At 39.8% G+C, this 57671-nt stretch carries 60 protein-coding genes (1 of these 60 only partly in view); 20 read left to right on the forward strand and 40 right to left on the reverse strand.

The window, feature by feature from the left end; translation table 11 throughout:
* From CVS81_RS02540 to obgE, 17 genes are all read right to left on the reverse strand, one after another.
* Window positions 1-407, reverse strand: partial view of a TonB C-terminal domain-containing protein gene (locus CVS81_RS02540; protein ID WP_012001335.1) — the 5' end (the start) only. The gene continues 541 nt to the left of window position 1, outside the view; the window shows 407 of its 948 coding nt (coding positions 1-407); it begins with the start codon at window positions 405-407; its stop codon lies off the left edge, out of view.
* 1 nt (window position 408) lies between these two features.
* A complete protein-coding gene (locus CVS81_RS02545) occupies window positions 409-807 on the reverse strand; it encodes a biopolymer transporter ExbD (protein ID WP_107964995.1) in 399 nt (132 codons plus the stop codon).
* Window positions 808-1392 carry a MotA/TolQ/ExbB proton channel family protein gene (locus tag CVS81_RS02550; protein ID WP_051282749.1) on the reverse strand — a complete coding sequence of 195 codons (585 nt, stop codon included), beginning with the start codon at window positions 1390-1392 and terminating at the stop codon, window positions 808-810.
* Window positions 1393-1782: an ATP synthase F1 subunit epsilon gene (gene atpC / locus CVS81_RS02555; protein ID WP_002939398.1), complete on the reverse strand. Its 390-nt coding sequence runs from the start codon at window positions 1780-1782 to the stop codon at window positions 1393-1395.
* Window positions 1783-1800: 18 nt separating this feature from the next.
* Complete coding sequence (gene atpD, locus CVS81_RS02560; protein WP_002939420.1) at window positions 1801-3198, reverse strand: F0F1 ATP synthase subunit beta; 1398 nt, start codon at window positions 3196-3198, stop codon at window positions 1801-1803.
* An 11-nt stretch (window positions 3199-3209) separates the two neighbouring features.
* Window positions 3210-4097, reverse strand: a complete 888-nt coding sequence (gene atpG / locus CVS81_RS02565) for an ATP synthase F1 subunit gamma (RefSeq protein ID WP_002939426.1) — start codon at window positions 4095-4097, stop codon at window positions 3210-3212.
* A 9-nt stretch (window positions 4098-4106) separates the two neighbouring features.
* Window positions 4107-5624, reverse strand: coding sequence for a F0F1 ATP synthase subunit alpha (gene atpA / locus CVS81_RS02570; RefSeq protein WP_009294343.1), 1518 nt, complete (start codon window positions 5622-5624; stop codon window positions 4107-4109).
* A gap of 14 nt (window positions 5625-5638) precedes the next feature.
* Window positions 5639-6169, reverse strand: a complete 531-nt coding sequence (locus CVS81_RS02575; RefSeq protein ID WP_103578919.1) for a F0F1 ATP synthase subunit delta — start codon at window positions 6167-6169, stop codon at window positions 5639-5641.
* Window positions 6169-6681: a F0F1 ATP synthase subunit B gene (locus CVS81_RS02580; protein WP_107964996.1), complete on the reverse strand. Its 513-nt coding sequence runs from the start codon at window positions 6679-6681 to the stop codon at window positions 6169-6171. The genes CVS81_RS02575 and CVS81_RS02580 overlap by 1 nt, the downstream gene beginning before the upstream one ends.
* Window positions 6682-6690: 9 nt before the next feature.
* Window positions 6691-7113, reverse strand: coding sequence for a FoF1 ATP synthase subunit B' (locus CVS81_RS02585; RefSeq protein ID WP_103609739.1), 423 nt, complete (start codon window positions 7111-7113; stop codon window positions 6691-6693).
* A gap of 95 nt (window positions 7114-7208) precedes the next feature.
* A complete protein-coding gene (locus tag CVS81_RS02590) occupies window positions 7209-8069 on the reverse strand; it encodes a ParB/RepB/Spo0J family partition protein (RefSeq protein WP_009294347.1) in 861 nt (286 codons plus the stop codon).
* A gap of 15 nt (window positions 8070-8084) precedes the next feature.
* Window positions 8085-8867, reverse strand: coding sequence for a ParA family protein (locus CVS81_RS02595; RefSeq protein ID WP_002939402.1), 783 nt, complete (start codon window positions 8865-8867; stop codon window positions 8085-8087).
* Window positions 8864-9499 (reverse strand): biotin--[acetyl-CoA-carboxylase] ligase, encoded by a 636-nt coding sequence (locus CVS81_RS02600; protein ID WP_107964997.1) that lies wholly within the window; start codon window positions 9497-9499, stop codon window positions 8864-8866. The genes CVS81_RS02595 and CVS81_RS02600 overlap by 4 nt, the downstream gene beginning before the upstream one ends.
* Before the next feature lies 1 nt (window position 9500).
* The gene (gene thiD / locus CVS81_RS02605; RefSeq protein WP_107964998.1) at window positions 9501-10289 is read right to left on the reverse strand and encodes a bifunctional hydroxymethylpyrimidine kinase/phosphomethylpyrimidine kinase; all 789 of its coding nucleotides are present in this window, start codon (window positions 10287-10289) and stop codon (window positions 9501-9503) included.
* 16 nt (window positions 10290-10305) lie between these two features.
* On the reverse strand, window positions 10306-11211 hold the full coding sequence (fmt, locus tag CVS81_RS02610; protein ID WP_107964999.1) for a methionyl-tRNA formyltransferase: 906 nt from the start codon (window positions 11209-11211) through the stop codon (window positions 10306-10308).
* Window positions 11212-11227: 16 nt separating this feature from the next.
* Window positions 11228-11563 (reverse strand): GDP-mannose dehydrogenase, encoded by a 336-nt coding sequence (locus tag CVS81_RS02615; RefSeq protein ID WP_107965000.1) that lies wholly within the window; start codon window positions 11561-11563, stop codon window positions 11228-11230.
* A gap of 46 nt (window positions 11564-11609) precedes the next feature.
* On the reverse strand, window positions 11610-12668 hold the full coding sequence (gene obgE / locus CVS81_RS02620) for a GTPase ObgE (RefSeq protein ID WP_103596185.1): 1059 nt from the start codon (window positions 12666-12668) through the stop codon (window positions 11610-11612).
* 175 nt (window positions 12669-12843) lie between these two features.
* On the opposite strand from obgE, the gene polA reads away from it, so the two are divergent.
* The gene (gene polA, locus CVS81_RS02625; RefSeq protein WP_107965001.1) at window positions 12844-15480 is read left to right on the forward strand and encodes a DNA polymerase I; all 2637 of its coding nucleotides are present in this window, start codon (window positions 12844-12846) and stop codon (window positions 15478-15480) included.
* Window positions 15481-15630: 150 nt separating this feature from the next.
* Here polA and ttdB read toward each other — a convergent pair whose 3' ends face one another.
* The 7 genes from ttdB to larA are packed head-to-tail and all read right to left on the reverse strand — an operon-like array spanning window position 15631 to window position 22451.
* Window positions 15631-16251: a L(+)-tartrate dehydratase subunit beta gene (gene ttdB, locus CVS81_RS02630; RefSeq protein WP_103647071.1), complete on the reverse strand. Its 621-nt coding sequence runs from the start codon at window positions 16249-16251 to the stop codon at window positions 15631-15633.
* Entirely contained in the window at window positions 16248-17147 is a 900-nt protein-coding gene (gene ttdA / locus CVS81_RS02635; RefSeq protein ID WP_103647070.1) for a L(+)-tartrate dehydratase subunit alpha, read from the reverse strand. The genes ttdB and ttdA overlap by 4 nt, the downstream gene beginning before the upstream one ends.
* Before the next feature lie 11 nt (window positions 17148-17158).
* Window positions 17159-18490, reverse strand: a complete 1332-nt coding sequence (locus tag CVS81_RS02640; RefSeq protein WP_234399507.1) for a DUF2809 domain-containing protein — start codon at window positions 18488-18490, stop codon at window positions 17159-17161.
* A 29-nt stretch (window positions 18491-18519) separates the two neighbouring features.
* The gene (larB, locus tag CVS81_RS02645; RefSeq protein WP_107965002.1) at window positions 18520-19266 is read right to left on the reverse strand and encodes a nickel pincer cofactor biosynthesis protein LarB; all 747 of its coding nucleotides are present in this window, start codon (window positions 19264-19266) and stop codon (window positions 18520-18522) included.
* Window positions 19263-20036 (reverse strand): ATP-dependent sacrificial sulfur transferase LarE, encoded by a 774-nt coding sequence (larE, locus tag CVS81_RS02650; protein ID WP_107965003.1) that lies wholly within the window; start codon window positions 20034-20036, stop codon window positions 19263-19265. The genes larB and larE overlap by 4 nt, the downstream gene beginning before the upstream one ends.
* Window positions 20008-21198 (reverse strand): nickel pincer cofactor biosynthesis protein LarC, encoded by a 1191-nt coding sequence (gene larC, locus CVS81_RS02655; protein WP_107965004.1) that lies wholly within the window; start codon window positions 21196-21198, stop codon window positions 20008-20010. The genes larE and larC overlap by 29 nt, the downstream gene beginning before the upstream one ends.
* 2 nt (window positions 21199-21200) lie before the next feature.
* On the reverse strand, window positions 21201-22451 hold the full coding sequence (larA, locus tag CVS81_RS02660) for a nickel-dependent lactate racemase (RefSeq protein WP_107965005.1): 1251 nt from the start codon (window positions 22449-22451) through the stop codon (window positions 21201-21203).
* A gap of 204 nt (window positions 22452-22655) precedes the next feature.
* Between larA and CVS81_RS02665 the strand changes: the two genes are divergently transcribed.
* Complete coding sequence (locus CVS81_RS02665) at window positions 22656-24335, forward strand: anaerobic C4-dicarboxylate transporter (RefSeq protein WP_103596182.1); 1680 nt, start codon at window positions 22656-22658, stop codon at window positions 24333-24335.
* 91 nt (window positions 24336-24426) lie between these two features.
* Here the strand turns inward: CVS81_RS02665 and flhB are convergent, their stop codons facing one another.
* Window positions 24427-25500 (reverse strand): flagellar biosynthesis protein FlhB, encoded by a 1074-nt coding sequence (gene flhB, locus CVS81_RS02670; protein WP_002942594.1) that lies wholly within the window; start codon window positions 25498-25500, stop codon window positions 24427-24429.
* A gap of 145 nt (window positions 25501-25645) precedes the next feature.
* On the opposite strand from flhB, the gene CVS81_RS02675 reads away from it, so the two are divergent.
* The 3 genes from CVS81_RS02675 (at window position 25646) to rpmA (ending at window position 27299) form a co-directional block, all read left to right on the forward strand.
* Entirely contained in the window at window positions 25646-26608 is a 963-nt protein-coding gene (locus tag CVS81_RS02675; RefSeq protein ID WP_107965006.1) for a hypothetical protein, read from the forward strand.
* A 107-nt stretch (window positions 26609-26715) separates the two neighbouring features.
* On the forward strand, window positions 26716-27030 hold the full coding sequence (gene rplU / locus CVS81_RS02680) for a 50S ribosomal protein L21 (RefSeq protein ID WP_002942523.1): 315 nt from the start codon (window positions 26716-26718) through the stop codon (window positions 27028-27030).
* An 11-nt stretch (window positions 27031-27041) separates the two neighbouring features.
* Window positions 27042-27299, forward strand: a complete 258-nt coding sequence (gene rpmA / locus CVS81_RS02685; RefSeq protein WP_002942569.1) for a 50S ribosomal protein L27 — start codon at window positions 27042-27044, stop codon at window positions 27297-27299.
* A 46-nt stretch (window positions 27300-27345) separates the two neighbouring features.
* Here rpmA and CVS81_RS02690 read toward each other — a convergent pair whose 3' ends face one another.
* From CVS81_RS02690 to uvrA, 5 genes are read right to left on the reverse strand one after another with little or no spacing between them, the layout of a single operon-like run.
* Window positions 27346-28452: a glycosyltransferase gene (locus tag CVS81_RS02690; protein WP_107965007.1), complete on the reverse strand. Its 1107-nt coding sequence runs from the start codon at window positions 28450-28452 to the stop codon at window positions 27346-27348.
* 3 nt (window positions 28453-28455) lie between these two features.
* Complete coding sequence (locus CVS81_RS02695; protein WP_107965008.1) at window positions 28456-29724, reverse strand: O-antigen ligase family protein; 1269 nt, start codon at window positions 29722-29724, stop codon at window positions 28456-28458.
* Complete coding sequence (locus tag CVS81_RS02700; protein ID WP_107965009.1) at window positions 29708-30832, reverse strand: glycosyltransferase family 4 protein; 1125 nt, start codon at window positions 30830-30832, stop codon at window positions 29708-29710. Before CVS81_RS02700 ends, CVS81_RS02695 begins: the two co-directional genes overlap by 17 nt.
* The gene (locus tag CVS81_RS02705) at window positions 30829-31911 is read right to left on the reverse strand and encodes a glycosyltransferase family 4 protein (RefSeq protein WP_107965010.1); all 1083 of its coding nucleotides are present in this window, start codon (window positions 31909-31911) and stop codon (window positions 30829-30831) included. The genes CVS81_RS02700 and CVS81_RS02705 overlap by 4 nt, the downstream gene beginning before the upstream one ends.
* 45 nt (window positions 31912-31956) lie before the next feature.
* Window positions 31957-34785, reverse strand: a complete 2829-nt coding sequence (gene uvrA / locus CVS81_RS02710; RefSeq protein WP_107965011.1) for an excinuclease ABC subunit UvrA — start codon at window positions 34783-34785, stop codon at window positions 31957-31959.
* A gap of 173 nt (window positions 34786-34958) precedes the next feature.
* On the opposite strand from uvrA, the gene CVS81_RS02715 reads away from it, so the two are divergent.
* The 14 genes from CVS81_RS02715 to CVS81_RS02780 all read left to right on the forward strand — a co-directional run bounded on the left by CVS81_RS02715 (window position 34959) and on the right by CVS81_RS02780 (window position 47041).
* Window positions 34959-35243, forward strand: coding sequence for an NADH-quinone oxidoreductase subunit I (locus CVS81_RS02715; RefSeq protein ID WP_002942606.1), 285 nt, complete (start codon window positions 34959-34961; stop codon window positions 35241-35243).
* A gap of 102 nt (window positions 35244-35345) precedes the next feature.
* Window positions 35346-35759 (forward strand): nucleoside-diphosphate kinase, encoded by a 414-nt coding sequence (gene ndk, locus CVS81_RS02720; RefSeq protein ID WP_002942517.1) that lies wholly within the window; start codon window positions 35346-35348, stop codon window positions 35757-35759.
* Window positions 35760-35773: 14 nt separating this feature from the next.
* Entirely contained in the window at window positions 35774-36133 is a 360-nt protein-coding gene (locus CVS81_RS02725) for a hypothetical protein (protein WP_002942543.1), read from the forward strand.
* Window positions 36134-36144: 11 nt separating this feature from the next.
* Window positions 36145-36291 carry a 50S ribosomal protein L32 gene (gene rpmF / locus CVS81_RS02730; RefSeq protein ID WP_002942540.1) on the forward strand — a complete coding sequence of 49 codons (147 nt, stop codon included), beginning with the start codon at window positions 36145-36147 and terminating at the stop codon, window positions 36289-36291.
* A gap of 3 nt (window positions 36292-36294) precedes the next feature.
* On the forward strand, window positions 36295-37284 hold the full coding sequence (plsX, locus tag CVS81_RS02735) for a phosphate acyltransferase PlsX (protein WP_021084931.1): 990 nt from the start codon (window positions 36295-36297) through the stop codon (window positions 37282-37284).
* Between the two features lie 3 nt (window positions 37285-37287).
* A complete protein-coding gene (locus tag CVS81_RS02740; protein ID WP_107944442.1) occupies window positions 37288-38292 on the forward strand; it encodes a beta-ketoacyl-ACP synthase III in 1005 nt (334 codons plus the stop codon).
* Between the two features lie 197 nt (window positions 38293-38489).
* Entirely contained in the window at window positions 38490-39089 is a 600-nt protein-coding gene (locus CVS81_RS02745; RefSeq protein ID WP_002942572.1) for a peroxiredoxin, read from the forward strand.
* 122 nt (window positions 39090-39211) lie between these two features.
* Entirely contained in the window at window positions 39212-40294 is a 1083-nt protein-coding gene (locus tag CVS81_RS02750; protein WP_009294380.1) for a PilZ domain-containing protein, read from the forward strand.
* A gap of 8 nt (window positions 40295-40302) precedes the next feature.
* A complete protein-coding gene (locus CVS81_RS02755; protein ID WP_107965012.1) occupies window positions 40303-42591 on the forward strand; it encodes an ATP-binding protein in 2289 nt (762 codons plus the stop codon).
* Window positions 42592-42650: 59 nt separating this feature from the next.
* Window positions 42651-43262, forward strand: a complete 612-nt coding sequence (gene plsY / locus CVS81_RS02760; RefSeq protein WP_021089007.1) for a glycerol-3-phosphate 1-O-acyltransferase PlsY — start codon at window positions 42651-42653, stop codon at window positions 43260-43262.
* Window positions 43259-43585 (forward strand): dihydroneopterin aldolase, encoded by a 327-nt coding sequence (locus tag CVS81_RS02765; RefSeq protein ID WP_103575439.1) that lies wholly within the window; start codon window positions 43259-43261, stop codon window positions 43583-43585. The genes plsY and CVS81_RS02765 overlap by 4 nt, the downstream gene beginning before the upstream one ends.
* A gap of 76 nt (window positions 43586-43661) precedes the next feature.
* Window positions 43662-44333 carry a homeostatic response regulator transcription factor HsrA gene (gene hsrA, locus CVS81_RS02770; RefSeq protein WP_002942555.1) on the forward strand — a complete coding sequence of 224 codons (672 nt, stop codon included), beginning with the start codon at window positions 43662-43664 and terminating at the stop codon, window positions 44331-44333.
* Window positions 44334-44371: 38 nt separating this feature from the next.
* A complete protein-coding gene (locus CVS81_RS02775; protein ID WP_199907142.1) occupies window positions 44372-45589 on the forward strand; it encodes a sensor histidine kinase in 1218 nt (405 codons plus the stop codon).
* Between the two features lie 3 nt (window positions 45590-45592).
* Window positions 45593-47041 (forward strand): Ppx/GppA phosphatase family protein, encoded by a 1449-nt coding sequence (locus CVS81_RS02780; protein ID WP_107965013.1) that lies wholly within the window; start codon window positions 45593-45595, stop codon window positions 47039-47041.
* Window positions 47042-47803: 762 nt separating this feature from the next.
* Here CVS81_RS02780 and CVS81_RS02785 read toward each other — a convergent pair.
* The 10 genes from CVS81_RS02785 to CVS81_RS02830 form a co-directional block, all read right to left on the reverse strand.
* Window positions 47804-48682 (reverse strand): excinuclease ABC subunit A, encoded by an 879-nt coding sequence (locus CVS81_RS02785; protein ID WP_107965014.1) that lies wholly within the window; start codon window positions 48680-48682, stop codon window positions 47804-47806.
* The gene (fliN, locus tag CVS81_RS02790) at window positions 48679-48996 is read right to left on the reverse strand and encodes a flagellar motor switch protein FliN (RefSeq protein WP_002942551.1); all 318 of its coding nucleotides are present in this window, start codon (window positions 48994-48996) and stop codon (window positions 48679-48681) included. Before fliN ends, CVS81_RS02785 begins: the two co-directional genes overlap by 4 nt.
* On the reverse strand, window positions 48993-49412 hold the full coding sequence (locus CVS81_RS02795; protein WP_002942548.1) for a chemotaxis protein CheX: 420 nt from the start codon (window positions 49410-49412) through the stop codon (window positions 48993-48995). Before CVS81_RS02795 ends, fliN begins: the two co-directional genes overlap by 4 nt.
* Window positions 49413-49489: 77 nt before the next feature.
* Complete coding sequence (trpA, locus tag CVS81_RS02800) at window positions 49490-50239, reverse strand: tryptophan synthase subunit alpha (protein ID WP_021086085.1); 750 nt, start codon at window positions 50237-50239, stop codon at window positions 49490-49492.
* The gene (gene trpB, locus CVS81_RS02805) at window positions 50232-51413 is read right to left on the reverse strand and encodes a tryptophan synthase subunit beta (RefSeq protein WP_107965015.1); all 1182 of its coding nucleotides are present in this window, start codon (window positions 51411-51413) and stop codon (window positions 50232-50234) included. The genes trpA and trpB overlap by 8 nt, the downstream gene beginning before the upstream one ends.
* A complete protein-coding gene (locus tag CVS81_RS02810; RefSeq protein WP_107965016.1) occupies window positions 51406-52017 on the reverse strand; it encodes a phosphoribosylanthranilate isomerase in 612 nt (203 codons plus the stop codon). The genes trpB and CVS81_RS02810 overlap by 8 nt, the downstream gene beginning before the upstream one ends.
* Window positions 52004-53620, reverse strand: a complete 1617-nt coding sequence (trpD, locus tag CVS81_RS02815) for an anthranilate phosphoribosyltransferase (RefSeq protein ID WP_107965017.1) — start codon at window positions 53618-53620, stop codon at window positions 52004-52006. The genes CVS81_RS02810 and trpD overlap by 14 nt, the downstream gene beginning before the upstream one ends.
* 83 nt (window positions 53621-53703) lie before the next feature.
* Entirely contained in the window at window positions 53704-54276 is a 573-nt protein-coding gene (gene recR, locus CVS81_RS02820; protein ID WP_009294391.1) for a recombination mediator RecR, read from the reverse strand.
* Complete coding sequence (locus tag CVS81_RS02825; RefSeq protein WP_107965018.1) at window positions 54273-55529, reverse strand: ArsS family sensor histidine kinase; 1257 nt, start codon at window positions 55527-55529, stop codon at window positions 54273-54275. The genes recR and CVS81_RS02825 overlap by 4 nt, the downstream gene beginning before the upstream one ends.
* The gene (locus tag CVS81_RS02830; RefSeq protein ID WP_009294394.1) at window positions 55526-56197 is read right to left on the reverse strand and encodes a response regulator transcription factor; all 672 of its coding nucleotides are present in this window, start codon (window positions 56195-56197) and stop codon (window positions 55526-55528) included. The genes CVS81_RS02825 and CVS81_RS02830 overlap by 4 nt, the downstream gene beginning before the upstream one ends.
* A gap of 123 nt (window positions 56198-56320) precedes the next feature.
* Here CVS81_RS02830 and dnaJ point away from each other — a divergent pair, with 123 nt between their 5' ends.
* Window positions 56321-57463, forward strand: coding sequence for a molecular chaperone DnaJ (dnaJ, locus tag CVS81_RS02835; protein WP_103596171.1), 1143 nt, complete (start codon window positions 56321-56323; stop codon window positions 57461-57463).
* The last annotated feature ends 208 nt before the right edge of the window (window positions 57464-57671 follow it).

Raw genomic sequence — 57671 nt, forward strand, 5'->3', positions numbered from 1 at the left:
TCTTTAGGCTCTTCACTAGGTTTTGGGATTTCAGGCTTTGGTTCTGGTTTTTTAGGCTCAGGTTTTGGCTCTTCTTTTGGAGGAGTTGGCAAGCTTGGGGTTGGCAATGGCTCATCTGGCACAACAGGTTTATTTGTAGTCTCTTGTTTGTCTTCTTCTGACTCTTTTTTAGGTTCTGGTTTTGTCTCTTTTACGACCTCTTTTGCTTGTTTTGGCGCTTTTATGGTTTGGTCAACTTCTCTATCAACCATAACTACGTCCATAATAGCATCTTTGTCATCAGTATATTTTTTAGGAGGTTCGCTAAAAAAAGTAAGCTTTATAAACAAAGCAAGCACAATGATAATGTAAATACAAAACGCTACAAAAAATGAACTAAGCGTTGGAAATTTAACTTTATTAGGCATCTTAACCGTTTGTCTCTAAAGCTACTTTATTAAAACCAGCACCTTTTAAAGTCTTTAATACAAACATAACATCATCGTATTTTAAATTTTTATCAGCCTTTATGTATATAGGCGAGGTTTTGTCATATTTTGCACTCATTAGTGCAATGTTATCTGGAAGTTCAGCAAGGCTCATTGTGCTTTGAGCTATTCTAACTTGTCCTTGTGCATTTATAGACACTATAAGATCTTTTTGTTTAGACGTAGATGTTTTTGCCTTTGAGCCATCTGGCAATGTTATATCTTCTTGATATGTTATAGTTGGCATTGTAACCATTAAAATAGCCAACAAAACAAGCATGATATCAACAAGAGGCGTTATGTTTAACTCTGGTGTTTCGTCGTCAAATTTAAGAGCCATCTATAACGTCTCGTCATCTTTTTTAAGTGCTATCATAACGTCAGCTTGACGCTCGATAACGCTCATTAGTTCGTAAGCTTTTCTTTTTATAAGCAAGTTAAATGTATATGCTGGGATCGCAACAAAAATTCCGCATCCAGTAGCGACAAGCGCTTCTGAAATAGCTGGGGCTATAACTCCAAGAGATGAGCCTGTACCATTTCCTAGCTGTGAAAATGTCTCCAAGATAGATACGACTGTTCCAAAAAGACCGATAAATGGAGAAGTAGAAGCTATTACACTAAGCCATGTAAGCCCACTTGTAGCATTTTTTTCGGCAATGCTTATGCAAACATTTAGCTTTTCTTTCGAAATTCTACCACTTGCACATTTCTTTAAAGATGAGTCATTTGGTATATTTTTAGCGCCCATAAGCAATGCTTCAAGCGCATTTTGCTCGCGTTTTTGCCAAGCTCCTATGCCAGCCATTCTTGAAAAAAGAATTGTAAAACTAACTATAAAATATATTGACAACCAAGTTAAAACTATAATTGTAATAAAACTACTTCTTTGAATGTAATTTAAAAATATATCTATTCCGCCCACTTATCTTGCTCTCACTACATTTTCCATTTTTGATATAGTTGCTGCAAAAGCATTTGTATCACTGCTCATACTCTCTATCAAATTTCTAGCAGCTTCTAATGAATTTGCAAGTTCGCTTTCACTATTGCCAGAGACATAGACCGCACCGTCAGCTAGTATAACTACTTTGCCCTCATCGATCTTTGCATAGCCCCAGTTAATAGCAACTACATCATGCTTTTTATGCTTATCTTCTATATCTATAATACCTGCTTTTAAAAGAGATATTAATGAGGCGTGGTTTGGCAAAACACCAAACTCACCCTCGCTACCTGGAAGCACTACACTACTCACGTCATCATTAAATATCTGACCTTGAGGAGTTACGATCTCTAAATGTAATTTATCCATTACGCTTCCTTTTTAAATTTAAGCCTTAAGTTTTTCAGCTTTAGCTAAAGCCTCATCTATATTTCCAACCATATAAAATGCTGCTTCTGGTAGATGATCATATTTACCTTCTAAAATTCCCTTAAAGCCAGCGATATTTTCGTCAAGACTTACGTATTTGCCAGGGCTACCTGTAAATACTTCAGCAACGAAGAATGGCTGAGACAAGAATCTTTCTATCTTTCTTGCTCTATCAACTGTTAGCTTATCTTCTTCGCTAAGCTCGTCCATACCAAGGATAGCGATGATATCTTGAAGGTCTTTATATTTTTGAAGCACAGCTTGAACGCCGCGAGCTACTTTATAGTGATCTGCTCCTAAAATTTGAGGATCGAGCATTCTTGATGTTGAATCAAGTGGATCAACAGCTGGATAGATACCTTTTTCTGCGATCGATCTGTTAAGAACTGTTGTAGCGTCAAGGTGAGCAAAAACAGTTGCAGGAGCTGGGTCTGTAAGGTCGTCAGCTGGAACATAAACAGCTTGAACAGAGGTAATCGAACCTTTTTTAGTTGATGTAATCCTCTCTTGGAATTTACCCATCTCGCTTGCAAGAGTTGGCTGATAACCAACAGCTGACGGGATACGTCCAAGTAGAGCTGACATCTCTGCACCTGATTGAGAAAAACGGAAGATGTTATCGATAAACATCAAAACGTCAAGTCCCATCTCATCACGGAAGTACTCAGCCATTGTAAGACCAGTTAGCGCGATACGGTTTCTTGCTCCTGGTGGCTCGTTCATTTGGCCATAGCACAAGGCAACTTTATCCAAAACGTTACTTTCTTTCATTTCGTGATAAAGGTCGTTTCCTTCACGAGTTCTCTCACCAACGCCTGCAAATACAGAATAACCGCTATGTTTAAACGCAACGTTGTGGATAAGCTCCATAATAATAACTGTTTTACCAACACCAGCACCACCAAATAGACCAACTTTACCACCCTTTGCATAAGGAGCTAGAAGATCAACTACCTTGATACCAGTTTCAAAAATTTCACTCTTTGTACTTTGCTCTTCAAATGGAGGAGGGTCGCGGTGGATAGACCAGTGCTTATCAAAATTTATACCCTCGCCCTCGTCGATCAAATCGCCAACTACGTTAAAAATTCTACCCAAAACTTTTTCGCCAACCGGCACACTTATAGGTGCACCAAGCGCTTTAGCCTCTAAGCCACGAGTCAGACCCTCGCTCATATCCATAGCGATCGTTCTAACTCTATTATCACCTAGGTGAGCAGCAACTTCTAATATTAGTTTATGTTTCTTGCCCTCAACCTCAAAGAAAACTTCTATAGCTTCATTGATCTTCGGCAAGTAGTCATTAAAGTCAACATCGACCACAGGGCCCATAACTTGACTAATAACACCCTTCATTCATACTCCTTTTATTTCATTGATTCAACACCACTGATGATCTCGATAAGCTCAGTGGTAATAGACTCTTGTCTTGCTTTGTTGTAAGCAAGATTTAACTGTTTGACGCGTTGTTTAGCATTGTTTGTTGCATTATCCATAGCTTGCATTCTAGCGCTGTGCTCAGCCGCCAAAGAGTCAACTAAAGCATAATACATACTATACTCAAAATATTTATTGAGCAATTCATCCATAATCTTAGTATAGTTGTCCTCTGGCTCAAATTCCATCAAAGAATTTGTCTCAACCGCAACTATCTTAGACGGCTCAATAGGCACAATATCATTTACTCTAATCTCTTGAGAAATCATATTTTTATAGCCATTGTGTATTAGCACAACCTTATCTGTTATGCCGTTTGTAAAGTCATCAATAGCGTCTTTTATGATCTTTTGAGCTTTTTCATATGTAGGAGAAGAGCTAGCTCCGACGTAAGTCTCAAGTAGTTCAACGCCTTGGAAATTGAAAAATTCTATGCCTTTTTTACCAACAGCTCTTAGTCTAACTTTGATCTTTTTAGCTTTTAGCTCATCGATCATGCGCCTAACTGTCTTTATAGTCTGGACATTAAAGCCACCGCAAAGCCCTTTATCAGCGGTAACAAATATAATATCAACCTTTTCTACACTCTTTGTTGTGTTAAAAAATTTACTCTCAGTCATAACTGAAGCGTATTGATTGATCTTATAAGCTATCTCTGATAAAACCTCATTGATCTTAAGTGCGTAAACTCTAGAGTAGCGTGCAGCCTCTTCAGCTTTGCGAAGCTTTGCTGTAGAGACAAGCTTCATCGCACGCGTCGTCTTTTGAGTGTTTTGGACGCTCTTGATCTTTCGTTTTATATCTTTTAAATTTGACATATCTTAGCCCTAGTTAGCGGCAAAAGTCGCTTTAAAATCTTTCAACGCTTTATGTAAAATTTCTTCTACTTCTTTATCAAGAACTTTTTTAGTTCTGATTTGCTCAAAAATTTCAGGGTATTTTGCCTCGATATATGGATATAACTCAGCTTCAAATTTTGTTACATTTGCAGTTGCAACATCATCTAAATAGCCCTTAGCACCAGCAAATATGATAACTACTTGATTCTCAACTGGAAGCGGAGAATATGGAGGTTGTTTTAGTACTTCAACCATCTTTTGGCCGCGCTCTAGTTGTTTTCTTGAGCTCTCATCAAGGTCACTTGCAAACTGAGCAAATGCTTGTAGTTCGCGGTACTGAGCAAGGTCTAGTCTTAACGTACCAGAAACTTGCTTGATAGCTTTTATCTGAGCTGCACCACCGACACGAGATACAGAAAGACCAACGTTGATCGCTGGGCGGATACCTGAGTTAAATAGGTCACTCTCAAGGAAAATTTGACCATCTGTAATAGAAATAACGTTTGTTGGAATATAAGCTGAAACGTCGCCCGCTTGAGTCTCGATAATAGGTAGAGCTGTCAAAGATCCAGCGCCTAGTGCGTCATTTAGCTTACTTGCTCTTTCTAGAAGTCTTGAGTGAAGGTAGAAAACGTCACCTGGGTAAGCTTCACGACCTGGTGGTCTTCTTAAGATCAAAGACATCTCACGGTAAGCAACCGCATGTTTTGACAAGTCATCATAAATGATTAACGCGTGGCGAGAGTTATCTCTAAAGTATTCACCCATTGTTACGCCAGCGTATGGGGCAAGGTATTGAAGCGCAGCTGCGTCACTAGCACCAGCATTTACAACTATTGTGTAGTCCATAGCGCCGTATTCTTCAAGCTTTTTAACGACTTGGGCAACGGTTGATTGTTTTTGACCGATAGCTACATAGATACAAATGACATCTTGACCTTTTTGGTTGATGATAGTATCGATAGCAACTGTTGTTTTACCAGTTTGGCGGTCGCCGATGATTAGCTCTCTTTGACCTCTACCGATTGGCACAAGTGCATCGATAGCTTTGATACCTGTTTGAAGTGGCTCATGAACGCTTTTTCTTGCCATGATACCTTTTGCTTTTTCTTCGACGAAGCGAGATTCAGTAGCTTCGATTGGTCCTTTTGCGTCGATTGGCTCACCGAGTGAATTTACAACACGGCCAATCAATGCGTCGCCAACTGGCACACGTAGAAGTTTTTTTAGTCTTTTTACAGAGCTTCCTTCTGTAATACCACTAGTTTTTCCAAGGATAACTATACCAACACTGCTCTCTTCAAGGTTAAGAGCCATACCCTTTTCGCCGCTTTCAAACTCAACCATCTCACCAGCCATAACGTTTTTCAAACCATAAACGTTAGCAACGCCATCAGCGACTGAGATGACTTTACCGGTCTCTTCTACATCAACACTTAAATCAAAATTTTCAATACGCTCTTTGATTATCGTGCTAATTTCGTCAGCTTTAATTTTTGCACTCACGCTTTCACTCCTTTTTAAATTGCTTTTAATATATATTCACTCATTTGACTTTTTAGTCTGTCGATAGAGAAATTTACCTCGACACCTAAATCGTCTAACTCAACTTTTACACCGTTGTAATCGCTCTTTGAGCCATCAAGCTTGATCTTAGAGTTAAATTTCTTAGAGAAATTCTCTTCCAAAGCTTTTAGCTGCTCAGCGCTTAGATCAAAATTTCCAACAACCTCGCCGCGATATGTATTTTCAAGTAAAGATTGCTCTATCTTCATCTCATCTAGTATCGCAGGTATAAGCTCTAGTCTTTTGTTTGCACCAAGAAGCTTTATAAAATTTGCAAATTTAACATCTTGATTTTTAACCAAAGATAGTACAAATTCAACCTTTTGTGAAGCCTTTAATGTCGGCAAACTTATAATGCTTTTAAATTTATCGCTAGCAAAAGCAGCAGCTAGTTCTGATAAATTTTCAACAAATGCATTAAGTTCATTGGACTTTACGTCGCTTAAGATCGCTTTTACGTATTTTTTAGCTACTACTTCATTCATTAGCTAACCTTTTTAAGTATGATATTTACAAGCTCTTTTTGATCGACTTTTAGGCTATCACTTGAGAAAATGTCGCTCAAAATTTCATTTACAACGCCTTTTGTCATCTTGCGCTCTTCAAATTCTTTTTGCTCTTTGTAGCCTTTTTCGATATTTGTGATATCGTTTTGAGCCTCTTTTTTAACTTTAGCAGCTAAATTTACAGCCTCTTTTTTCGCAGTTTCGATTAGAGCATTTGCATTTTGTTTAGCCTCTTCTACACGCTTTAAAACGTCATCTTTTTTAGCTTTTGACTCACGAAGCTTCTCTTGAATGCTCTCAAGCTTATTTGCGATCCTATCGATCCTGCTTTGATAAAGAGCTTTTAGTGGCTTAGCAGCAAAATATACCAAAATAGCAAAGAAAAGTAAGAAGTTTAGCGTTCTCTCGACTATGTCGTAGTTTGTTCCACCATGCTCGCTAGCGTATGCTAGAAATGGAAGTGCTAGAAAAAATAAAATTTTTATCTTCATAAATTTCCTTTAAATTTTAGAGAGCTTAGCATTTAAAGCTGCTCTAAGCTCAGGTAGTTTAGCTGATAGATCTGCCTTTAGGCTATCTTTTTGAGAGCTTAAAGCGTTTAAAAACTCATTATAATCAGCCTCTAAACTACTTTTTATTGCATTTATCTCTTTTAAAGACTCTTCTTTTGCCAAATTTAAGGCCTCTTGTCTTATTTTGTTAGCCTCAGATCTTGCATTTTGTATGATCTCTTCGATCTCTTTTTCATGAACGCTTAAGTCGCTTGCATTTTTGCTAGTGCTCTCTTCGTCATTTTTTATAGAGGCATTTCTGTCATCTATAAATTTAAGCATTGGCTTGTATAGCAAAGGATTTAAAATGGCGATCAAGACAAAGAGAACGATAGCCGTTAAAAGCATCAATGGCACATCTATTTCTAACATCCACTCTCCTTATTTTGTTATTAAGTTTTATTTAATATTCAAATCAAAGTCTGATTTTACAATAAAATACTAAAAATAAAAATAAATTTGTAATTCTATTTTAGCTTAGCGATAAATTCTTCTACCTGTGAAATATCGCTAAATTCTAATATTAAATTTTTAGATTTTACTTTTGTTTTTATCTTTAAATTTTTAAAAATTTCTTGTAAATTTGATAATTTTTTGCTCATTTCTTCTGAAATTTGAGGCTTTGGCTCTTTTACTTCTTCTTTATTCTTTATCTTTTTTACTAGGATTTCTGTATCTCTAACACTTAGTTTTTGCCCGATAATCGTATCGACGACCATTCTTTCTTCTTCGCTACTAAGGCCTACGATGACTTTAGCATGGCCTTGCGTGAGCTTGTCTTCTTGTAAAAGTCTTTGTGTGTAGTCACTAAGCAGTAAGAGCCTCATTGTATTTGTTATCTGGGTTCTGCTCTTATGGATGATGTTTGCTAGGCCATCTTGTGTGATCTTATACTCATTTATGAGCTCTTTATATGACTTTGCAAGTTCGATTGGATTTAAATTTTCACGTTGTATGTTTTCGATAAGCGCAAGCTCTCTTAAATTTTGAGACTTGATATCAGCGATGATCGCCTTTATCTTGCTTGCTCCAAGCATCTTTGTAGCGCGGTATCTACGCTCACCAGCTATTAGCATGTAACCGTCATCTTTTTTGATGACGATTATTGGTTGTATAAGCCCGTGTCTTTTGATGCTAGCACTTAGCTCTTTTAAAGCCTCTTCGTCAAAATGTGTCCTTGGCTGGTAAGGGTTTGGTAAAATTTCATCTATATTTATCTCTTCGACTATCTCAGAGTCGTTTAAATTTGCGATCTCTTTGCTGTAGGCCTGCTCTACATCTTCAAGTATCGCGCTAAGTCCGCGCCCTAATCCACCTTTTTTCGCCATTTTTTTCCTTATTTTTTAGTTTAAAATACAATATGCCAAATTTTGATATGCGATCGAGCCTGGTGATTTTATATCATAAAGTATCACTGGCTTGCCAAAACTTGGGCTTTCAGCAAGTTTTACATTTCTTGGGACGACTACAAATTCCTCTTTGCCATCCTTGCTTTTAAAGAGCTTATTTTCAAAATGCTGCTTTAAATTTGCAATAGTCTCTTTTGAGAGATTATTTTGCGAGCTAAACATAGTCGGTAAAAAGCCCTTTATATTTAGCTTTGGATTTATCGTTTTTTTGATGATCTTGACTGTGTTTAGGATCTGCGCCAGACCCTCAAGTGCGTAAAATTCGCACTGTATCGGGATGATCACACTATCGCTTGCACTAAGAGCATTTATAGTGATGCTGCCAAGTGCTGGAGGACTATCGATGATGATAAAATCATAGTCATCTACAACTTCTGAAATTTTGTTTTTAAGGATTAGTTTATAGTCTTTGCTTTGATCGTTAAATTCTTGCTCGATACCGACAAGTCCGATATTTGACGGAGCTAGAAAAAGCGTTGGGATCTCAGTTTTTAGCACTATTTGTGAGAGCTTTTTCCTATCTGTTAAGACGTGATAGATGTTAAACTCGTAGTCGCTTCTGCTAAAACCAAGCCCGGTCGTCGCGTTTGCCTGTGGATCGATGTCTATTAATAATACTTTTTTCTCAGCAACCGCCAGTGATGCGGCTAAATTTACGGCCGTTGTAGTCTTGCCAACGCCGCCTTTTTGGTTAGCTATTGTTATTATCTCGCTCATCTTAACGAATATACCTTTTCCCCATTTAATAATATCGCTCCATCCTCGCAAATTTCAGCATCCTGAAGCGAAACAGCTCTATTTGCAATATGCGTAATAAAACTTTTTGACTTGCAAAAGTCTATCCTAAATTTGCTAAAAATTGGCTTCCATAAAATCTTTTTATCAAGCATGCTAACAAAACCCCAAACTAGCTCATCTACGCTAGCTTTTATGTCTAAAATGCCCGCGTTTTCGGGTGCGCTAGCTAAATTTATCCCCATGCCGCAAATGTAAATTTCATCCACTTTATTTGTCAAAGTACCGCCTATTTTGCGCTCATCTACGTAAAAATCATTTGGCCATTTTAGCCAGCACTTTGAGCCAAGTTCGCTCAAGACCTCACGCATCAGCATAGAAAAATATATCGAGATCGAGGGCGGAGGTATGTCGTTTGGCAGCTCATCTTCACTTATGCAAAATGACATAAACAAATTTCCGCCAAGCCCCTCCCAGCTGTTGCCACGGCTGCCGACTCCTTTAGTTTGATTGTGCGCTACGATCATGTGTGGTGGCTTTATTTCGCCGTTTTTTAGGGCTTCTATCAAAAATTCCTGCGTCGAAGGCAGACTTTGGATAAACTCAACCTTCAAATCACACCTTAAATTTATAGAAGTGATTTACTGGATTTTGTCCGCCGCCAATGATCACAGCGTTTTTGATAGCGTTAAAGATATAATCATGCGCGTTTTTCACGCTCTCTTTTAGACTAAGCCCATTTGCTAAATTTGAAGCGATCGCACTTGATAGCGAGCAGCCTGAGCCGTGAGTAGCAGTCGTTTTTATGCGCTCATCGCTAAAAATTTCATACTCTTTGCCATCATAAAATATATCAAGCGACTTGCCGTCAAGTTCGCCACACTTTAGATAGACGCTTTTTGTGCCAAATTTCAAAAGATCCTTGCAAGCCTCTTTTAGCTCGCTCTCACCCTTTATCTCACGCTTTAAAATTTCGCGCGCTTCAAAGATATTTGGCGTGATCACGCTCGCAAGTGGGAAAAGCTCCTCCACGATCGCATCTTTTGCAGCACCCTCTAGCCAGATGTCGCCATTTTTACAGCTCATAACAGGATCAAGCACGACTGGCGGTAAATTTTTGATCTCTCTTAGCGTTTTTGCGACGCTTTTGATGATCTCAACGCTTGGGACAACGCCTATTTTTACCACATCAACTCTTATATCATCAAATATCGCCTTGATCTGATCCTCGATGAGTTTTGGCTCAACTAACTGCATGCCAAATATGCCCTTTGTATTTTGAGCAGTGACCGCTGTGATCGCTCCCATCGCATATACGCCGTGTGCTATAAAGACCTTTATATCAGCTAGAACTCCAGCTCCGCCACTTGGATCAACCCCTGCTATACTTAGCGCATTTTTCATAACCGCTCCTTTAAATTTATTTTAATTCATCACCAACACTAAGGCGCTTACCATTTATATATGCTTTTGCGTTTGTTGGCTTTTTGCTTGGCTCTTGAAGCTCATAAATTTTGATCGCCCCACCCTTGCAAGCTACCACGACGTGGTCCTTTTCTACGCTTAAAATTTCTCCGCTTTTTCCACTTTTTTCACTTAGCTCAAGCGATAAAATTTTTAGTCCATTTGCCAGATAAATCCCTGGCCAAGGTGTGAGCGCACGAAATTTATTATAAATTTGCCCCGCCTCTTCATCAAAGCTAAAAAGCCCGTCGCTCTTACTTATCTTTTTGCAGTGCGAGGCCTGCGCGTCGTCTTGCTTTTGTGGCTTTAAATTTTCAAAATTCTTAAGTACTTTTACGATTAGCTCACCGCCAAGCTCGCCAAGCTCACTAAAAAGCTCGCTTGACATCTTGTTTTCGCAAGGCGTGTAGATGAAGTCCAGCATATCGCCAGTATCAAGACCAGCATCCATCAGCATAGCTGTAACGCCAGTTTGCTTCTCACCTGCTAGGATCGCGCTTTGGATTGGGCTTGCACCTCTATATTTTGGCAAGATCGAGGCGTGTAAATTTATACAAGTTGCCACGTCAAGCACGCTCTTAGGCAAAATTTTGCCATAAGCTGCCACCACGATAAATTTAGGCTCAAATGCCTTTAGCTCAGCAACCACCGCCTCATCTTTTAGCGTATTTGGTGTAAGGACTGGCACGCCTACTAGCTCATTTTGTGCGTAAATTTTGACCTCGCTTGGGGTTAAAATTTGCTTTCTGCCAACTGGCTTATCAGGCTGGGTAAAGACCGCTTTTATGTTAAAGCCAGCCTCTTTTAGGTGCCTAAGTATCCTAACGGCATAATCAGGCGTCCCCATAAAAACTACATTCATCACTTTCCTTTAAATTTCAACGACTTTTATTTTGATCTATGTTTTTGCTGCTTGGCGGCCAAGAGGCGCATGGATCTTTCTGCCAACTAATCTTTTGCAATACTAAATTTCTTAGCTCATTAACGCTAACTTTGCCACTACGATCAAGATCCAGCCTTTTAAATTCATCACTAGTGCATAGATCTGGCGCTATTTTTAGCGCTGGTGGTGCCTTACATGCTCTCCACTCATCTAAATTTAGCATGCCGTCACGATCTATGTCATTAAAATCTAAAAACATATATGCCGGATCCGCTGGCTCGCAACTATATGCACCAAGATAAAATAGCATAATGTAAAAAACTTTCTTCATTTTATACTCTTAAAAATCTCTGTTCAAAGCACTAAAAATTCGCAACTCAAAGCTCTTTTTTAAGTAGCTCAAGCAGTGCAAATTTAAGCTCGTCGATGTTCTCGTTTGTCGCTGAAGAGATCGGCAAAACAAAATATGGTTTTTTCGCGTCAAAGCTGTATAGGTCTTGCTTATAGACAAATTTACCAACTTGTTTTGGCTCTAAATTTATACTTTTCATAAATTCTTTTATATTTTCATCTAAATTTTCAGCCGCATCGACTCTGGTGATAGCGATCGCATAGTCCCTACTAGCAAGCACACTTGAAAATTTAGCGACCTCCTCTTTTAGCACGCTAAACTGCTCGCTCATGCTTCTGTAGTTTGCACTATCTATCATAAAAAGCAAAATTTTATTTCTCTCGATGTGCTTTAGAAACTGCACGCCAAGGCCGCGTCCATCACTTGCTCCCTCGATGATACCAGGGATGTCAGCCATGACAAAGCCGCTAAACTCATCGACCTCGACAAGTCCGAGCTTTGGCGTAAGCGTGGTAAATTCGTAGTTTGCTATCTGTGGTTTGGCGTTTGAGACGGCTGAGATGAGGGTTGATTTGCCAACATTTGGAAAGCCAACAAGACCCACGTCAGCTATCAGCTTTAGCTCAAGCCTGACCTCTACGCTCTCTTCTGGCATGCCCTTTTGAGCGTATTCTGGAGCTTGGTTGATAGAGTTTTTAAAGTGAAAATTTCCAAGTCCGCCCTTGCCACCTTTTAAAAAAAGCGTCCTTTGCCCCTCCTCTACCATGTCGCAAAGTAGCTCGTTTGTCTGCGCGTCATAGACTGCCGTTCCTGGTGGCACGATGAGCTCTAGGCTCTCGCCCTTTTTGCCAGTCATTCTTTTGCCCATGCCAGCCTCGCCGTCGCTCGCTCTCATCGCCTTTTTGCCCTTGTAGTTTGCCAGTGTGTGGGTGTTGTTGTCGCAGACAAAATATACATCTCCGCCATCACCGCCATCACCGCCGTCTGGGCCGCCTAAAATGACGTGCTTTTCGCGGCGAAAGCTCACTGCACCAGCTCCGCCATGGCCTGAACTTAGGGTTAATTTCACGCTATCTATAAACATTTTTTACCTTAAATTTATCTATTATTTAGTTTGAATTTTAGGCGAGATTATATCTTTTAAATGATTAAAATTTGTTTTGCGTTTAAAATCTCACTTTGTTTTTAGCATCTGATAAATTTATAAAATCAGCCAAATTTTTGCCTAAATTTCATAAAATGGCGCAAAAGGATAGAGAATGAAAACACTTACGATTATTGATACTTTTGGCTTCTTTTTTCGGCTTTACTACGCTATGAGTGGGCTTAAAAACAGGGAGGGCAAACCAAGTGGCATGATAAGCGGCTTTGCAAATTTCATAGCGAGCCTAAAAGATGAGTACCAAAGCGACTACCTCATCTTCGCACTTGATAGCAAGGGCAAGACCCTGCGCCATGAAATTTTGGGCGAATACAAGGCAAACAGGAGCGAGCCACCAGCTCAGCTAAAAGAGCAACTGCCAGTTTGCATAGATATGATAGAAAAAATGGGACTTTACAGCCTTAGCCGTGAGGGCTACGAGGCCGATGACATCATCGCAAGTGCGGTTAAAATTTGCAAAGATAAAGATATATTTGTGCGAATAGTCACGCATGATAAGGACCTTTATCAGCTCATAGAGGACGGCAAAGTGAGCATCTACAGCCCACAAAGCAAGATCGACCACGATAGCGCTAGCTGCTTTGAAAAGTATGGCGTCTATCCAGCTCAGGTGAGGGACTTTCTAGCCATTGCTGGAGACAGCTCAGATAACATCCCGGGCGTCAAAGGTATCGGCGCAGTGGGAGCTAAAAAGCTTTTAGCTGAGTATGGCAGCTTAGAGGGAATTTATGAAAATTTAGCCCTTATTAGAAACGAGCGCACCAAAAATATGCTAGCAGCCGCAAGAGACGAGGCGTTTTTGAGCAAAAAACTAGCCACGCTATTTGATGACGCGATCACTTCGCTTGATCTTGAACAGTCTAAATTTCCAGAGCAAAATCCTTTGATAAACATCTCAGAAATTTTAAAAGAGTACGATCTAAACAGGCTTCTTAAGAGCTTGCAAAAAGAAGAAAATGCCGAATTTAAGCTTGGCTTTAGAGCAAATTTACTACTTGATGAGGCAAGCATCGAAAAGCTACTCTCTAGCGTCACGCCAGAGACTATCGTCGCCTTTGACACTGAGACCACGGGCGTTGATAGCAAGAGCGCAAAGATCGTTGGTTTTAGCTTTTGCTTTAACGACGAGGACGCCTACTACGTGCCAGTGGCTCACAACTACCTAGGCGCGCCAAAGCAAATAGACCTAAAATTTGCCACTTGGGCGGTAGGGCAAATTTATAAAGGCTGCGTGATCGGACAAAATTTAAAATACGACTTTGAGATCGTAAAAAACAACCTAGGGCTCAATCCCCCAGCAAATTTTAAAGACACGATGATACTTGCGTGGCTTAGCGATCCAAACTCAAGTGTCGGCATGGACGCGCTGGCAAAGAGGCTTTATGACTACGACACGATCAAATTTGAAGATGTGGTCAAAAAGGGACAAACTTTTGGCGATGTGCCACTAGAAAATGCCGCTAAATACGCCGCTGAGGACGCTTGGATAACGCTTAAATTTTATAAAACTTTTTTAAACACACTTGATAAAAATTTACTCGCCCTTGCCGATACGCACGAGTTTCCTTTCATCCTCACGCTCTTTGACATGGAGCAAAACGGCATCAAGATAAATGAAGCTAAGATGCAAAAGCTCATCCTTGAAAACGACACCAAACTAAAGGCGCTAACAAGTGAAATTTACGAGCTAAGCGGCGAAAATTTCAACATAAACTCCGTAAAACAGCTTGGCGTTATACTTTTTGAGCATCTAAAACTTCCAACCAAAAAGAAGACAAAAACAGGATATAGCACCGATGAGAGCGTGCTAGCTGAGCTCATAGACGCTCATCCGGTGATTGAAAAAATTTTAGCTTACAGAGAGCTTTACAAACTGCAAAGCACCTACTGCGAGCCGCTTTTAGCGCTTGCGAAAAAGGACGAGGGCTCACGAATTTACACGAGCTTTTTGCAAACTGGCACAAGCACAGGCAGGCTTTCAAGTAAAAATCCAAATTTACAAAATATCCCAGCACGCGGCAGCCTCGCAAAGGACGTCAGAGAGTGCTTTGAGGCGCGCGAAGGGTATAGTTTTGTGGGGCTTGACTACAGCCAGATCGAGCTTAGACTGCTAGCTCACTTTAGCCGTGATCCTGCGCTGCTTGAGGCGTTTAAAAATGACGAGGATATCCATGCAAGGACGGCTATTAGCATATTTGGTAGCAGCGACGGGCAAAATAGAGCCGTGGCAAAGAGCATAAATTTTGGGCTCATTTATGGCATGGGCTCAAGCAAGCTGGCAAATCAAGTAAATATCACAAGAGCCGAGGCAAAAGAGTATATAGAGCGCTATTTCAAGGCGTTTGCGACGATCAAAGAGTTTTTAGAGAGCATAAAAATTTCAGCCAAAAACGATGGCTTTGTGCAGACACTACTTGGCAGAAAGCGCTACTTTGACTTTAAAAGTGCCACACCTATGCAAATAGCGATGTTTGAGCGTGAGGCGGTAAATACGGTTTTTCAAGGCTCCGCAGCAGACCTTGTCAAGATGGCGATGGTAAAAGTTAGAGCAAATTTAGATGAAAATGCAAGAATGCTGCTTCAGATCCACGACGAGCTAATTTTCGAGGTCAAAGACGAATTTGCGCAGGAATTTGGCAGAGCGACGCAAAAGACGATGGAGGAAATTTACACGTTAAATGTGCCACTTAAAACATCGCTAAATATCGCCAAAAACTGGGGCGAGTTAAAGTAAAGTAATTTTTGGCTAGAAAGAGCGACAGTAGGTTTTAATACCAAGCACACAGCAAAAACTAGAGAAATTTTAGAAGCTGCGATAAACAATACGCTTTAATTTTAGTGTAAATTTTAAAGCGCATTTATAAGCTATCAAGCCAAAATTTACCTACTTTATAAACCCAACCTGCGGTAAAATTTCAGCCAATGCCTCGTCTTTTTTCTCGTTAAATTTAACCTTATTTTGTTCAAAAAGGTTGTTCCCATGCGCATCTATCGAGACGATTAACGGACCAAACTCCTTGACGCGGCACCTCCAAAGAGTCTCAGGCATACCAAGCTCCGTCCAGTCCGCACTCTCTATCTCTTCAACCTGCGTTGCGGCCACCACCGCACAGCCTGCTGGAAACACGCAGTGAATAGCACCAAACTCCCTGCAACCGCTCATCGTGCCCTCACCCATGCCGCCTTTACCGACGATTAGACGAACGCCAGTTTTTGCGATAAATTCTCGTTCAAATTTCTCCATTCTCATGCTAGTTGTAGGTCCAACAGAGACCATTTCAAAGCCTTCTTTACCGCCATCTTCTGTTTTTCTGATGATTGGTCCTGCATGCAAGATCGCGCCACCTTTGATATCTAGTGGCAGCTCTCTACCCTCCTCCACTACGCGTCTATGCGGCACGTCGCGGCAGGTGACGATGTGTCCCGTGAGGTATATGACGTCGCCGATTTTGATATTTGAAAGATCATCAGCGCTTATTGGCGTGGTTAAAATTTTCTTACTCATAGCGCGAACTCCTTGTGCGATTTTACGTCGAAATTTAGATCTGCGTCCCAGACGATGTGCCCTTTGCGGTGCGACCAACAGCCCACATTTACGGCGACAGCGATTACACTTGGGTGACGGGCGCAGTTTTCTATATGCACGCCCATCACAGAGCTTGCACCACTCATACCTTGTGGTCCAAGGCCGATTTTATTTATGCCATCTTCAAGCAACTTTTCAGTTAATGCAGCGCGTTCGTTTTGATTTTTAGAACCCAAATGCCTCATCAGCGCCTTTTTAGAAAGCAAGGACGCTACGTCGATCGAAGTGCCTACGCCAACACCCACTAATAGCGGCGGACAGGCGTTTATGCCGTAGCTTGTCATTATATCCATGACAAATTTAACAACACCCTCATAGCCCATGCCAGGCATCAGCACGGTTGCTTTACCAGGCAGGCTACAGCCGCCACCAGCCATATAGGTGTGTATCTCGCACTCACTGCTTTGCGGCACGATCTCCCAAAACACACTCGGCGTGCCCTTGCCGACGTTTTTGCCGGTATTATACTCGTCAAATGTCTCGACGCTGTTGTGACGAAGCGGAGCCTCGCGAGTAGCTTGCAGTACCGCCTCTCGTAGCAGCTCTTCAAGCTCGCCGATAAGCGGAAAATTTGCGCCACATCTTACGAAAAACTGGATCACTCCAGTATCCTGACAGGACGGGCGGTTTAGCTCCTTTGCAAGGCGCTGATTTTCAAACATCGTTTTATAGATCTCCTTTGCCAGCGGCTGCGTCTCGCGCTCGCTAAGCTCAAGTAGCTTCGCAGTCACGTCATCAGGCAGCACTTTGCCCGTGTAGCCGACAAATTTTGCCATAACCTCAGTCATCTTTTTTATGGATTTTTCTTTATCCATCGCTTCTCCTTTTAAATTTCGTCCTCGAAAAACGGCTCTGGATTTTTAAGCAACCAAAGCACAAATAGATATCTAAACTTACCTACATCTTCAGCATGCCAGCTCTTTCTTAGATCATAAAACATCTTATCAAGCGCGTCGTCATTTAGCTCTTCGAGCCTATTGCCTAGCTTAAAATATTTTTTAATTTCGGCGGCGGCTTTATCTGTATATTCACCATCCCATAAAATCCAACCTCCATATTCCCCGTTGTAGTCCCAGTACCGGTATAAATTAGTAGCCGCATGTATCATTTTATACTGCACGCTATCTTTTTGTCTTAAGAATTTCATCCAAAAATTATAGGTAAATTCGCTGTATTCTTGCGGATCGTATCTTTCCATATCCGTTGGATACTCGGGTACATATAGGTATTCCAACCTTTTGCCAAAGTGACGCCAAATATAAATTTGCGATTTTTCAGGTAGGAGATTGTATATATAATTATACATTATTCCAAAATCGATATTAACGACTTCACCCGCCTGTTTTATATATTCCCTAGAGGCATAGTCCTGTTTGCCTACGATTACTAACTTTTGATGCGGTTTTAAAATTTTATATACATACCGCATAAAATTTCTAAGCGGCGTCTCGCCCTTTTTATTTTTAGCGTTTATGTCGCCGCCTTGTATAATAATCCATTCGATTAAATTTGCGTCCGCATACGCATAGGGCGAGTTTGGATCTTTTTTCTTGATATCTTTGTTTACATGTAGCATATGCAGTATAGTGTTGCCGTCTTTGTCGGTCGAATTTATATCGTAAATTTCAAATACCGCCTTAACCTTCTCATCGTCGCCGCTTTGCAAAATTTCATTAAATTTTTTGGGTAATCTTTTACGCCTAAAAATTCGTATCTCGTTATAGATCGCATGCTCACTACCGATGAAATTTTCAGATGCGTAAGTTAAAACGCAGCCTATCGCATAGCAGATAATGTCCGTCCAATCAAATGTTCCACTAAAAATTATCCATAGTGCGTAATTTTGAACACCTAAAATTTCAAGTACCTTAAAATATTGTGTGATTTCGATAACTAGCGAGAGAGTAAAGACCGCGAGCACTAAAATTTTAGGCGGTAGCCTGAACGCGGCTCGCCCAAATGCATAAAGCATCGCTGCGGCTAGCACATCGCCTAGATAGTAGCGTATAAAGCCGTCTTTGGCGTAAATTGCGATACAAATTTCAAATGCTAAAATAGCAATACCCGTCATCGCCCAGTTCATTCTAGCATCCCAACAATACTCACTTCTAGATGCGTCCGTAGGCGAAAGTATTGCTTTTTTCGTATCCTCTCTCAATTTTACCCCTTACAAATTCTATTTAAAATTTAGAGATGATTTATCAGGCTTGCGTTATATGCAGCGCCGTATCCGTTATCGATATTTACGACGCTAACGCCATTTGCGCAGCTATTTAGCATGGCTAGCAGTGCTGATAATCCGCCAAAATTTGCCCCGTATCCCACGCTAGTAGGCACTGCGATCACTGGAGAGCTTACAAGTCCAGCTAGCACGCTAGCAAGTGCGCCCTCCATGCCAGCAACGGCGATCACGACCTTTGCGCCGCGTATCTCGTCAAGCTTTGCGACCAGCCTATGTAGCCCTGCTACGCCGACATCGGTAAATTTTCTCACGTCATTACCTAGAAATTTTGCCGTCTCATAGGCCTCCTCCACGACTGCACCATCAGCAGTGCCGGCAGATACTATCGCGATGTAGCTTTTTGTGGGTAGTTGCTCTTGAAATTTGATGCTGATCACCCTACCACGAGCGTTAAAATTTGCCTGCGGAAAGATCTCACGCATGCGCTTAAAAACACTCTCATTTGTTCTTGTGATTAAGATATTTTCATTTTTTTCGCCGATCGCACTAGCGATTTGCAAAATTTCATCATCTGTTTTATTTGCCCCGTATATCACCTCGCCAGTACCATTTCGCAAAGCGCGCTGAGTGTCGATCTTGGCGCATCCGATGTCGTTAAATGGGTAGTTTTTTAGATACTTTAGCGCATCCTGCTCGCTCATCTTGCCGTTTTTTATACCAGCGATAAATTCTAAAATTTCAGTCTCACTCATACCAAAACATCCTCTCTAAGCCCCTTTAGATCAAGCGTTACCTCCGCCGCGCCAAGTGCGACTAGCTCTTTAACGATAGACTTAAATTTCACGTCGCTCAAAAAGCTTTGCATGCTAGAAAATGGCATTTGCAGCTTCATTTTTCTATCATCAAGCCTTGCTCGCACATTTTCGTAGCCGCTTTTTATCAGTAAATTTTCAGCCGCTTCTACTAAATTTAGCTCATCTACGCTTATCTCTTTTTCATGCGGCAAACGAGTTAGCAAGCATGCGTAGCTTGGCTTGTCTGCCGTTGCTAAATTTAGCTCGCGTGAGAGCTCGTGGATCTCAAATTTACGTAAATTTATTAGAGGCGAAAGCACGCCAAGCTCTTCTTTTGCCTTAAGCCCTGGGCGATATTCGCCAAGATCGTCCTTGTTTGTACCATCAGCCAAATTTGTAAAACCAAGCTCTTTTGCACGAGCAAGAAGTCTTGAAAAAACTGCTTTTTTACAAAGATAACAGCGATTTTGCGGATTGAGCTTTATCTCATCGGCGATACCCACCTCAAATATCTCGTGCCTGATGCCATAAAATTTAGCAAATTTTGCCGCCTCATCTATCTCGCGCAAAGACATATAGGGCGATTTTACCGTGAGTGCTAGCGCATTTTCGCCAAGTACGTCCGCAGCGACCTTTAACAGTAGTGAGCTATCCACACCGCCGCTAAATGCAACGGCTAAATTTCCTAGCTTTTTTATATCATTTTTTAGAATTTCTAATTTCGTCATACTTTTTAAAAATTTCTTTTTTTACCTGAAATATCGATGTTTTATGCGCAAGTGCCGCGATTTTGCACTCGTCAAATTCAGGCTTTGCCTTTTCATCATCGCCTGAAATTTTTAGTCTTATGTCGCCAAATTTCGTCTCAACACTTACAAATTTTCGTTTTAGCTCGGTTTTTACGACATCTATCTCACGAACACCAATGGCCGTCGTGTGCGTAAATATAAGCTCTTTTAGCCTTTTTGCATCTTCACTTTTACACAATACATTTAACTCAAAACCGATGCGTCCTTTTTTCATATATATAGAGTGGCTAAAGACGTCTAACGCGCCGTTTTCACGCAAAATTTCACACGCAAAGGCAAAGCTTTCTGCGTCCATATCATCTATGTTTGTAGATATCATTTTTTGCACTAAATTTTGTCTCTCATCCACCTCGCATATCATCGCGCGAAGGGCATTTGCAAAATTTGGAGCATTTTTTTCGCCAGCTCCGTAAGCTACTTTTTCTATTTTGAAATTTATCTCACTCACAAACTCATCTGCGCAGGCTTTTAGTATCGCAGCACCTGTTGGCGTAGTCATCTCAAAATTTGCTCGCCCAAGACTAACTGGCACATCTTTTAAAATTTCACAAACCGCTGGCGCTGGGACATTAAGATAGCCGTGGTCACACTTTACTACGCCGCCGCCAAGCTCGATTTTTGAGCTGACGACTTTGGTAATGCCAAAATTTTCTGATAAATACTCAAAGCAGATCGCCGCTCCAACGACATCTACTATGCTATCAAGCGCTCCAACCTCGTGAAAATGCACCTCATCGATGCTAACTGCATGCACTTTTGCTTCAGCCTGCGCGATCACGTGAAATATCGCAACGGCCTTTTTCTTGCAAAATTCACTCAAATTTGAGCTAGCCAAAATTTGCTTGATATCAGCGTAACTTCTAGCGTGAGGTTGCGATTTTAGAAGCACGACGTCGATTTTGGTCGCAGCGATGCCGTTTTTTACTACGTTTTTTTGCTCTAAGCGAAATTCTCCGCTCAAATTTAGCTTCTCTAGCTCAGAGCAAAGATAGCTAAAATCCACGCCAAGCCCGACAAGAGCGGCTAAATTCATATCACCGCTGATGCCAGAACTTGCGTCATAGTATAAAATTTTAGCCAAACTCACACCTTAGGCACAGTCATAGAGCCAAATGGCAAGATGATTATTTTTGCGTCCTTGCCTTTTTGCGCTAGCGCCTCATCTACGGCTTTTTGTAGGTCGTGATACGGCTTTAGATGCACAGCTCTCATCTCATCGTCGCTTAGATCAGTCACAGCCCAAGTCTGCGCCCAAAGCGAAATTTCAGCCATTTTTGCAGCTTTGTGATAACCAAGCTTAAAGCCAGAATTTATCTTTTCTAGCACTTTTTTTGGCGTATCGGCCGATGCCATAAGGTCAAAGAAAGGCTTTGGGCCGATGCCTGTGCGGCATTTTGCGACCATTATTAAAATTCCATCTTTCGCAAGCGCTAGTTTGCCGTTATCTAGGGCCTTTTGCGCCTGATAAAGATCGACATCCATAGGATATGGTGCCACCGAGATCACGATGTCAGCCTTTTGTGGGATATTTACGCAAAATACCTCATCAGCCTTTTTCACGCAGTCATAAAAACTATCGTTTAGATCACCGGCACTTGCGTAATAGACGCCATGCTCGCTGTCAAGCACCGTCTGTATAGAAAATACGTCGATATTTGAAAGAACTTTCATCGCATCGATCATATCTTCATGCACAGGGTTGCCCTCTAGGCGCAGTGCCTGAGCGTCAGCGCTAAGTGCTAGTTTATGATTTTGTGTGATGCTCTCATACGACGCGGTGCCTGGCAAAAAGGCCTTTCTGCCGCCAGTGTAGCCTGCAAAATAGTGAGGCTCTACCGAACCTATAACGATCACTTTTTTAGCTTCAGCTACGATCTTATTTAAATACATCTGTGTGCCGTTTTTGCTCTCGCCTAAAAAGACCATCTCATCGTGCTTTGAGTCGTGGTCGTGAACCTCGTTTTTGGCTCTGACCTCTGGGTAAATTTCTTTAGAAAATATCATATTGTATTCATCTAGCGTGCCCTCTCTGTGACAGCCAGTGGCGATGATGAAAATTTTATTTTTATCGCGAAGCTTTGGGTAAATTTGCTTTAAAATTTTAGCAGTTGGCGTAGGTCTTGTGCCGTCATTTACGATGATAACGATCTTTTCATCGCCAGCAATAAACTCATCAAAGCTCTTTTGATTTATCGGATTTGCTAAAGCCTTTGCGATAAGCGCTGCTTCGTCAAATTTAGCGACTTTGTTTGGGTCAAAAACACCAAGCAGATTTTTTTCGTCTATTTTTAAATTTATATGGTCATCTTTGCCATAAGCGATAGGGATTTGCATGCTTCTCTCCTTAAATTTAACTATTAGTTGTTTACTTTTAGGATTTTATCTCAATCTTTCTTTTAAATGTATTTATTTTTCCACAAAAATATAGATAAGATAACAAGAATTAAATGTAATATTAAATTCTACATATCTTTTTTAATTAGTATTTAATTTTAATATTTATATACTCCGCGTGTAATTTTCGAAAAGGGAGAAATCATGGAATTTCTTACAAGTTTGTCTGAGAGTACGCAGTTTTTCTTACAATTAATTGTCGTGCTCGGCTGTTTGTTCTACGGAGCAAAAAAAGGTGGTATGGCACTTGGTGTCCTTGGTGGCATCGGTCTTGTTATTTTGGTATTTGCATTTGATTTAAAACCAGGTAAGCCTGCTATTGATGTTATATTAACTATTCTAGCAGTTGTTGTAGCAAGTGCTACACTTCAAGCAGCTGGTGGTCTTGATGTTATGCTTCAGATCGCTGAAAGAGCGCTTAGAAAACATCCAAAAACAGTTTGTTATCTTGCACCGATTTGTGGCTGGACACTAACAGTGCTTTGCGGTACAGGTCACACAGTTTATACACTTTTACCGATCATCTATGACGTATCAATGAAAAGTGGTATCCGTCCAGAACGTCCGATGGCAGCTACTACGATCTCATCACAACTTGCTATTATCGCAAGTCCAGTTTCAGTTGCTGGTGTGTCTATGGTTGCTGTTCTTCTTGGTACTGGCACAGTTCATATTGAGGGCTTTACAAGCTATGTTGATCTATTAAAAGTTACCATTCCTTCTACATTTTTGGGTGTGCTTTGTATAGGAACTTACTCAGTATTTAGAGGTAAAGATCTTGACAAAGATCCAGAATTCCAAGCAAAAATAGCTGATCCAGAGCAAAGAAAATATATATATGGTTCTGATGAGGCACATTCATTAATCGGTGTGCATTTGCCAAAAAAACAATGGAATGTTATGTGGATATTCCTAGCTACAATCGCTGTTGTTGCGGTTTTGGGCTATTATAAACAACTTCGCCCAAGCTGGACAAGCGATGTTCCTGGTAAATCAATAGAAATAATCGTAGATAAAAAAACAGTTAAAAACATCACTGTTAAAGACGGACAAGTTGTTTCTATGGTTGGCGATAGCAAGATCGTCTCAAACGTAAAAGACAATAAAGTAAAAGATGCTACTAAATTTACAAGCGTTCAAGTGTTAGATAAAGACAACAAGGTAACACAAAGTATTGTTTCAAATGGCGCTGATGTTGTTATCACTGCAGGTGATAAAAGCGAAACTATCGCAAACGCGAACATTGTAGTAAAAGATACTATGAAAAAGACTGCACCACTTGGCATGGTTGATACGATCCAAATTTTCATGCTTTTAGCAGCATCTATCATGATGATCTACTCAGGCATCAAAGCAGCTAAAATCGGTCAAAATGAAATTTTCCACAGCGGCATGGTTGCACTTGTTGCGATTTACGGCATTAGCTGGATGGCTGAGACAATGTTCCACTCACACATTGATATGCTTAAAGGCTCACTTGGCGAGGTTATGAAAGCATATCCTTGGATGTATATCATAGTTGGTATGCTTATATCAAAATTCCTAAACTCTCAAGCTGCTGCAGCTGCTACATTTGTGCCACTCGCTGTTCAAATAGGCGTTCACCCAGGCGTTATTGTCGCGTTTGCTACTGCTTGCTATGGATACTTCATCCTTCCAACATATCCAAGCGACCTTGCAGCCGTGCAGTTTGACCGCTCAGGCACAACACATATTGGTAAATATGTAATCAATCACAGCTTTATCATACCTGGTTTCATAGGTGTATTTAGCTCTTGTGCGGTTGGCTGGGTGCTAGCAAATATCTACGGATATCTTAACTAAAATTTTATTTCTGACAAGCTGTTTTAAAGACAGCTTGTCTTTTTTCTACAAAATTTACTACCATTTTTATAAAAAATTTGACCTACTGCTTTCAAAGTTTATCTTGAAATTTCTGCTTATTGCTCATATAGACAAAGCTTAGCACTTCAGCCACAGCCCTAAAAAGGTGCGCTGGTATCGTATCATCGACCTCACAAACCCTATAAAGCTCCCTTGCAAGAGGTGGATTTTCATAAATTTGCACTCCATTTTCAACCGCTACCTTTTTTATCTGAAGCGCTAAGAAATCAACCCCTTTAGCAAGTATTATCGGTGCTTCGTCGCGGCTTTTGTCGTATCTGATCGCCACGGCGTAGTGAGTTGGGTTTGTTATGACGACATCAGCTTGTGGGATGTTTTGCATCATTCGGCGCTTGGCTGCACGCATTTGCGCTTGGCGGATCCTGCCCTTAACCTGCGGATCACCCTCCATCTGCTTGTACTCGTCCTTGATCTCTTGCTTACTCATGCGAAGGTCCTTAAAATACTGAAAACGCACGATGAGCAGGTCAGCAAGGCCGATCACAAAAAGTATAAAAAGCATGACGCTAACTAGGATGATTAGCTTCTCTTTTAGCCATGCAAGCTGGTCAAACATAGAGAAAAATAGCGTGTGCGGAAGCTCTTTTATAAACTGCAAGAAAAAGTAAAATCCAACTCCAAAGACGATGCTTACCTTAACGACGATCTTGACGCTCTCGATCGCCTTTTTCATAGAAAATAAATTTTTTAACCCTTTTAGCGGATTTATCTTGCCAAAATTTGGCGTTATGGGCTTTGTGGTAAATATAAAGCCAAACTGCATTACATTTGCGATTATGCCGGCAACCGCGACGCAGATGCAAACTGGCAGGATCATCAAAAGCGCCCTGCCAAAAGTATTTACAACGATCATTTTTACCGTTGGCAAAGTCAGTGGCTGACCGATAAATTTAGAGTAGTAGATGTAAAGCGAGATGACCTGATCTTTCATAAAATTTAGCATCGCAAGCAGCACGCCAATAGCAATAACTAGGGTCACAAAGCCTGATAGATCCTGACTTTTGGGGACGTTGCCGTCCTTTTTGGCGTCTTCTATCTTTTTGGGGGTCGCTTCTTCGGTTTTTTCCTGATCTTCGCCTGCCATCTTTGTCCTAAGCTTGCTTAAATTTGGGGCGATTATAGCCAAAATGCGGTTAAACTATCCGCTAAATTTAAATTTTGTAATTCAAAAAAACTAAGCCGTTTTAGGCGTTTTTGGCTAAAATTAGCAAAAATAAGGAGCATGCAAAATGTCATTTTTAGAAAGCTTGTTTAACATTTTTAGAGCCAAAAAACCACCAAAAAGCGATGAAGAGCTACTTTTGGACGAGTATGCAATGATTTACGCTGAAATAAAAGAGAAAAATTTAAACGAATACGACTTTTTGTGTGAGCTCATACGATTACTCTCTTTTTCAAGAGCTAGACGCTACGACTTTTGCCTTGAAAAGTGCCTAGCTGATGGCGACGCCGAGAGGCTAAATGATCTCATTTTTCAATACGCTAAGCTAAATTTACTCCCAGGATGCAGCGGTGGATATGACCAGTGCGAGAAGCTCATACCAGCACTTTTTGCTATCGCTTGTGGCGACACAGATAGTATGGCAAGCATCTTTCCAAAAGGCCTGCCACCTAGCAAAAACGGCTATAAATTTCTATGCGTTATGCATGATCTGCTCACGGCGATGCTTTGGCAAGATGAAAATTTACTTGCCCCTGCCCTAGAAAAAGCTCGCACTTTTGCAGAGTCTAAAAAGCCAGCAAATGAAAGAGAGGCGGTTAAATTTGTGCTTGCCTTGCATGAAAAAGATGTGGCTACTATGAGCGAGCATTTACAGAAATTTTGCTCCACTTTTGGCAGGACAGATGCGCCCAAATTTGAAAAACGTCTCTACATTTTCGCGCACGGACTTCATGCCTTAGCGCGCTACTTTTTACCGTTTGAACTCTTTAAAGAGATAAAGCTACCAAAAAATGAAAATTTCAGTAATTTTTACGCAAAGAGGCTCTTTCAAAACGAAATTCCCAAGCCAAAACTTTATTTTACTTTTCCGCCTGAATTTAAACTGATAAATGTGATCTTAAGTGCGCCAGTAGCTAAAACGCTAGTATATCAGCCACACTTGCCAAGTGACAAAACATTTTTCTTAGATCACACATCTATGATAAGAAATTTAGCCGATGAGATCATAAGATCAGGGGCATTAAAGTAGAATTTATAAACTTTTAGCTAATATTCACATCTTATAACCAACAAAGCTCCATAAATCTTTTGCAAAAAAGTGCTTTTTGGTCTTACCAAATTTTAGAAAGGTAGAGTATGTCAAAATACGCTATATTTAAGCATGGCGGTAAGCAATATCGTGTTAGCGAGGGCGAGTTCCTTAAGCTAGATCACTTTAGCGCTGAAGCTAAATCAACCGTTGAAATTACAGAAGTTTTAGCTGTAAATGACGGCGAAGTAAAGGTAGGTGCGCCATTTGTTAAGGGTGCAAAAGTTGTTCTTGAGGTCGTTAATGAAGGCAAAGACAAAAAAGTAGTTATCTACAAAAAACGCAGACGTAAAGACTCAAAACTAAAACGCGGCTTTAGAAGACAATTTACACGTGTAAAAGTCGTAAGTATCGCAGCTTAAGGAGATAAGATATGGCACACAAAAAAGGTCAAGGTTCAACCCAAAATAACCGTGATAGTATCGGACGCCGATTAGGTGTTAAGAAATTTGGTGGTGAGTTCGTTCGTGCTGGAAATATAATCATCCGCCAAAGAGGAACAGCAACTCACGCTGGAAATAACGTAGGTCTTGGCAAAGATCACACTATTTTTGCATTAGTCGATGGCTTTGTAAAATTTGAAAGACTTGATAAAAACAGAAAAAAAGTATCTGTTTATCCAGCTGCATAACCCCAGGGGCGTTCGCCCCTTTTTCTTTTAAATCCACTCAAAAAATTTAATTTATCTTTTCTAATTCTTTGATTATTTTTATAGCTCTATTTTGCCAAGTATTTTTACTCATACTTTCATAGGCATTTTTTGAAATTTTATTTAGCTCTTCATTACCTAAAGTCTTTATATAGTTAAATTTTTCTTCTAAACTTTTTTCATCACCCGCTTCATATAAAAAACCGTTTTCGCCATCTTTTACTATTTCAGCAACTGGTGGGAAATTTGGAGCTAAGACGACATTTGAATTTGCCATATATTCAAAAAGCTTTAATGGAGTGCTATAAAGCGAATAATCACTTTTTACACTAGGTATTATCAAAATAGTATTGTTTTCAATAAGACTTTTTACAACTTCATTTTGAGGTAGCAGTCCTTTAAAACATACCAAATTTTCAATCTCTCTTTCTTTAAGAGTGTTTTTTAAAGTCATAAAACTATTTCCACTATTTTTGCCATAAAGTTCTAGTTTTATACTAGTTTTCAAGGCAAAATCTAGCATCAAATCAAGGCCTTTCCATAACAAGAATGAGCCATAATAGTTTACACTTGAAAAATCAAAATCTTTCTTCTTAAAATCAGAATCTTGCTTACAACCATTATAAACAACTGCCGAATTTACTATTTGTAAGCCGAAAAATTTTCTAAGCTCGTTTAGCGTACTGCTATTGTGTGAAAATACAAAATCGGCATTTTGTAGTATCTCTTTTTCCATATCATAAAGTGCTTTGTTACCCAAAGTAAAACACTCATGCGCTTCAAATACAACCTTTTGATCGGGCATTTTATTTTCTAGTAAAAATTTAGCTATCTTTAAATGTCTCGTATAAAATATTGCGTCTTTATTTGAGTAATTATTTATTATTTTTTTTAGAAAGAAATTAAAAATTTTATTACTTTTTAAAAATAGAATCTTTTTTCTTACAAACAATATGTCATTAGCTTTTAGCTTTAAAGCGAATTTCTCATTTACCTCATTTAAATTTAAAGGAAACTGCGGTAAAACCAGCTTGGCATCACACATATTACTAAGCTCAAAAAATGTATTTAGTATTGCTATCTCTCTTGCATTACCTTGCGGAATTTGTTCTGGATATATGTAAAACAGTTTCATAAATCACTCCTTATTTTTGCACAAAAATACTATAAAAAGACCAAGCATTACATAAAGATGAGTAAAGTACATAGTTTCAAATAATCCCCTAAATATATAAGTGCAAAGTATGCTTCCAAATATTGTTATATAAAATTTGTTGTTTGACAAATACCTTTTAAAAGAAACAAAAAGCATATAAAAAACAAGCGCAACAAAAAAAGCAGTACCTACTACACCGTAATGATAATACTGGCCAATAAATACTGGCTCGTCATGGAATGGCTTTTTAGTACCGTCAGTGCCTATACCAGTTGGGCCAAGGTCATCATTATTAACATTTTTGTCATTTAAAAATTTAGTATATTGTTTACCACCAAAGCCTATACCTATATAAGCTCTATCAGAGTTAAAAAGAAGCGGCAACCTCTTTGTTAAAATATCTCCTCTACCAGAAGTATAAAATCCTTGCGCAACTTTTAACTGCAAAAGCGTAGAGTTATGATAGACGCAAGCAGAGGCGGCAAGTAAAAATAGGCAAAATATAATGGATTTTTTATTTATAAGATTAATTTTTTCATTTTTAAAAGTTAGAGCCAACACAACCATCAAACTTAGAGCAAGTGCAAGCCATGAGCCCCTAGCTCCTGTAAGCAAAATAAAAATTAAACTAACAATAATGTTAAAAACTATGATAAAAAATTTATAAAATTTATTTTTGATAAAAAATATTGAGACCAAAGAAAAAATAAATAAACTATCAAAAAAGCCTGCATAAAATCTATCTATAGGTTGCGTCCATTGGTCTTTTTCATTTTTTAAATTTAAAAGAGTGCCATCTTCTATCCCTTTTATAAAAAAATGTATATTATCTATACTAAGTGCTGCAACCATAGCAAAAAATAACCATTTTGAGTTTTTATAGCTACCATCATGCCAAAGAAGAACGATAAAAATAAATATAAACGCTCTTTTAAATTCATTAAGCGCTGAAAGTGCTGCATTTTGCGTAGCATCATAAGGAAAAAATGATATGCCAAAAACATATAAATTTAAAAGCAAAAATAGCAACAAAATAGCTTTATTGTTCTTTGCATTGTTCTTTATATTTTGTACAACATTTTTAGTATCGACTGCAAAAAGGATCAATGTTAAAAATAGAGCTAAATATATGGCTAAATTTTTAATAGCAGTTATGTGTTCGTTATATTGACCTATCAAAAAAAGAGATAACAAAAGTAGAATTGAACTTTTTAAAAATGTTATCAAATTTGATTTATTTTGAAGTATCACTCAACACCTCTTTATAAAATTTTTGTATATCCTCGGCGATCTTATCCCAAGAAAAATTTTCCTCACACATTTTTCTAGCATTTGAGATTATCCTGTGTCTTTCTGGATATTTTAAGTTTAATATATATTCCTTTACATTTTTAGCAAAATTATCAAAATCAAAAAGTTTGCAGTTTTCATTATCCACCATGTATTCTTTACTGCCTTCACTGGCTCTTGCTATAACAAAACTCTCACAGCTCATAGCCTCTATGCCAACCATACAAAACGACTCTTTATCATTTAAAGGGATGATTGTAAAATCAAAGTCATTATATGCTGCGTGAACTTTATCTGGTGAGATATTGTCAAGAAATTCTATATTGTTTAGATTGTATTCTTTTATCTTTTTAACAAGACTTTTATAGTATTCATAATTATCTTTTCTTTTAATTATTTCACCTATTATTTTAAAATTGTACTCAGGTAAATTTTTGAATTCTCTTGCTAACTCAATCATATATTCAACATTTTTTTGACTAACTATTCTTCCTATAAAACCAATAATAATTTTTTCATCTTTTTTAAAATTGATTTTTTTAAATTTATCTACATCTACGCCATTTTTTATAACTTTATAAAATTTTGCATTAGGTAGATACTCAAAATTCTTCATAAGAAAGTCACTACAGGTTATAACAGCATCAAGCTTATCAAAATTTTTATTTTTAAAATCATAAAAATTATGCAGGTGAAGGATCACTTTTATATCTTTATTCCAAGTTTTTATCTTTCTTGCTAAGCTCTCTATACCATTATGATAGTTTTGAAAATGCACAATATCAGGATTTATTTTTTTTACCTCATTAAAAACTCTGTCATTATAAGAATAGACGTCCCAGCCTAATATCTTTTGAAAAATTCTTTTATAAATTTTTGAAAGACGAATTCTGTGGTGATAAACACCATCTCTATATTCTTTTAATGGTAAAAATTCATCATCTATGCAAATAGTGTGTGGCTCATAGAACCAAAGTCTCTTTGCTACTTCATTTGTCCAGGTCTGAACAGCGGCACCCTTTAGTGGGGGTATAGCGTAAAAGTTACTAATATATGCTACCTTTTTCATACCTCAACTAGCTCCTGTGCAAATTTTGACCACTCATACATGCCTTTTATACTCTCTCTTGGTCTTAAATTTTCTATATTTTCTAGCGTTAAATTTATCTTTTCTATCATGTCACTTTCATCAGAAATTTTAAATTTATACCCATTTACTCCGTCTTTTATGATCTCTTTCATGCCACCGTTTATGCTAACTACGCAAGGCTTATTAGCCGCTAATGCCTCAATGACGGTTATACCAAAAGCTTCATGGCCTATGCTTGGTTGTAAGTAAACATCACAAGCGTTATAGTACTCATTTAGCTCATCATGCCCGATAGCACCAACAAAAACGACCTTTTGACTTAAGTTAAGCTTAGCTGCTAGCCCTTTTAGGCTTTGTAAATTTTCTCCATCACCAACTAGCATAAATTTGGCGTTTTTGATCTTGTCTATATTTTTTACCATCATGCCAAAGCCTTTCCAGCCAACTACTCTACCTACGCTTCCTATCAAAATTTCATCACTTTTTACACCAAATTTCTCTCTTGTCTTCTCTTTTAGTGATGCATCTGGATAAAACTTCTCTTTATCTACGCCATTATAAACGACTTTAACTTCTCTGCCATATCTTTCTCTTAAAATCTCCGCATTTGCGTCGCTAACGCTAATGATCTTATCTATAAATTTGATAAAAAATTTATCAAAAAAGTAAAAATCCTCGCCACCGCTTACAAATACTGCTTTTAAATTCTTATCACGCCTCTTTAAAGCCCATGCAACAAAAAAATCAAATGGCTTATGCACAACTAAAATATCGAATTTCTCAGACTCTAAAAATTTTCTGGCATTAAAATAAAAACTAACTCTTTCAATAAATTTTCTAAATCTATTGCCTATTTTTACGACCTTTTCCCTAGGGCAAAAACCAAACATCTTTAGATCAATGCTACTGTCTTTTAAAAATGCTGGTATAAATTTACCTCTGCCAGTACAAATGGTCACCTCGTGTTCTTTGATAAGCTCCTTTGCGACTGAGTAGTAAAATGTCTCAACACCGCCAATTTTTAATGCTGTTGTCACGTTATAAAGCAATATTTTCAAAATTTATCCCTTAATTTTTTCATAATATTAGCATAAAAGCTGGTCTTATTTTTTCTTCATCTCTTCAAGCTCTTGCGCTAGAAATTCCCCTGTGTAGCTGCCAGTTTTTTTGTAGTTTTTAGCCACCTCTTTTACATTGCCACACGCTATTACTTTACCGCCTTTTGCGCCGCCTTCTGGTCCCATATCTACGATATAGTCGCAGTTTTTGATGACATCCATATTGTGTTCAATGACAAAGACAGAATTTCCAAGATCAACTAGGTGATTTAGCACCTTTACAAGCCTATCTACGTCAGCAAAATGAAGCCCTGTCGTTGGCTCATCAAGTATGTAAAGGGTATTTCCAGTGTCGCTTCTACTAAGCTCTTTTGCTAGCTTCACACGCTGCGCCTCGCCGCCACTAAGTGTGACTGCGTTTTGTCCAAGCGTGATGTAGCCAAGCCCCACATCTTGCAGTGTCGTGAGCTTTGAAGCTATCTTTGGCACAGCTTTGAAAAACTCAACCGCCTCATCTATGCTCATATTTAGCACCTCGGCGATGTTTTTGCCTTTGTATAAAATTTCCAAGGTCTGAGCATTATATCTAGCGCCATTACAAACGTCACAAACCACGTTGATATCAGGCAAAAAGTGCATCTCGATCGTGATCTCGCCCTCACCTTGGCACTTCTCGCAGCGCCCTCCTTTGACATTAAAGCTAAAACGCCCTATTTTATAACCCCTAAGCTTTGCCTCTTTAGTTTGCGCAAATAAATTTCTTATCTCATCCATCACGCCAGTATAAGTCGCTGGATTTGAGCGTGGGGTGCGGCCGATCGGGCTTTGATCGAGATAGATCACCTTGTCTAAATTCTCAAGTCCGCTTAAATTTACCCCAGCTATCTTTTTCACTTTTTTAGCTCTATTTAGCTGCTCCTGCGCCTCTGGAAGCAGAGTCTGAAGCACTAGCGAGCTCTTACCAGATCCTGAAACACCAGTGATACCCACGAGATTTCTAAGCGGAAATTTAGCGGTTAAATTTGAGATATTATTGATATTTACATTTGAAATTTCGAGCCACTTTTCAGCTTTTCTATTTTTTTGATAGTCGATCTTTTTCTTACCATTTATATATAGAGCAGTCTGCGTGTCTGAGCTTAAAAGCTCTTTTGCCGTGCCTGAAAAGACCACGCTACCGCCAAATTTACCAGCTCCAGGGCCGATATCTACGATATAATCAGCCTCCTCTATCGTCTTTTTATCATGCTCGACGACGATTACAGAGTTGCCTTTGGCTTGCAAATTTCTAAGCGTTTTTATGAGCTTTATCGTATCTCGCTCATGAAGTCCGATACTTGGCTCATCAAGCACGTACATGACACCGCTTAGCCCACTTCCTATCTGACTAGCGATCCTTATACGTTGCGCCTCGCCACCACTGATCGTCCTAGCATCACGCCCAAGCGACAAGTAGCCAAGCCCCACGTCGTACAAAAAGAAAAGCCTCTCGTTGATCTCTTTTAAGATAGGCTTTGCGATCGCCTTGTCGTAGTCGCTAAGATAGGCAAAATTTTTCTCATTTGAGAAAAAAGCGGTGCAGTTTTCTATGCTCATATCTAAAATTTCACCAAGTCCAAGGCCAGCGACCTTTACTGCTAGACTTTGAGGCTTTAGTCTGTGGCCGTTACAAGCGTCACAAATTTTCTCACTCATATACTCGTCAAAGTCCTTATAATCCTTCAAAAGCCCGTGTGAAATTTTAACTACCCCGTCAAATTTTCTAAGTAGCTTGTTTCGTTTCCAAAAGAACTCAACATCCTTGACGTTGCCGTATAAAACGAGCCTCTTTTCATCTTCGCTAAGCTCGTAATAGGGCTTTTTGATATCGATGCCATTTTGCTCGCAAAAAGCAAGTAAAAATTTATAGTAATAGCTCATGTTGTAGCCGTAAAGTAGCTTGATAGCGCCGTTTTCTATCGACTTTTCCTCATCAATGATCTTGCTCATATCTAGGCTATACCTTATGCCAAGTCCGTCGCAGTGCTCGCAAGCACCCTTTGGCGAGTTAAAACTAAAGCTTAGCGGCTCAAGCGGCGTAAATGAAATTTTGCAGTCAAAACAAGCCATGTGTTCGCTGTAATGTATAAAACTCTCTTTTAAGCCCAGCTCGTCGGCGTTTGCGATCTCTATCTCAACCTCTCCAAAGCTCTCATTTAGCGCCTTTTCGACGTCACTTGCTAGGCGTTCGTGATTTTGCTCGTCGATGGCGATCCTATCAACGATGACCTTTATCGTGTGTTTTTTCGTTTTTGCAAGCTCGATCTCCTCGTCAAGCCTCACTACCACGCCATCTATCTGCGCCCTTACAAAGCCTTTTTGGCGTAAATTTTCGATCAGATCCGCCCATGTGCCCTTTTTCTCACGAACTAGCGGCGCATAGATGATCACTTTTGCGCCAAGTGGGAGCTTTGAAATTTCATTTATGATGTCGCTCGCACTCATTTTTGAGATAGGTTTGCCGCATTTATGGCAGTGCTGCACGCCAACCCTTGCGTATAAAAGCCTTAGATAATCATAAATTTCAGTAATCGTGCCAACCGTTGAGCGCGGATTTTTTGAAGTTGTCTTTTGATCGATCGCGATTGCAGGCGTTAGACCCTCGATCTTATCAACATCAGGCTTGCCCACACGGTCTAAAAATTGCCTAGCGTAGCTGCTAAGGCTCTCCATGTACCTGCGCTGCCCCTCAGCATAGAGCGTGTCAAAGGCTAGCGTGCTCTTACCACTGCCGCTAAGGCCGGTAAAAACTACTAGTTTGTTTTTAGGAATTTCAAGGTTTAAATTTTTAAGATTGTGCTCGCGCGCGCCAGTTATTTTTATAGTATCATTCATTAAATTTATACGACCTTTTTAAAATTTTAATCTGTAAATTTAGTCTAAAAGTGATAAAAACTTTATAAAGTAGTTTAGAGAAATTAAGCGTGTTATGAAAATTTAAGAGTATATTTATATCATTTTCAGTTTTTTTTGATATTCTACGCCAAAATTTTATTTAAGGAGAAAAAATGTCTGTAAAAATAACCGATATATGTATAAGCTGTGGTTCATGCATCGATGAGTGCCCAGTTTCAGCTATTGTTGATGATAGCGACAACCCAACTGGAGCAGATACATACTATGTTTATTCAAACAAATGCGTTGAGTGCGTAGGTTACAATGATGAGCCAGCCTGTGCATCTGCCTGTCCAACTGATGGTTGCATCGTTTGGGATGCCGTAGTAGCAGGACAACCTTCACGTGATCAAATCGGTGCTGACGCTCGCACTGGCAGCACTCCAGTTATCCAATAAATTTACAAAATTTAGGCTCAAATTTGAGCCTATTTTATTTTTAAGCTTTATTTGATATAATTGCCAACTTCATTTAAATAACCTAAATTTTAAGGAAAATTTATGCAAAGAACACTTTCTATTATTAAGCCTGACGCTGTTAAGAAAAATGTTGTTGGAAAGATTATAGATAGATTTGAAAGCAATGGCTTAAGAATCGCAGCTGCAAAGAAAATAAAACTTAGCAAATGCGATGCAAAAGCATTTTATGCAGTTCATAAAGATAGACCTTTCTTCAACGATCTAGTTGATTTTATGGTAAGCGGACCAGTTGTGGTTATGGTTTTAGAGGGCGAAAATGCAGTTGCTAAAAACCGCGAGCTAATGGGTGCAACTAACCCAAAAGAAGCAGCTCCTGGTACTATTAGAGCTGATTTTGCTGATAGCATTGACGCAAATGCGGTTCACGGAAGTGACAGCCTAGAAAACGCTGTAAATGAGATAAATTTCTTTTTTGCTTCAAGAGAAATTTGCTAATTTTGGACTAAAACTTGATTATTCCGTTTTCTAAAATAGCAAACAAAGAGATAAACTTTGAGCTAGTAAGAAACAATGATCTAGTTTTTAGTGGAATTTTAAAAAGAAAAGACCCTTTTTTAGTAAAATGCCAAGGCACTATAAAGGGTGAGATAAAATATATTTGCGATCGATGCGGTGATGAATTTATGCTGCCTATCGATCAAGACGTAGAGCTAAATTTAAGTGACGGTGTCTATAAAGACAGAGAAAATGAGCTTAGCGATACGGTTGAATTTTTTGATGGCAATATTGATTTAAAAGAAGTTTTTGAAAGTGAGTTAGAAGCTTTTAAGAGCGATTATTTTTATTGTGAAAAATGTAAAAATTTATAAAGGAGAGTAAAATGGCAGTACCAAAGCGAAGAGTGAGTCATTCTCGTGCAGCAAAACGTAGAACACATTACAAAGTTACACTTCCAGTGCCTGTAAAAGACAAAGATGGTTCTTGGAAAATGCCTCACCGCATAAACAAAACAACAGGTGAATACTAAAATATGATTCGCATTGCTATTGATGCTATGGGTGGTGATTTTGGTGCAGAGCCTATAATATCTGGCGTTATCGAAGCACTGAAAGAGGCAGAATTTAAAGCTGTATTAGTTGGCGATAGCAATGCCATAAAACCACTCATCCCACAACCCTATTTAAAAAATATAGAATTTATAGAAGCTACCGAAGTCATCTCGATGTCAGACGGAGCCACAGACGCACTAAAAAGAAAAGATAGCACGATCTACAAAGCTGTTGAGCTTTTAAAAGATAAAAATGTCGATGCTGTCGTTTCTGCTGGTCACAGCGGTGCTACTATGAGTTTAGCTACGCTAAGAGTTGGTAGATTAAAAAATGTATCTCGTCCAGCGATCGCTACACTTATGCCAAATTCAAAAGAGACAGCTACTTTGGTTTTGGACGTTGGTGCAAATGTTGATTGCAGAAGCGAACACTTATTTCAATTTGCCATAATGGGCGAAGCCTATGCAAAAGAAATTCTAGGCAGAAAAGAGCCAAAAGTGGGTCTTTTATCAAACGGTGAAGAAGAGAGCAAAGGCAACGAGGTCAGTAAAGAAGCTTTTAAGCTGGTTTCTAGACTTGATAGCTTTGTTGGAAACGCAGAGGGCAATCAAATTTTTGATGGCAGCATTGATGTAATGGTTTGTGATGGTTTTATGGGAAATATCCTATTAAAAACGAGCGAAGGTGTTGCTGATGCCATAGGCAAAATCATCAAAAAACAGGTCAAAAAATCACCTCTTGCTATGGCTGGATCGGTGCTTATGAGAAAAGTTTTCAAAACTCTAAAAAAACAGGTCAGCTACGATGAATACGGCGGTGCTCCGCTTCTTGGCGTAAATGGCTGCGTCATCATAAGTCATGGCAAAAGCAACTCAAAAGCCATAAAAAATGCAATCTTTCAAGCAATTAAATTTGCTAACTCGAATATAAATAAAGTTATAGAAGAAGAACTTTCACACTTTGCAAGGTAAAATATGCCAAAAGCTTCATTGATCTCCATTGCGTCGTATGTCCCAGAAAAAATTTTAACAAATTTTGATTTTGAAAAAATGGTCGACACGAGCGATGAGTGGATAGTGAAGCGAACCGGTATAGAGCAAAGACATATCGCAACGACTGAGATAACAAGCGATCTTGGCACAAAAGCTGCCGAGCTAGCTATAAAGCGCTCAGGGCTTGAAAAGTCACAAATCGACGCGGTAATCTGCGCTACGATATCTCCAGATCATCTTTGCATGCCTTCAACTGCATGCAAGATAGCTTCAAATTTAGGATTAAATTTTGGCATTACAGCTTTTGATATAAGTGCGGCATGCACAGGATTTATCTATCTTTTGGAGCTTGCAAATTCTCTTATCGTAAGTGGTGCTAAAAAAAATGTTTTGATCATAGGAGCTGAAAAACTAAGCTCGATAATCGACTACACAGATAGAAGCACATGCATACTTTTTGGTGACGGAGCAGGAGCAGCAGTGATAAGTGCTAGCGAAGGAAACGAGATCATCGACATCCACACTGCAAGCGATGGCAGACAGGCTGAGCTTTTGATAACTCCAGGATGTGGCAGTGCATTTCCAGCTAGCGATGAGACGCTAAAAAATAGACTAAATTTCATCCATATGAGCGGAAATGAGGTCTTTAAGATAGCGGTTCAAACGCTTAGCAAAAGCGTGATAGAAATTTTACACGCAAACAAAATGCAAAGCGAAGATATCGACTTTTTCATACCTCATCAAGCAAATATCAGGATAATAGACGCCGTAAAAAATAGACTAAATTTCACTGACGAGCAGTGCGTTTTGACGGTTGCAAAATACGGTAACACAAGCTCTGCTTCGATACCAATGGCGATGAATGATGCTTACGAGGATGGACGCATTAAAAATGGTTCAGTTTTGCTTCTTGATGCATTTGGTGGTGGCTTTACTTGGGGTTCAGCGATACTAAAATTTGGCGGTAGAAATTTTAGCGATCTGTAATTAACCGCTTCTATACCCAAAACTCTAAATTTAATAAATTTTCTACGATGTCTTATATAAATTTTTAAAAATTTCCATTCATTTTCAAATGCATATTAAAATTACACTGTTTTAAATTTCTAGATCTATTTAATTAGAATTTAAATTTTTATGGATATAATTTCGCAATCAATAAAATTTATTATTAAGGAGAAAAAATGTTAGTAACAAAAAAAGCACCTGACTTTACAGCTGCAGCAGTTTTAGGAAACAATCAAATTGTAAATGATTTCAACCTTTACAAAAACATCGGCGAAAAGGGCGCTGTTGTATTTTTCTACCCAATGGACTTTACATTTGTTTGCCCAAGCGAGATCATCGCATTTGATAAAAGATATGACGAGTTCAAGTCACGCGGTATCGAAGTTATCGCAGTTTCTTGCGACAACCAGTTCTCACACTTCGCATGGAAAGAGACTCCAGTAAATAAAGGCGGTATCGGCAAAGTTCGCTTCCCGATCGTAGCTGACATGACAAAATCAATCGCTCGCGGCTTTGACGTACTTCTAGAAGACGCTGGCGTAGCACTTCGCGGATCATTCCTACTTGACAAAGATGGCACAGTTCGCCACGCAGTTATAAACGACCTACCACTTGGCAGAAACATCGACGAGATGATCAGAATGGTAGATACTATGCTATTTACAAACGAGCACGGCGAAGTTTGCCCAGCTGGCTGGCACAAAGGTGACGCTGGTATGAAACCAAGCACCGAAGGTGTTGCTGACTACCTTTCACACAACGAAAGCAAACTATAATTATTCAAATTTCTAGGCAGCTTTGCCTAGAAATTTCCTCTCTACACAAATTTAAATATTTTTTTAATATAACTTTATATATGATAGCGATGTTTTAATAAATAACCTTTTTTGGAGACCCCATGGAGTTTAAGGGCAGGCAAGAACTTGTCGAAAATTGCGAGGATTGCATACTTGGTTTAAGAGCTAAATTTATAGATGAGGGCATCAAATTTTGCAGACAACTAACCCTTGTAGTGCCACACGAGCAGATGAAAATTTGCCTTGAGAGTATCTTTGACGCGCTACTTATCCAAAAACCAAATGCCACACAAATTCGCGACGACTTAAACAGCCTAATACCAAAACTAAATGCAAAAGATGAGCTAGTAAATTTCTTGCTCTTAAATTTGACACTAAATTTTAGTCATGCCTGCGATGATGCGGTGTATGTGGGCTATTTTGTAAATGCCGTTTCAAGAATGAAAGAAATTTTATATAACACGCAGGATCACCAAGAAGCCACGGTAAAAACGATGATCGATACTGGCTCATTTTTCTACGAAGATCCGATCAACACATTTACACGCATGAAAAATGCCAAGGTCCGCCCTGAGTTTTTAAATTTATACGACGGACTAAATATAAAATACGAAGCCGAAATTTTAGAGGTTAAAGAAGATAGCGTCGTTTTTCGCGTAGATATGATGCAAATTTTAGCCATGAAGCAAGATGGCAAGGGCTTTATCCTGCCAAATAGCTTTTTCTCAAAGCAGCTTCGTGCCGACATCATCGACTACAATATCGCCGATAAAAGCGTCACCCTTTCAAATTTCTCGCGCACAGCGACCATGCATGCAAATAAGAGAAAATTTCAGCGCGTCTTGCCAAATCGCTTTACCAAAATTTCTCTAAAAGGAGAGCAAGGCGAGCTTGTTGGCAGCCTTTATGACATCTCAGAGGGCGGCATGAGCATATTAAGCTCACAAGCTACAAATTTTAAAGACGGCGAAGAGTTAGAGGCAAATTTTGACATCATGCTCTCACCAGATGAAGTAAAAAACGTCTCTTTGAAGCTAAGGCTAGTTACTGAGCTAGCATACAAGGGCTACATCAGATACTGCATGCAGCTAGTTGATGATGACAAAACGATAAAAGACTTCACGCAAAAGCGCGTCAAAGAGACGCTTGACGAGCTTCGCTCACGCATAAATTTATACGAATAAGGCAATTAGTGAAAACCATACAAGAGAATTTAAAACTTTTTTACATCGGACTAAAAGATAAAGAGCCATTTTTTTATAAAAACAAAGACCTTACCACCCACGCAGCCATTATCGGTATGACTGGTAGCGGCAAAACAGGTCTTGGTATCACGCTTTTAGAAGAGGCCTGCATAGATAACATCCCCTCTATCATCATCGATCCAAAGGGCGATATCACAAATTTAGCCCTCACTTTTCCGCAGATGAGAGCGGAGGATTTTTTACCTTATGTCGATGAAGCAGAAGCGGCAAATAAAGGTCAAAGCGTAGAGGAGTTTGCCGCCGCTCAGGCCGAGCTTTGGAGAAACGGCATAGAGTCGAGCTTTCAAGACCTTGAACGAGTAAAAATTTTAAAAGATAGCGCTAGCTTTAATATCTACACTCCAAAAAGCTCAGCTGGCATAGGCGTGGCGCTACTTAGCGACTTTGCCTGCCCAAATATTAGTGACGAAGAAATTTTTAGCAACTATATAAACTCACTCGCAGCGTCGGTGCTATCGCTTATTGGCATGAGTTCTGAGGATATGAGCTCAAAAGAACAGCTGCTAATATCCACTATATTTGAGACTAAATTTAAAGAGCAAAAAGACGTCACTATCGAAGAGCTTATAAATTTCATAGCAAATCCGCCGTTTAAAAAGATAGGCGTTTTTGACGTGGATACCTTCTATCCAAGCAGTGAGCGCCTAAAGCTTGCCATGAAGATCAACGCACTCATCGCAAGCCCAAGCTTTAAGGGCTGGACGCAGGGCGTTAGACTTGAAATTTCAAAGATGCTTTTTGACGAAAACGGCAAAGCAAAGTGCAATATTTTTACGATCTCGCACCTAAATGACGCTGAGAGGATGTTTTTTGTCACCCTTTTACTAAACGAGATCATCGCGTGGATGCGCGGCACAGAGGGCACTAGCTCACTTAGAGCGATCCTATATATGGATGAAATTTTTGGCTTTTTTCCGCCAAATGCAAATCCGCCGTCAAAAACGCCTATGCTTACACTTTTAAAACAAGCCCGTGCATTTGGTTTGGGCTGCGTTTTAAGCACGCAAAACCCAGTCGATCTTGACTACAAAGGCCTTAGCAACATCGGCACTTGGTTCATCGGCCGTCTCCAAACAGCGCAGGATAAAGCCCGCGTGATCGACGGACTAAGCGGCATCGCAGGCTCAAGCTTAGACAAAGCCACACTTGAAAATCTCATATCAAATTTAGCCAAGAGAAATTTCTTACTCAAAAATATAAACGAGGACGGCCTAAACGTCATCTCCACACGCTGGGCGCTTAGCTATCTAAAAGGTCCGCTAAGCCGCGAGCAAATTTCAAATTTGATGAAAGATAAAAAAGAGAATTTTAGCAGCCAAGGCGTAGATAAAAGCGAGATGAAATTTAGCATAAAGCCTATCATTTCAAGCGATATCACGCAGCTTTATACTAACTCAAAAAGCCTCACACCAAATTTACTGGCAAGCGCAAAGGTTAGAATTTATGACGCCAAAAAAAGCATAGATAGCGTTTGTGAGGTGAGCTATCTTTACGAGCTTAGTGAAAATGACAAAGAGCCAAACTGGAGTGAGGCTAGCGAAGGCATGCACGTTGATGCGAGCGAAAATGAGCCAAGCGGCGCAAGCTTTGCTGCTGTACCAAATTTCATAACGAGCGCTAAAAATTTTGACGCTTTAGAGAAAGATTTTAAAGAGTTTTTGTATAGAAATTTCAAATTTAACACCTTTGAGGCGATGGGAATTTACTCAAAAGAAAACGAGTCAAAAGAGGAGTTTTTCATAAGGCTTCAAGATAAGTGCAATGAAATTTTAGAGGAGCAAACCGCAAAACTCACGGCTAAATTTGAAAAAGAGCAAAAAAGCTTGCAAGATAAGCTAAACAAAGCCCTTGCAAAGCTTGATAAAGAGCAAAAAGAGATGACCACAAGTGGCCTTGATGCGGCTATAAATATAGGCGCAAGCATATTTGGAGCGATATTTGGCAACAAGCTCTTATCTCGCCAAAACGCTGGCAAGATCGCATCGAGTGCAAGAAGTGCAAATAAGGTCTTAAAAGAGCGAAGCGACGTCAAGCTTAGCGAGCAAAGCGTAAATGATATAAGCTTAGCCATAAGCGAGCTCGAAGAGAAATTTGCACAAGAGTGCGATGCGCTAAAAGAGGCAAATGATGTTAAGAACATCACGATAAATGAAACGCAAATTTCGCCAAAGAAAAGCGACATCTACGACGAAAAAATCGTGCTTTTGTGGAGATGATTTATAAAATAATTAGTATTTTTTTAATATCATTTCTCTTTAAATTTAAAAGGTAAAATATGCAAAATTTAATACTTTATGCCGTTAGCTACCTACTTGGTAGCATCCCATCAGGGCTCATACTAGCAAAAATTTTCGGACATGTTGATATAAAAAAGGAGGGCAGCAAAAGCATAGGCGCGACAAATGTTTTAAGGGTTTTAAAGCAAACAAACCCAAAACTCGCCAAAAAACTAGCCATTTTAACAGTAGTTTGTGACGTATTAAAGGGCGTTTTGCCACTCATCATAGCCTCTTTGCTTGGAGCTAGCCAAAGCGTGCTTTGGACGATGGCAGTTTTAAGTGTTGCAGGGCATTGTTTTTCTATATTTTTAGGCTTTCAAGGTGGCAAAGGTGTGGCAACTGGAGCTGGCGTGCTTGCATTTTTCTTGCCAGTTGAGATAATAATCGCTCTTGTAGTTTGGTTTTTAGTCGGTAAATTTTTAAAGATAAGCTCTCTAGCCTCGCTATGCGCACTGATAGCACTCATCGCATCAAGCTTTATCATCCACCCAGAACTTGATGAAATTTACACTCACGCGCCGATACTTATCATTGCATTTTTGGTAGTTTATAAACACATACCAAATATCGTTCGCCTGCTTTCAGGCAAGGAGCAAAAAGTCGTATGAAAAGTGAAATAACAACGATCATTAAGGATTATAAATTTCAAACCGTTATAGGGATGTTTGACTTTGAGCGAGTTGCAAAGCAAGAGGTAAAAGTAAGCTTAGAATTTCGCTCAACTAGCTTGATTGATTATGTTTTGGTGGCTGATTTTATAAAAGAATTTTACAATGAGATGAAATTTCAAAGCGTAGAAGAGTCGCTAGAAGCTACCTGCAAAGCACTAAAAGAAAAGTTTAGCTCACTTACTAGTTTGGATATGGAGATTTTAAAAACCGAGATTTTACCAAATGCAATCGTCGGTGCAAAAATCAGCACTGTTTTTTAAAAATTTATTAAAGTATCTTGAAATATTTCTTAATTTATGATACAATCGACCATAAATTTTAGTTTAAGGAAAAGAAATGCGTATTTTAATAGTAGAAGACGAAGTAACGCTAAATAAGACGATTGCTGAGGGGTTGCAAGAGTTTGGTTATCAGACAGATAGCTCTGAAAATTTCAAAGACGCTGAGTACTACATCGGCATCAGAAACTATGACTTAGTTTTAACTGACTGGATGCTTCAAGATGGTGACGGCGTTGATCTTATAAATATCATAAAACATAAATCTCCACGCACTTCAGTTGTAGTTCTTTCTGCAAAAGACGACAAAGAGAGCGAGATAAAAGCACTTAGAGCTGGCGCTGATGACTACATCAAAAAACCATTTGATTTTGACATTTTAGTAGCTAGACTAGAGGCTAGACTACGCTTTGGCGGCACAAATATCATCAAGATAGACGAGCTCATCATCAACCCTGACGAAGAGAAGATCACATATCTTGGCCGCGACATCGAGCTAAAAGGTAAGCCATTTGAGGTGCTTACTCACCTTGCAAGACACTCAGATCAGATCGTATCTAAAGAGCAACTACTTGACGCTATCTGGGAGGAGCCAGAGCTCGTAACTCCAAATGTTATCGAGGTTGCTATCAACCAAATTCGCCAAAAAATGGACAAACCGCTAAATATTTCGACAATAGAAACTGTTAGAAGACGCGGATATAGATTTTGCTTTCCCAAAAAAGCTTAAGAAATAGATTTATACTGCAATTAGCATCTGGTGCGATGATGCTAATTGCCGTTGTTTCGGTGATGCTCTATCACTACATAAGAGTCACCGTTTTTCAAAGCGTAGTTAATGAACTAAATCAGCAAGCAGCAGATTACAAAAACAATCCACAAAATTTCAATCCTAACAATCTAAAAACTTTTACTATAGAAATCCCAAACAAAACTCTGGCCACCGTAAAAGCGGGCGAGCTTAAAGGCGAAAAGCCCTACCTTGTGATGCAAAAGATAAAAGATAAGAGTATAACCACTCTAACAACAAGGCTAGATGACAGTAGCTACTTAGTCCTAGAAAAAGAGACTACGCTTCAAAGCCAGATAGTCGAAGAAATTTTTATAGATATTATAATCGTAAATGTCACAGCGATACTTTTGGTGCTTTTTTATGCACTATTTTTATCAAGAATGCTTTTAATACCTATAAAAATTTTAAGCTCAAAACTAACAAATTTGGATGAGAAATTTCTAAAAGAGATCGACATAAAGAGCCTGCCAGACGAGTTTTTGCCACTTGGTAATAGCATAAATAGACTAATCTCTCGCATACAAACCTTTGTCTTATACCAAAAAGAGCTTTTTGTGGGCGTTGCTCACGAGCTAAAGACGCCGCTTGCTGTTATGAAAACAAAAAACGAGGTGACGCTTTTAAAGCCAAGAGATAGCGAAAAATATATCGAAGCGCTAAAGTCAAACAATGAGGCGATAAACGGCATGAATGCAATGATAGGCTCAGTTCTTGAGATCGGCCGTCAGGAGGGCGCGCAGTTTGAAGAGCCTGAAAATACCGACGTGATCGCATTTTTAAAAAAACTAGGCAAAAACTACGAAGTGCTGGCAAAAGGCGACGAGAAACATCTCACACTTGATCTAAAACCAGAAATTTTAAACCTCAACATCCAAACCAGTCTACTAACTCATATCGTGCAAAATTTCGTCCAAAATGCTATCAAATTTTCCCCGAAAAATAGCACTATTGCCATTAGCTCAAGGCTTGAAAAAAGCAAATTTATCATCGAAGTGACCGACGAGGGCATAGGCATTGACGAGAGCAAGGACTTGTTTGCTCCGTTTAAGCGGTACGGCGACAAAGGCGGTGCTGGACTTGGGCTATTTCTCGCAAAGGGCGCAGCACAGGCACTCGGAGCTGAGATATCTATCAAAAATAGAGAGGGCACAAGCGGAGCCGTCGCGAGCCTTGTCTTAAATTTAAAAGGATAAAAAATGGCAAAGAGAACCGCAGTGATCGACCTTGGCTCAAATTCTATGCGTATGGCGATATTTGAGCGCACGTCACGCTTAGCATTTTTTATACTAGCCGAGTACAAGACCAAAGTGCGCCTTGGCGAGGGCGGATACGGCTCAAACAACGAGATATCAGAGACTTCGATGCAAAAAGCGATCAAAGCTTTTGGCGAATTTGATAACATCATAAAAAGCTACAAATGCTCCAAAGTCCTATGTGTCGGCACTTCAGCGCTTAGAGATGCCCCAAACTCAGGCGTTTTGATCTCTCTTTTAAGAAAAAAACTTGGCATAAATTTAAAAGTAATTGACGGCAAAGAAGAGGCTACTTTTGGAGCGATAGCGGCTAAAAATTTGCTTCACAATCTAGCCGAGTGCGTCACTATCGATATCGGCGGAGGCTCGACCGAGCTTGCTAGGATACGCAACGGCAAGATAGTCGATGTCCTCTCGCTTGATATAGGCACAGTAAGGCTAAAAGAGTTATTTTTTGATAAGAAAAATTTAAACAAACTACCAAAATTTCTATCACAGATCACGGCGCAGATAGATGAGCGATTTAAGTGCCCAAATTTAATAGCGATCGGCGGCTCTTTAAGAGCGATCTCATCGGCCATAATGAGCAAAAATTTATATCCGCTCTCATCACTGCATGGCTTTTGCTACAAGCTTAGCGACGAGCAAGCCTACATCGAGAGCATCGCAAACGTTAGCGTGCTTGAACTAAATAAATTCCCTATAAAAAAAGATAGATATGACACCATCAGAGAGGGCGCACATATATTTTTAGCCCTTGCAAAGGCACTAAATGCCAAAAACGTCATCACAAGTGGCGTTGGCGTAAGAGAAGGGGTCTTTTTAAAAGACTTTTTGCGTCCAAGTCTTAAATTTCCAGAAAATTTTAACCCAAGCGTCAAAAGCCTACAAGATCGCTTCATCCTCTCTTGCAACAAAGCCGTGGCAAGATATGCAAAGGATATTTTTGTGGCGCTTAAAAAGCTTCATGGGCTAAACGAGAGCTATCTTGAGACGCTGCTAATTGCTGCAAAGCTCCACAACGTCGGTCAAGAGATAGGCTTTTACGGCGATCACAAAAACTCGGCCTATATCATACTAAATGCCCTAAACTACGGCTTTTCACACGAGCAAAAGGCGCTAATAGCCGCAGTCATCGGCACAAATGGCAAGAAAAATATTTATGAGTTTGAAAAGTATAAAAATTTATTACCAAAGGCTGAGTGTGTAAGGTGGCTAAGCTTCATCCTTGCGCTAGCCAAGGCACTTGATATAACCTGTGAGAAGCTAAATTTAAGCTTTGAGTTTAGCGGCCACACACTAAAAATAGAGGGCGCAAAAGAATTTTCCATGGCAAAAGAAGAGATAAAAAAGATCGCAAAACCTGAAATTTTTGCCATTTCGTTTGTGTAGAGTAAAAAGTTAGTGCTCAAATTTATAAATTTGTTTTTCTAAAAAATAGGAGAAGCAAAAGGCTTCTATTTTGCTTTGTAGGCTCGCAATACAGACACGAAGTCCGTCCACCTACCAACTCTTTTTAGTTCAAAGTATACAACAGTGCCAAAGTGCCATGTTTTTAGTGTGTCAAACAAATTTTAAACTTTCATGAACGAGTAATTTCGGCTCTAAAATTTTAGCTAAGCGGTAAGAGAAGCCAAATTTTAGTAGTCAATTTTTAGGGGTGAATGAAGTTTTAAAATTTACAAAATAGCAAATTTCTCTTTTAAAAATACGGACCTTAAATTTAAAAACTCTTTTATCCAAAAGGGAGACAAGGGGACTCGAGTTACGAGGCCGTCCCCTTATCCCCCTTTTTAAATCCTCCAATCCCCTCGCACGTTAGAGGGGCATGCTTTAGTGCTACGCACTACATGCGATTGTATATCGGTAAGCGTCAAGCAAATTTTAAAATTTCATGAGTGAGTAATTTCGGCTCTGATTTTAGTGGCAAGCTTTGCGAGGCCTAAAATCAGTAGTCAATTCTTGCGAGCGAGTGAAAGTTTTAAAATTTGCAAAGACAGCTTGACTAAATTTGTAAATTTCTTTTTATTGAAAAAGGCGAGAAAGGTCTCAAATTTTACTTCACAGGCTAGCAACTTCATGGCGGATACGAAGCCACTTTTAAAATTTATGAAAACACTCTTCTAAATTTTTAAATTTAGTAGCAAAGCGGGACTAAAATTCCCCACTCATTTTATCTTTGTAGTTATTTAAGCTATTTTGACGCTCTTGCAAAAATGAGCCAAGTTTTTTCTTATTTTCTTCAAAAAATACCGCAAAATCCTGCTCATTTTGGATCTTCTCTTCGCCAAAGCTATCAAGCATGACGTTTGAGCTGCCAACTATCACTAGATAGCGTCTATTTTCGTAGCTTAGAAGCATTAGCTTGTTTGTGCGGTCAAGGTATTTTTCGTAGATGATATTGACGCCGCTATTTTGGTTTTTAAGCAGCCAGTTCATCGACTTTGTGTCATTTTGTGGTTGATTTTGTGGTGTTTTAAACCCGCTAAAGTCACTACTTTTTGAAGTGATATATCTTTTAAAAACATATAAAAATATAAGAAGCGCGATGAGCACACTTAGGACGATGAAGTATCTCGAATCAATATTAACCATAGGTTCATTTTCTGCCTTTGGCATGCTAGCAGTCTCTATCTTTGCGCTAGCTTGAGGCATATTTTGCACCTGCGTTTTAGTATTTTTTAGTGTTACGCGGATGCGAAGCCCGAAGCTGTCAGTTGTTTTTGAAGCATTTACGATGATGGCATCATTTGAGCGCAAATTTAAAACTAAAGAGTTTTGCTTTGGCTCTATCTCAAGCTCTTGAATGATCTTTGAATTTATATCCTTGCTCGCGCTTTGATCATAGCTTAGAGAATTTAGTATCAAAGAAGTCGTATCTTTTTCTCGCTTTTGAAAGATGTTGCCCTCATACGGCGCATCAAAGCTAAGCATGATGTCGACCCTGTCGGTGCGCTCATAGATGTTGTATGTTAGCAAGTTTGAGGCAAAGATCTGCGTAGCAAAAAGCACAAAAAATAGTATAAATTTCATAAAAGTTCTTTTTTGAAGTACTGAATAACTGACTTTGAGTCCAAAATTTCATTTATCCTGATGGCTAAATTTTTCTCATAAACCATTACTTCGCCTTTTCCAAAAATTCTATTATTTATATATAGCTCCACGCTCTCACCAGCTGGTTTTTCGAGGTCTATGACCGAGCCAGCTTCAAATTTTAAAAGCTCATTTATGCTAACTGTGGTAGTTCCTAGCTCAGCTATAAAATCAACGCTTATATCCATAAGCTCATCATAGCTCTTAAAAAGCCCTAGCTGTTCTAGTGTCTCTATCGCACCTTCGTCGTTCATTGTATCTTGTAGCCTATTTGAAATGTTCTATTTTTTATCTTATATATAAATTTCTCTTTTAGCTTTATGCCAAAATTCTCAACCTCGCCCAAAAACTCAGGCGTTCCAAGTTTATAAGCATTTGGCTCTTTTTCATTTAGCAGATTTTTAGCCTTGCCGATGATCTGATTAGCTATCTCTTTGCAAAGATCGTCCAGATCGCCACCATCGACATCTTCGTGACCAAAAAAGGCATTCATAAAAATTTTCAAAGTATCTTTTTTAAAAAATAGATAAAACTGATACTCGCTTTTGCCCTTATAAACTGGTATGCTAGCCCCGTAAAATCCCTTACCAAGGCTCTTGCCAAACTCTAAATCCAGCCCCAAAGTATCTTTGCAAAGATAGCTAGTGGCTTCATCTATAACTTTTCTCATATCTCTTCCTTAAGACTTGAAATGCGCGTTAATTATACTTTGGCTTTACTAAATTAGCTATAAATTTATTAAGCATTTTAAAAGAGTTTATCGACCTCTTTAACTAGCTCTTTTGCGCTAAATTTGGCGCAAAGCTTGACTATTTGCGTGCCTATGATCGCAGCGTCAGCATATTTTTTCACTTCACTAACATCATCTTTATTTTTGATGCCAAAGCCCACAGCCACTGGCAGATCACTCTTTTTCTTAAGCTCTAGGACTAAATTTTTTATCCTATCTTCATCGGCTCTTTTTGAACCGCTAACGCCGATAGCACCTAGCACGTAGATAAATCCTGAGCCAAATTTTAATATCTCATCCGCCCTGCCCCCAGAGGTGACACTTATAAGTGGCACAAGGCATAAATTTAGCTCCTTGCATTTTAGAGCAAACTCCTCACACTCCTCACAAGGCAGATCAGGCACGATAAAGCCGCTAACTCCCGCCTCACGTGATCTTTTTAGAAATTTATCAACGCCGTAAGCAAAGATGATGTTGTAATAAACTAAAAAAACAAGTGGCTTTGTCACTTTTGCCTTGCAGCCCTCAAGCATATCAAAGACAACGTCAGTATTTACGCCACTTTGAGCTGTTTCAAAGCTAGCTTGTGCGATAAGCTTACCATCAGCCAGCGGGTCAGAGTATGGTATGCCGATCTCAAGCAGATCAAGTGTGCTCTCATCTAAATTTTCTAAAAATTCCTTCGTTTTTTCTAAGCTTGGATAACCAGCCACGATGTAGCCGATGTTTGCCTTTTTGCCGTTAAATGCGCTTCTAACCTTATCCATAAATTTTTCCTTTTTCGTAGCCGATAACTGTGTTTATATCCTTATCGCCCCTGCCTGAGATATTTACGACGATGACGCTTTTTTTATCAAGTTTTGGGCAAAGCTTCTCCAGATACGCCACCGCATGCGCGCTCTCGATGGCTGGGATGATGCCCTCCATCTTGCTTAGAAAATACAAGGCATTTATGCACTCATCGTCGGTCACGGCCTCGTATCTTACCCTTTTGATGTCGTTTAGGTGGGCATGCTCTGGGCCGATGCCTGGGTAGTCAAGACCCGCTGAGATGCTATGCACTGGCGAGATCATGCCGTATTCATCTTGCAACACAGTCGTTTTCATGCCATGGATAATGCCGGTTTTGCCTTTGCTAAGCGTAGCTGCGTGATAAGGCGTATCTATACCAAGGCCGCCAGCTTCTATACCTACTAAATTTACGCTCTCATCATCCAAAAACGCACTAAAAATGCCAATAGCATTACTGCCGCCGCCAACGCAGGCGATGACGTAGTCGGCCTTTTTGCCGTAGCCTGCAAGCTGAGCTTTTGCCTCTGCGCCGATCACGCTTTGAAAGTCACGCACGATCTTTGGATATGGGTGCGGGCCAACGGCTGAGCCAATGACATAAAATGCACTTTCTATCTCATTTACCCACGCTTGTATGGCCGCCGTGGTAGCCTCTTTTAGCGTTTTTAAGCCATCTTCTACGCTCACCACTTTTGCGCCAAGAAGCTGCATGCGAAAGGCATTTAGCTGCTGTCTAGCCACGTCTGTAGCGCCCATATAGACATCACACTCTAAGCCCAAAAGTGCCGCTGCAGTCGCTGTTGCCACGCCGTGCTGACCAGCTCCAGTCTCAGCTAAAATTTTCCTTTTACCCATCTTTTTAGCAAGCAGCGCTTGAGCCAGCGCATTATTTATCTTATGCGCACCCGTGTGGTTTAGATCCTCTCTTTTTAGGTAAATTTCATGTCCATAGTGCTCGCTTAGGCGCTTTGCAAAAAAGAGCGGACTAGGCCTGCCAACGTAGTTTTTCAAAAGATCATCAAGCTCGTCTTTAAACTCTTTTGTCTTTGCGATGCTCTCATAAGCATTTTCTAGCTCATCAAGGGCAAACATCACCGTCTCAGGCACGAACTGCCCGCCAAATTTTCCAAAATACGCCTTACTATTCATCTTCTACCTCACCTATGATCTTTAAAATTCTCTCTATCTTTTGCGCATCTTTTATGCCGTTTTCGTCCTCGACTTTTGAGTTGATATCGACTAGATATGGCCTAAATTTGAGCGCCTCTTTTATGTTGTGCTCGCCTATGCCCCCAGCCATGCCAAATTTAAACTTAACCTCTTTTAAAATTTCCCACTTAAAGCTAGTGCCATTTCCGCCGGCATTTTCGCCCTTGCAGTCAAAAAGCGCCATGTCAAAATGCTTAAAATCAACCTCTGGCAAGCTATCTTTCACGCTAAAAACCTGCCAGATCTCAAGCCCCATATCTTTTAAATTTGCCTCTAAATTTTCACTCACCGCTCCATGCACTTGAGCCACGTCAAGACCAGCAAACTGGCAAATTTCCATTATCTCACAATCACTTTGCTCGGCAAAAACACCGACAACTTTTTTGCCCTTGCTGTGAGCAAATTTCGCTATCTGCCTAGCTAAATTTAGCTCGACCTTTCTTTTGCTTTTGGCAAATATTAGCCCGATAAAATCAACATCCAAAGCACAAACCGCACTTGCCTCATCTAGCGTTTTGATACCACAAATTTTAACTAGCGCCATTGGCCCCAGCCTTTATAAACTCTTCATAAAATTTATACGCCTTACCTGAATTTATCGCCTCTAAAACCATTTTTTTAGCCTCGTCTGGGCTCTTCGCGCCATCAGCCGCGTAGAGTGCAAACATCGCATTAAAGACCACGATGTCAAATTTCGCCCCCTGCTCCTCGCCTTTTAGCGTGCGGATCAAGGTTTTGGCATTTTCTTCAGGTGTGCCGCCCTCGATGTCGCTGTGAAGCGCTCTTTTAAAGCCAAACTGCTCTGGCGTGATGCTGTATTCAAAAATTTCGCCATTTTTTAGCTCCACAACGCTTGTTTCACTGCAAAGCGTGATCTCATCTAGTCCGTCATCGCCGCGAACGACCAAAGCGTGCTTTCTGCCAAGGATATTAAGTGTCTGGGCGTAGAGTTTTAGGACAGGCTTATGATAGACGCCAACTAGCTGATTTGTAAGGTTTAAATTTGGATTTAAAAGCGGCCCAAGCACGTTAAATACGGTTCTTATACCAAGTCTTTGACGCACCTCTCTCACCTCGCCAACTAGCGGATGGAAAAATGGTGCGTGGAAAAAGGCTAAATTTTTACTAGCTAAATTTTCACGCTGTTTTGCCAGTGATTTTTCACTTTTTACGCCTAAAATTTCAAGCACATCAGAGCTACCAGACTTGCTTGAAACTGCCTTGTTGCCGTGTTTTGCGACCTTTATACCAAGGCTTGCAAGGATAAATGCCACTGTAGTTGAGATATTTATCGTCTTAAAGCCATCGCCGCCAGTGCCGCAAAGATCGATCATAGGCGTATCATCGCGGTAAGTTTGCGAGTATTTTAGGATATTTTTTGCAAGCGCAGCGAGGCTTTTTGGATAGAGGCTCTTTTCGCTAATTAGCACCAAAAGGGCTGAAAGTTGCACGATCTCGTACTCTTTGCTGGCTATTATCTCGCAAATTTGTTCAAAGTCGCTATCATCAAGCGGGATGTTTTCTTGAAGCTTGATAAGATATGGCTTGAGTGAGCGAATTTTTGGCTCTTTTACCTCTTTTTTTGCCTTGTAATTTACAAAATTTTCAACGATCTTTTTGCCGTATTGCGTGAAGTAGCTCTCAGGGTGAAACTGGATGCCAAAGATCGGCTTATCTTTTACGCTAAGTGCCATAACTACGCCATCATCACTCACCGCATCAGCGCTTAAGCTAGCTGGGAGCTCATCGACATAGAGCGAGTGGTAGCGCATAACCTCAAAGCGCTCAGGCAGCCCTGCAAAGAGCGGCTCTTTATTTTTCACGTCGATAAATGAGGTCTTGCCGTGAAGTGGATCGTCTAGCCTTTTTATCTTTGCACCAAAACTAAGCCCTATGGCTTGGTGTCCAAGGCAAATGCCAAGCACCGGCACGCCAAGGTTGGCCTGCAAAATCTCTAAGCAAACTCCGCTATCTTTTGGGTGTTTTGGCCCTGGGCTTAGGATGATCTTACTTGGGTTTAGTTTTTTGATCTCTTCAAGCGTTATCTTGTCGTTTCTAACGCATCTAACCTCTTCATTTGTGAGCTCTTTTACGTATTGCTCGACGTTGAAGACAAAACTATCGTAGTTATCTATAAGTAAAATCAATCTCTATCCTTTTAAATTTAGCGGCGGCTACGCGGACTAAATATTATAAATTTAGGTGAGATTATAACTAAAAGAAATTTTAATTAGGCTTTTGTGCGGCTCTCGTAGGCTTTTAAGAGTGAGAGCATATCGACATTTTCTAAATTTACACCAGTTGGTACGCCTTGAGCGATCTTGCTAAATGAAATTTCACTCATGCCAAGCTTATCCTCGACGTAAAGCATGAGCGCGTCTGAATTTAGCCCTGGCGTAAAGGCAAAGACGACCTCTTTTGAGCCATTTTGCTTGATAGCACTTCTTAGTCTCTCTATGGCGTCCTCGTCGATCTCGTCAAGCACGAAGTAAAGGCCATTGTAGATGCCATTTTGCTCAAAAACCAAGATATCTTTTGGGCTTTCAACCAGCAAGATGACCTCGCTGTCCCTGCTCTCGTCGCTGCAAATGTCGCAAATTTCATTTTCGCTTAGCCCACCGCAACGCTCACAGCGTTTGATAAACCTCACCGCGTCTTCTATATTTTGCGCGAGCCTTAGCCCTGCAAAACTATCTTGCATGCAGACAAAGTAGGCAAATCTCGCGGCTGATTTTTTACCGACACCTGGCAGCTTAGCAAATGACTCAGTTAGCTCGTTAAATTTCTCTAAGCCCCTTTTCATGCGCGTTTTGCCTTTGCTCGAAGTAAAATTTTAAAGACGTGATAGCCGTCTTCATAGTCATAAATTAGTTCAAATTTTTGCATCTGGCAAATTTGCTCGATGATGTAAAGTCCAAGCCCCATGCCGCTTCCTGCACTCACCTTGTCGCCCCTAACAAAGGCTTGTTTGTAGTAGTCGATAGGGTGATTTAGCTTTTTGCCTAAATTTTTAACCGCTATAAATTCGCTATCGCAGATCAAGATGGCTTTCTTGTCCTCTGCGTATTTTAGGGCGTTATCTATCAAATTTTTAATCGCCAAACTAAAAAGCTGAAAATCCACTCTTAATAAGACGTCATCTCTGATGTCACAGCTCACTCGCTCTTCAAATTTATCAAGCATAAGCATATCTTGCACCTGCTCTAAAATGAGCGAGAAATGGCACTCTTGATAGTTTAGCGCGTAGCTTTTTGAAAGAAGCTGCTCGACCTTACTAAATTCATTTATAAGCATCTCGAGGCGCTCAAAAACGTTTATGAGCCTCATCTTTTGAGTGTCGTTTGCCACCATCTCAGAGACGATCCTACCCTTGCCTATAGGCGTCTTTAGCTCATGCATGATCGCACGTAAAAATAGCTGCCTTGAGCGAATGAGCTCTCTGATCTTGCAAACGGCGTTGTCAAATTCAACTGCGACCTGCCCGATCTCATCTTGCTCGTTTTCATTTAGCCTAGCAGTCATCGCCATCTCCATGTTTCCGCTGGCAAATTTTCTGATATCTTTGCTAAGTCTTCTAAGCGGCAAAAGGCTTCTAAGCACCGAGACATAAAGCGAGATAAGCAGAGCCGAGATGATCAAAAATGCCACCCAAAGCGGATCATTTACGTGTCTTGCGTCGTTACTCTCAAGTAGCAGCATGAAAGATGGATTTTTAATAAGCAGATACAAATCGCCTTTGTAATTAACCGACTGCATCATGCCAAGGGGCGTGTGCTGCGTAAAAATGGCGTTTCCGCTTGTAGTAACTGAGGTGGCTAAATTTTTATTGCCGACATATTCTAGGTTGAAATTTTTAAAGTAGTGCTCTAAATCTCTTGGGGGATTGCCACGCTCGTAAAGCGCCACAAGATAGTTCATAGCGCTTATTTGCTTATCTTTTAGCTTCTCAAGCGCACTTTCTTGCTGAATGTTTGCAAATGTTACAAAGAGCAAGCACATCAGCGAGAAAGCGATGGCAAAGATGATAGTTATCTTGGTGGTTATGGAGTATTTCATCCGATAAGCTTATATCCTATGCCTCTAACTGAAAATATATGTTTTGGCGCTTTTGAGCTGTCGCCGATCTTTGTTCTAAGGCGTCCGATGATGACATCTAGGCTCTTTGAATCCTTATCTTTTAGGCTCTTGCAGTTATAAACTAGCTGCTCACGTGATACTGAAAAGCTGTGCTGTTTGATGAGATAGGTTAAAATTTCATACTCAGCTGGTGTAAGAGCAAGGGCTTCATTATTAAAGTAAATTTCATGACGCTTGTCGTCTATCCTAAATGCGCTATCAACGACCTCTTCTTGAACTTCGTTTGTCTTTTTATATCTTCTTATAAGACTTGTGATACGAGCATACATCTCCTTTGGATCGTATGGTTTTGGTAAATAATCATCCGCTCCAAGCTGAAGTCCAACAACCTTGTCACTGATGTCACTGCGAGCTGAGCTTATGATGATAGGGATGTCGTATTTTTGGCGGATTTCTTTACAAACCTCAAGACCATCAATGCCAGGTAATGTAAGGTCAAGTATGAGCAGGTCGTAGTTTTTTATCCCTGCGCTTAGCCCTAGATATGGGTCTTCAAAGTTAGTCACTTTTATATTAAAACTATCAAGATATTCAGATAAAATTTGTGCAAATTCTGGATCGTCTTCTATCATTAAAACGTTAATCATAAATCATCCTTTTCATTGAAAAATAGTAGAGATTATACGGCAAAAATGTAAATTTTTTTTTAAATTTAAACTTTTTTGGATAAAATCTCACATTTAAAATAAGCTTAATAAACAAGGAAAAATGTGGAGTTTGATTATTACGAGATCCTTGAAATTTCAAGAAATGCAAGTGGCGACGAGATAAAAAAAGCCTTTAGAAAGCTCGCTTTAAAATACCACCCAGACAGAAATGCTGGCGACAAAGAGGCTGAGCAGAAATTTAAACAGATAAACGAAGCCTATCAGGTCTTAAGCGATGAGCAAAAGCGCTCAATATACGACAGATACGGCAAAGAAGGGCTTGAGGGTAGATTTGGCAGTGGCGGTGGCTTTAGCGCTGATTTTGACCTTTCAGACATTTTTGACTCGTTTTTTGGTGGCGGTTTTGGCGGTGGCTCTAGACAGAGAAAAAGACGAAGCGAAAAATACTCAGCCGACCTTGAAATTCCTATAAATTTAGAGTTTAACGAAGCTGTTTTTGGCTGCGAAAAAGAGATCAAATTTGATCAAAAAGTGCCTTGCCCAACATGCAACGCAACAGGCAGTAAAGATGGCAAAAACAAAACTTGCCAGCACTGCGGCGGAAGCGGCAGGATCACACGTGGAAATGGCTTTATGAATATCGTTCAAGAGTGCCCATACTGCCACGGATCTGGCGAAGTGATAAGCGAGCCATGTCCTGACTGCAACGCAAAAGCCTATAAAATCCAGCAACAAAGCGTCAAGATCACGATCCCAGAGGGCGTTGATAGTGGCATGAGGATGAGGGTCGCTGGCAAAGGCAACATCGGTGCAAACGGCGTTCAAGGCGATCTTTACGTGAGCATAAATGTAAAAGAGGACAAGCATTTCATCCGCCACAATGACGATGTTTATATAGAAATACCAGTATTTTTTACCCAAGCTGTTCTTGGCGAGAGCATAAAAATCCCAACACTTCGCGGTGAAGCCGAGCTAAAACTGCCAGTTGGCGCGAAAGATAAGCAGCAATTTATCTTTGAAAATGAGGGCATCAAGGGCGTAAATTCACGCAAAAAAGGCAGACTTGTAGCTCAAATTTCTATCCAAACGCCTGACAAACTAAGCGACGAGCAAAAAGAGCTTTTAAACAAGCTTCAAGCTAGCTTTGGCATAGTTTCAGGCAAGTCAAGCACCGATGAGAGCGTCTTTGATAAGATAAAAAGCTGGTTTAAAGGCGACGAGCCAAAAGGCAAAAAGAAAAAATAAATTTAAATTTGTGACGCTAAATTTGGCGTCACAAATTCTTTAAAATAAATTTTATATATCCTAATTTTTACAAGTAAATTTCACACAAATTTTAAAATTTATGAGCGAACATATCACGCTTCTAAATTTAGTGGTGAATAGTTATGAGCCCTAAATTTAGTAAGTTGCTAAGGCGAGCGAGTAAAGTTTTAAAATTTGCAAAGCAGTC

The organism is Campylobacter concisus (assembly GCF_003049065.1).
Lineage (GTDB): Bacteria > Campylobacterota > Campylobacteria > Campylobacterales > Campylobacteraceae > Campylobacter_A > Campylobacter_A concisus_BE.

Bases quoted from the DNA above. Each gene is read 5' to 3' on its own strand.
- CVS81_RS02750 (WP_009294380.1), top strand. From the start codon at position 39,212: ATGGAGTTTAAGGGCAGGCAAGAACTTGTCGAAAATTGCGAGGATTGC.
- hsrA (WP_002942555.1), top strand. From the start codon at position 43,662: ATGCGTATTTTAATAGTAGAAGACGAAGTAACGCTAAATAAGACGATT.
- fmt (WP_107964999.1), bottom strand. From the start codon at position 11,211: ATGAATGTAGTTTTTATGGGGACGCCTGATTATGCCGTTAGGATACTT.
- CVS81_RS02700 (WP_107965009.1), bottom strand. From the start codon at position 30,832: ATGAAAAAGGTAGCATATATTAGTAACTTTTACGCTATACCCCCACTA.
- CVS81_RS02675 (WP_107965006.1), top strand. From the start codon at position 25,646: ATGTCATTTTTAGAAAGCTTGTTTAACATTTTTAGAGCCAAAAAACCA.
- CVS81_RS02740 (WP_107944442.1), top strand. From the start codon at position 37,288: ATGCCAAAAGCTTCATTGATCTCCATTGCGTCGTATGTCCCAGAAAAA.
- ttdB (WP_103647071.1), bottom strand. From the start codon at position 16,251: ATGAGTAAGAAAATTTTAACCACGCCAATAAGCGCTGATGATCTTTCA.
- plsX (WP_021084931.1), top strand. From the start codon at position 36,295: ATGATTCGCATTGCTATTGATGCTATGGGTGGTGATTTTGGTGCAGAG.
- CVS81_RS02795 (WP_002942548.1), bottom strand. From the start codon at position 49,412: ATGAGAAAAGTTATAGATGAAGCCACTAGCTATCTTTGCAAAGATACT.
- CVS81_RS02785 (WP_107965014.1), bottom strand. From the start codon at position 48,682: ATGAAATTTATACTATTTTTTGTGCTTTTTGCTACGCAGATCTTTGCC.
- larA (WP_107965005.1), bottom strand. From the start codon at position 22,451: ATGCAAATCCCTATCGCTTATGGCAAAGATGACCATATAAATTTAAAA.
- CVS81_RS02595 (WP_002939402.1), bottom strand. From the start codon at position 8,867: ATGAGCGAGATAATAACAATAGCTAACCAAAAAGGCGGCGTTGGCAAG.
- CVS81_RS02715 (WP_002942606.1), top strand. From the start codon at position 34,959: ATGTCTGTAAAAATAACCGATATATGTATAAGCTGTGGTTCATGCATC.
- rpmA (WP_002942569.1), top strand. From the start codon at position 27,042: ATGGCACACAAAAAAGGTCAAGGTTCAACCCAAAATAACCGTGATAGT.
- larB (WP_107965002.1), bottom strand. From the start codon at position 19,266: ATGAGTGAGACTGAAATTTTAGAATTTATCGCTGGTATAAAAAACGGC.
- trpA (WP_021086085.1), bottom strand. From the start codon at position 50,239: ATGGATAAGGTTAGAAGCGCATTTAACGGCAAAAAGGCAAACATCGGC.
- uvrA (WP_107965011.1), bottom strand. From the start codon at position 34,785: ATGAATGATACTATAAAAATAACTGGCGCGCGCGAGCACAATCTTAAA.
- atpC (WP_002939398.1), bottom strand. From the start codon at position 1,782: ATGGATAAATTACATTTAGAGATCGTAACTCCTCAAGGTCAGATATTT.
- obgE (WP_103596185.1), bottom strand. From the start codon at position 12,668: ATGTTTATAGATAGCGTGAAATTAACCCTAAGTTCAGGCCATGGCGGA.
- rplU (WP_002942523.1), top strand. From the start codon at position 26,716: ATGTCAAAATACGCTATATTTAAGCATGGCGGTAAGCAATATCGTGTT.
- flhB (WP_002942594.1), bottom strand. From the start codon at position 25,500: ATGGCAGGCGAAGATCAGGAAAAAACCGAAGAAGCGACCCCCAAAAAG.
- CVS81_RS02810 (WP_107965016.1), bottom strand. From the start codon at position 52,017: ATGGCGCTAGTTAAAATTTGTGGTATCAAAACGCTAGATGAGGCAAGT.
- CVS81_RS02690 (WP_107965007.1), bottom strand. From the start codon at position 28,452: ATGAAACTGTTTTACATATATCCAGAACAAATTCCGCAAGGTAATGCA.
- CVS81_RS02665 (WP_103596182.1), top strand. From the start codon at position 22,656: ATGGAATTTCTTACAAGTTTGTCTGAGAGTACGCAGTTTTTCTTACAA.
- CVS81_RS02830 (WP_009294394.1), bottom strand. From the start codon at position 56,197: ATGATTAACGTTTTAATGATAGAAGACGATCCAGAATTTGCACAAATT.
- CVS81_RS02615 (WP_107965000.1), bottom strand. From the start codon at position 11,563: ATGAAGAAAGTTTTTTACATTATGCTATTTTATCTTGGTGCATATAGT.
- plsY (WP_021089007.1), top strand. From the start codon at position 42,651: ATGCAAAATTTAATACTTTATGCCGTTAGCTACCTACTTGGTAGCATC.
- larE (WP_107965003.1), bottom strand. From the start codon at position 20,036: ATGACGAAATTAGAAATTCTAAAAAATGATATAAAAAAGCTAGGAAAT.
- atpG (WP_002939426.1), bottom strand. From the start codon at position 4,097: ATGTCAAATTTAAAAGATATAAAACGAAAGATCAAGAGCGTCCAAAAC.
- CVS81_RS02825 (WP_107965018.1), bottom strand. From the start codon at position 55,529: ATGAAATACTCCATAACCACCAAGATAACTATCATCTTTGCCATCGCT.
- CVS81_RS02585 (WP_103609739.1), bottom strand. From the start codon at position 7,113: ATGTTAGAAATAGATGTGCCATTGATGCTTTTAACGGCTATCGTTCTC.
- ndk (WP_002942517.1), top strand. From the start codon at position 35,346: ATGCAAAGAACACTTTCTATTATTAAGCCTGACGCTGTTAAGAAAAAT.
- CVS81_RS02745 (WP_002942572.1), top strand. From the start codon at position 38,490: ATGTTAGTAACAAAAAAAGCACCTGACTTTACAGCTGCAGCAGTTTTA.
- fliN (WP_002942551.1), bottom strand. From the start codon at position 48,996: ATGAACGACGAAGGTGCGATAGAGACACTAGAACAGCTAGGGCTTTTT.
- CVS81_RS02780 (WP_107965013.1), top strand. From the start codon at position 45,593: ATGGCAAAGAGAACCGCAGTGATCGACCTTGGCTCAAATTCTATGCGT.
- polA (WP_107965001.1), top strand. From the start codon at position 12,844: ATGAAAACACTTACGATTATTGATACTTTTGGCTTCTTTTTTCGGCTT.
- CVS81_RS02590 (WP_009294347.1), bottom strand. From the start codon at position 8,069: ATGGCGAAAAAAGGTGGATTAGGGCGCGGACTTAGCGCGATACTTGAA.
- CVS81_RS02765 (WP_103575439.1), top strand. From the start codon at position 43,259: ATGAAAAGTGAAATAACAACGATCATTAAGGATTATAAATTTCAAACC.
- CVS81_RS02580 (WP_107964996.1), bottom strand. From the start codon at position 6,681: ATGAAGATAAAAATTTTATTTTTTCTAGCACTTCCATTTCTAGCATAC.
- ttdA (WP_103647070.1), bottom strand. From the start codon at position 17,147: ATGGATAAAGAAAAATCCATAAAAAAGATGACTGAGGTTATGGCAAAA.
- rpmF (WP_002942540.1), top strand. From the start codon at position 36,145: ATGGCAGTACCAAAGCGAAGAGTGAGTCATTCTCGTGCAGCAAAACGT.
- recR (WP_009294391.1), bottom strand. From the start codon at position 54,276: ATGAAAAGGGGCTTAGAGAAATTTAACGAGCTAACTGAGTCATTTGCT.
- CVS81_RS02545 (WP_107964995.1), bottom strand. From the start codon at position 807: ATGGCTCTTAAATTTGACGACGAAACACCAGAGTTAAACATAACGCCT.
- trpB (WP_107965015.1), bottom strand. From the start codon at position 51,413: ATGAATAGTAAGGCGTATTTTGGAAAATTTGGCGGGCAGTTCGTGCCT.
- atpD (WP_002939420.1), bottom strand. From the start codon at position 3,198: ATGAAGGGTGTTATTAGTCAAGTTATGGGCCCTGTGGTCGATGTTGAC.
- CVS81_RS02775 (WP_199907142.1), top strand. From the start codon at position 44,372: ATGCTAATTGCCGTTGTTTCGGTGATGCTCTATCACTACATAAGAGTC.
- thiD (WP_107964998.1), bottom strand. From the start codon at position 10,289: ATGAAAAATGCGCTAAGTATAGCAGGGGTTGATCCAAGTGGCGGAGCT.
- CVS81_RS02575 (WP_103578919.1), bottom strand. From the start codon at position 6,169: ATGAATGAAGTAGTAGCTAAAAAATACGTAAAAGCGATCTTAAGCGAC.